The organism is Bacillus sp. ISL-46 (assembly GCF_018613205.1).
In genome coordinates this window covers 1-57,671 of sequence record NZ_JAGGQR010000068.1, presented here as the reverse complement: position 1 = coordinate 57,671, position 57,671 = coordinate 1, and the positions used below count along the sequence as shown (strand labels likewise).

At 38.2% G+C, this 57,671-nt stretch carries 63 protein-coding genes, 2 pseudogenes and 2 riboswitches; of the genes and pseudogenes, 17 read left to right on the top strand and 48 right to left on the bottom strand.

Annotated elements, in window-relative coordinates; translation table 11 throughout:
- Window positions 1-192: 192 nt before the first annotated feature.
- The 16 genes from J7E67_RS26895 to accB form a co-directional block, all read right to left on the bottom strand.
- On the bottom strand, window positions 193-624 hold the full coding sequence (locus tag J7E67_RS26895) for a hypothetical protein (protein ID WP_251027026.1): 432 nt from the start codon (window positions 622-624) through the stop codon (window positions 193-195).
- An 845-nt stretch (window positions 625-1,469) separates the two neighbouring features.
- On the bottom strand, window positions 1,470-1,808 hold the full coding sequence (locus J7E67_RS26890; RefSeq protein ID WP_214733185.1) for a YolD-like family protein: 339 nt from the start codon (window positions 1,806-1,808) through the stop codon (window positions 1,470-1,472).
- Between the two features lie 225 nt (window positions 1,809-2,033).
- A complete protein-coding gene (gene spo0A / locus J7E67_RS26885) occupies window positions 2,034-2,825 on the bottom strand; it encodes a sporulation transcription factor Spo0A (RefSeq protein WP_214713105.1) in 792 nt (263 codons plus the stop codon).
- A gap of 283 nt (window positions 2,826-3,108) precedes the next feature.
- Window positions 3,109-4,398, bottom strand: coding sequence for a SpoIVB peptidase (gene spoIVB, locus J7E67_RS26880; RefSeq protein WP_214713106.1), 1,290 nt, complete (start codon window positions 4,396-4,398; stop codon window positions 3,109-3,111).
- A 176-nt stretch (window positions 4,399-4,574) separates the two neighbouring features.
- Window positions 4,575-6,284, bottom strand: a complete 1,710-nt coding sequence (gene recN / locus J7E67_RS26875) for a DNA repair protein RecN (protein WP_214713107.1) — start codon at window positions 6,282-6,284, stop codon at window positions 4,575-4,577.
- Between the two features lie 15 nt (window positions 6,285-6,299).
- Window positions 6,300-6,749: a transcriptional regulator AhrC/ArgR gene (gene ahrC, locus J7E67_RS26870; protein ID WP_088088912.1), complete on the bottom strand. Its 450-nt coding sequence runs from the start codon at window positions 6,747-6,749 to the stop codon at window positions 6,300-6,302.
- 150 nt (window positions 6,750-6,899) lie between these two features.
- Complete coding sequence (locus J7E67_RS26865; protein WP_214713108.1) at window positions 6,900-7,739, bottom strand: TlyA family RNA methyltransferase; 840 nt, start codon at window positions 7,737-7,739, stop codon at window positions 6,900-6,902.
- Window positions 7,740-7,742: 3 nt separating this feature from the next.
- A complete protein-coding gene (gene dxs, locus J7E67_RS26860; protein ID WP_214713150.1) occupies window positions 7,743-9,638 on the bottom strand; it encodes a 1-deoxy-D-xylulose-5-phosphate synthase in 1,896 nt (631 codons plus the stop codon).
- 187 nt (window positions 9,639-9,825) lie between these two features.
- Window positions 9,826-10,719: a polyprenyl synthetase family protein gene (locus tag J7E67_RS26855; RefSeq protein ID WP_214713109.1), complete on the bottom strand. Its 894-nt coding sequence runs from the start codon at window positions 10,717-10,719 to the stop codon at window positions 9,826-9,828.
- Window positions 10,720-10,722: 3 nt separating this feature from the next.
- Window positions 10,723-10,956, bottom strand: coding sequence for an exodeoxyribonuclease VII small subunit (locus tag J7E67_RS26850; RefSeq protein WP_308160434.1), 234 nt, complete (start codon window positions 10,954-10,956; stop codon window positions 10,723-10,725).
- A complete protein-coding gene (gene xseA, locus J7E67_RS26845; RefSeq protein WP_214713111.1) occupies window positions 10,946-12,304 on the bottom strand; it encodes an exodeoxyribonuclease VII large subunit in 1,359 nt (452 codons plus the stop codon). Before xseA ends, J7E67_RS26850 begins: the two co-directional genes overlap by 11 nt.
- 106 nt (window positions 12,305-12,410) lie before the next feature.
- Complete coding sequence (gene folD, locus J7E67_RS26840; RefSeq protein ID WP_214713112.1) at window positions 12,411-13,268, bottom strand: bifunctional methylenetetrahydrofolate dehydrogenase/methenyltetrahydrofolate cyclohydrolase FolD; 858 nt, start codon at window positions 13,266-13,268, stop codon at window positions 12,411-12,413.
- 36 nt (window positions 13,269-13,304) lie between these two features.
- Window positions 13,305-13,703 carry a transcription antitermination factor NusB gene (gene nusB / locus J7E67_RS26835; protein WP_214713113.1) on the bottom strand — a complete coding sequence of 133 codons (399 nt, stop codon included), beginning with the start codon at window positions 13,701-13,703 and terminating at the stop codon, window positions 13,305-13,307.
- A gap of 222 nt (window positions 13,704-13,925) precedes the next feature.
- On the bottom strand, window positions 13,926-14,336 hold the full coding sequence (locus tag J7E67_RS26830) for an Asp23/Gls24 family envelope stress response protein (protein WP_214713114.1): 411 nt from the start codon (window positions 14,334-14,336) through the stop codon (window positions 13,926-13,928).
- Between the two features lie 18 nt (window positions 14,337-14,354).
- Window positions 14,355-15,710: an acetyl-CoA carboxylase biotin carboxylase subunit gene (gene accC, locus J7E67_RS26825; RefSeq protein ID WP_214713115.1), complete on the bottom strand. Its 1,356-nt coding sequence runs from the start codon at window positions 15,708-15,710 to the stop codon at window positions 14,355-14,357.
- 14 nt (window positions 15,711-15,724) lie between these two features.
- Complete coding sequence (accB, locus tag J7E67_RS26820; protein WP_214713116.1) at window positions 15,725-16,237, bottom strand: acetyl-CoA carboxylase biotin carboxyl carrier protein; 513 nt, start codon at window positions 16,235-16,237, stop codon at window positions 15,725-15,727.
- Between the two features lie 545 nt (window positions 16,238-16,782).
- Here accB and J7E67_RS26815 point away from each other — a divergent pair.
- Window positions 16,783-18,156: pseudogene (locus tag J7E67_RS26815) on the top strand (IS1182 family transposase).
- Window positions 18,157-18,410: 254 nt separating this feature from the next.
- Here the strand turns inward: J7E67_RS26815 and J7E67_RS26810 are convergent.
- Genes J7E67_RS26810 through spoIIIAA form a run of 8 tightly spaced genes read right to left on the bottom strand, consistent with a single transcriptional unit; the run spans window position 18,411 to window position 23,550 of the window.
- Window positions 18,411-18,962: a SpoIIIAH-like family protein gene (locus tag J7E67_RS26810; protein ID WP_214713117.1), complete on the bottom strand. Its 552-nt coding sequence runs from the start codon at window positions 18,960-18,962 to the stop codon at window positions 18,411-18,413.
- Between the two features lie 15 nt (window positions 18,963-18,977).
- The gene (spoIIIAG, locus tag J7E67_RS26805; RefSeq protein ID WP_214713118.1) at window positions 18,978-19,628 is read right to left on the bottom strand and encodes a stage III sporulation protein AG; all 651 of its coding nucleotides are present in this window, start codon (window positions 19,626-19,628) and stop codon (window positions 18,978-18,980) included.
- Window positions 19,621-20,250 (bottom strand): stage III sporulation protein AF, encoded by a 630-nt coding sequence (spoIIIAF, locus tag J7E67_RS26800; protein ID WP_214713119.1) that lies wholly within the window; start codon window positions 20,248-20,250, stop codon window positions 19,621-19,623. The genes spoIIIAG and spoIIIAF overlap by 8 nt, the downstream gene beginning before the upstream one ends.
- Window positions 20,251-20,261: 11 nt before the next feature.
- A complete protein-coding gene (gene spoIIIAE / locus J7E67_RS26795) occupies window positions 20,262-21,458 on the bottom strand; it encodes a stage III sporulation protein AE (protein WP_214713120.1) in 1,197 nt (398 codons plus the stop codon).
- A gap of 31 nt (window positions 21,459-21,489) precedes the next feature.
- Entirely contained in the window at window positions 21,490-21,939 is a 450-nt protein-coding gene (gene spoIIIAD, locus J7E67_RS26790) for a stage III sporulation protein AD (RefSeq protein ID WP_214713121.1), read from the bottom strand.
- The gene (gene spoIIIAC / locus J7E67_RS26785) at window positions 21,896-22,099 is read right to left on the bottom strand and encodes a stage III sporulation protein AC (protein WP_066060661.1); all 204 of its coding nucleotides are present in this window, start codon (window positions 22,097-22,099) and stop codon (window positions 21,896-21,898) included. The genes spoIIIAD and spoIIIAC overlap by 44 nt, the downstream gene beginning before the upstream one ends.
- 11 nt (window positions 22,100-22,110) lie before the next feature.
- Window positions 22,111-22,626 (bottom strand): stage III sporulation protein SpoIIIAB, encoded by a 516-nt coding sequence (spoIIIAB, locus tag J7E67_RS26780; RefSeq protein ID WP_214713122.1) that lies wholly within the window; start codon window positions 22,624-22,626, stop codon window positions 22,111-22,113.
- Window positions 22,627-23,550 (bottom strand): stage III sporulation protein AA, encoded by a 924-nt coding sequence (gene spoIIIAA, locus J7E67_RS26775; protein WP_088088929.1) that lies wholly within the window; start codon window positions 23,548-23,550, stop codon window positions 22,627-22,629.
- A gap of 215 nt (window positions 23,551-23,765) precedes the next feature.
- On the opposite strand from spoIIIAA, the gene J7E67_RS26770 reads away from it, so the two are divergent.
- On the top strand, window positions 23,766-24,434 hold the full coding sequence (locus tag J7E67_RS26770) for an SIMPL domain-containing protein (protein WP_214713123.1): 669 nt from the start codon (window positions 23,766-23,768) through the stop codon (window positions 24,432-24,434).
- Window positions 24,435-24,637: 203 nt separating this feature from the next.
- Here J7E67_RS26770 and J7E67_RS26765 read toward each other — a convergent pair whose 3' ends face one another.
- The 17 genes from J7E67_RS26765 to J7E67_RS26685 form a co-directional block, all read right to left on the bottom strand.
- Complete coding sequence (locus J7E67_RS26765) at window positions 24,638-25,147, bottom strand: TlpA family protein disulfide reductase (protein ID WP_214713124.1); 510 nt, start codon at window positions 25,145-25,147, stop codon at window positions 24,638-24,640.
- 77 nt (window positions 25,148-25,224) lie between these two features.
- Window positions 25,225-25,356 (bottom strand): CcmD family protein, encoded by a 132-nt coding sequence (locus tag J7E67_RS26760; protein ID WP_168245039.1) that lies wholly within the window; start codon window positions 25,354-25,356, stop codon window positions 25,225-25,227.
- Window positions 25,357-25,368: 12 nt separating this feature from the next.
- A complete protein-coding gene (locus J7E67_RS26755; RefSeq protein ID WP_214713125.1) occupies window positions 25,369-26,130 on the bottom strand; it encodes a cytochrome c biogenesis protein in 762 nt (253 codons plus the stop codon).
- 3 nt (window positions 26,131-26,133) lie between these two features.
- A complete protein-coding gene (locus tag J7E67_RS26750) occupies window positions 26,134-26,814 on the bottom strand; it encodes a heme exporter protein CcmB (RefSeq protein ID WP_168245041.1) in 681 nt (226 codons plus the stop codon).
- The gene (locus tag J7E67_RS26745) at window positions 26,811-27,515 is read right to left on the bottom strand and encodes an ABC transporter ATP-binding protein (RefSeq protein WP_214713126.1); all 705 of its coding nucleotides are present in this window, start codon (window positions 27,513-27,515) and stop codon (window positions 26,811-26,813) included. Before J7E67_RS26745 ends, J7E67_RS26750 begins: the two co-directional genes overlap by 4 nt.
- 24 nt (window positions 27,516-27,539) lie before the next feature.
- A complete protein-coding gene (locus J7E67_RS26740) occupies window positions 27,540-28,529 on the bottom strand; it encodes a hypothetical protein (protein WP_214713127.1) in 990 nt (329 codons plus the stop codon).
- A complete protein-coding gene (locus J7E67_RS26735) occupies window positions 28,526-28,900 on the bottom strand; it encodes a hypothetical protein (RefSeq protein WP_214713128.1) in 375 nt (124 codons plus the stop codon). Before J7E67_RS26735 ends, J7E67_RS26740 begins: the two co-directional genes overlap by 4 nt.
- A gap of 12 nt (window positions 28,901-28,912) precedes the next feature.
- Window positions 28,913-29,419: a cytochrome c-type biogenesis protein CcmH gene (locus tag J7E67_RS26730; protein WP_214713129.1), complete on the bottom strand. Its 507-nt coding sequence runs from the start codon at window positions 29,417-29,419 to the stop codon at window positions 28,913-28,915.
- A gap of 1 nt (window position 29,420) precedes the next feature.
- The gene (locus J7E67_RS26725; RefSeq protein WP_214713130.1) at window positions 29,421-31,403 is read right to left on the bottom strand and encodes a heme lyase CcmF/NrfE family subunit; all 1,983 of its coding nucleotides are present in this window, start codon (window positions 31,401-31,403) and stop codon (window positions 29,421-29,423) included.
- Between the two features lie 25 nt (window positions 31,404-31,428).
- Window positions 31,429-31,881, bottom strand: a complete 453-nt coding sequence (locus J7E67_RS26720) for a cytochrome c maturation protein CcmE (protein WP_214733184.1) — start codon at window positions 31,879-31,881, stop codon at window positions 31,429-31,431.
- Between the two features lie 13 nt (window positions 31,882-31,894).
- The gene (locus tag J7E67_RS26715; RefSeq protein ID WP_214713132.1) at window positions 31,895-32,947 is read right to left on the bottom strand and encodes a hypothetical protein; all 1,053 of its coding nucleotides are present in this window, start codon (window positions 32,945-32,947) and stop codon (window positions 31,895-31,897) included.
- A gap of 387 nt (window positions 32,948-33,334) precedes the next feature.
- Complete coding sequence (locus J7E67_RS26710; RefSeq protein ID WP_251027025.1) at window positions 33,335-33,847, bottom strand: c-type cytochrome; 513 nt, start codon at window positions 33,845-33,847, stop codon at window positions 33,335-33,337.
- A gap of 10 nt (window positions 33,848-33,857) precedes the next feature.
- The gene (locus J7E67_RS26705) at window positions 33,858-34,307 is read right to left on the bottom strand and encodes a PCYCGC motif-containing (lipo)protein (protein ID WP_214713133.1); all 450 of its coding nucleotides are present in this window, start codon (window positions 34,305-34,307) and stop codon (window positions 33,858-33,860) included.
- Between the two features lie 175 nt (window positions 34,308-34,482).
- A complete protein-coding gene (locus J7E67_RS26700) occupies window positions 34,483-34,980 on the bottom strand; it encodes a DUF6803 family protein (RefSeq protein ID WP_214713134.1) in 498 nt (165 codons plus the stop codon).
- A 133-nt stretch (window positions 34,981-35,113) separates the two neighbouring features.
- Window positions 35,114-35,671, bottom strand: a complete 558-nt coding sequence (gene efp / locus J7E67_RS26695; RefSeq protein WP_088088945.1) for an elongation factor P — start codon at window positions 35,669-35,671, stop codon at window positions 35,114-35,116.
- Window positions 35,672-35,694: 23 nt separating this feature from the next.
- Window positions 35,695-36,756 carry a M24 family metallopeptidase gene (locus tag J7E67_RS26690; RefSeq protein ID WP_214713135.1) on the bottom strand — a complete coding sequence of 354 codons (1,062 nt, stop codon included), beginning with the start codon at window positions 36,754-36,756 and terminating at the stop codon, window positions 35,695-35,697.
- Between the two features lie 79 nt (window positions 36,757-36,835).
- Complete coding sequence (locus J7E67_RS26685; protein WP_214713136.1) at window positions 36,836-37,333, bottom strand: YqhR family membrane protein; 498 nt, start codon at window positions 37,331-37,333, stop codon at window positions 36,836-36,838.
- A gap of 285 nt (window positions 37,334-37,618) precedes the next feature.
- Here J7E67_RS26685 and J7E67_RS26680 point away from each other — a divergent pair, with 285 nt between their 5' ends.
- On the top strand, window positions 37,619-38,563 hold the full coding sequence (locus tag J7E67_RS26680; protein WP_214713137.1) for a DUF1385 domain-containing protein: 945 nt from the start codon (window positions 37,619-37,621) through the stop codon (window positions 38,561-38,563).
- 57 nt (window positions 38,564-38,620) lie between these two features.
- Window positions 38,621-39,016, top strand: coding sequence for an SA1362 family protein (locus J7E67_RS26675; RefSeq protein ID WP_308160437.1), 396 nt, complete (start codon window positions 38,621-38,623; stop codon window positions 39,014-39,016).
- 36 nt (window positions 39,017-39,052) lie between these two features.
- Here J7E67_RS26675 and J7E67_RS26670 read toward each other — a convergent pair whose 3' ends face one another.
- The 4 genes from J7E67_RS26670 to J7E67_RS26655 all read right to left on the bottom strand — a co-directional run bounded on the left by J7E67_RS26670 (window position 39,053) and on the right by J7E67_RS26655 (window position 44,506).
- Entirely contained in the window at window positions 39,053-39,937 is an 885-nt protein-coding gene (locus J7E67_RS26670) for a patatin-like phospholipase family protein (RefSeq protein ID WP_214733183.1), read from the bottom strand.
- Between the two features lie 160 nt (window positions 39,938-40,097).
- Window positions 40,098-40,547: a C40 family peptidase gene (locus J7E67_RS26665; RefSeq protein ID WP_251027024.1), complete on the bottom strand. Its 450-nt coding sequence runs from the start codon at window positions 40,545-40,547 to the stop codon at window positions 40,098-40,100.
- A 221-nt stretch (window positions 40,548-40,768) separates the two neighbouring features.
- Window positions 40,769-43,327 carry a vitamin B12-dependent ribonucleotide reductase gene (locus J7E67_RS26660; RefSeq protein WP_214713140.1) on the bottom strand — a complete coding sequence of 853 codons (2,559 nt, stop codon included), beginning with the start codon at window positions 43,325-43,327 and terminating at the stop codon, window positions 40,769-40,771.
- A gap of 342 nt (window positions 43,328-43,669) precedes the next feature.
- Complete coding sequence (locus J7E67_RS26655; protein WP_214713141.1) at window positions 43,670-44,506, bottom strand: lipoate--protein ligase family protein; 837 nt, start codon at window positions 44,504-44,506, stop codon at window positions 43,670-43,672.
- Between the two features lie 193 nt (window positions 44,507-44,699).
- Here J7E67_RS26655 and J7E67_RS26650 point away from each other — a divergent pair, with 193 nt between their 5' ends.
- Complete coding sequence (locus J7E67_RS26650; RefSeq protein WP_168245059.1) at window positions 44,700-45,083, top strand: rhodanese-like domain-containing protein; 384 nt, start codon at window positions 44,700-44,702, stop codon at window positions 45,081-45,083.
- 101 nt (window positions 45,084-45,184) lie between these two features.
- Here the strand turns inward: J7E67_RS26650 and gcvPB are convergent, their stop codons facing one another.
- The 3 genes from gcvPB to gcvT are packed head-to-tail and all read right to left on the bottom strand — an operon-like array spanning window position 45,185 to window position 49,109.
- Window positions 45,185-46,645: an aminomethyl-transferring glycine dehydrogenase subunit GcvPB gene (gene gcvPB / locus J7E67_RS26645; protein ID WP_214713142.1), complete on the bottom strand. Its 1,461-nt coding sequence runs from the start codon at window positions 46,643-46,645 to the stop codon at window positions 45,185-45,187.
- Window positions 46,638-47,984, bottom strand: a complete 1,347-nt coding sequence (gene gcvPA / locus J7E67_RS26640) for an aminomethyl-transferring glycine dehydrogenase subunit GcvPA (RefSeq protein ID WP_214713143.1) — start codon at window positions 47,982-47,984, stop codon at window positions 46,638-46,640. The genes gcvPB and gcvPA overlap by 8 nt, the downstream gene beginning before the upstream one ends.
- 18 nt (window positions 47,985-48,002) lie before the next feature.
- The gene (gene gcvT, locus J7E67_RS26635; protein ID WP_214713144.1) at window positions 48,003-49,109 is read right to left on the bottom strand and encodes a glycine cleavage system aminomethyltransferase GcvT; all 1,107 of its coding nucleotides are present in this window, start codon (window positions 49,107-49,109) and stop codon (window positions 48,003-48,005) included.
- An 86-nt stretch (window positions 49,110-49,195) separates the two neighbouring features.
- A riboswitch (glycine riboswitch) is annotated at window positions 49,196-49,275 on the bottom strand.
- A 3-nt stretch (window positions 49,276-49,278) separates the two neighbouring features.
- Window positions 49,279-49,366, bottom strand: a riboswitch (glycine riboswitch).
- Window positions 49,367-49,543: 177 nt separating this feature from the next.
- Between gcvT and J7E67_RS26630 the strand changes: the two genes are divergently transcribed.
- From J7E67_RS26630 to J7E67_RS26575, 12 genes and pseudogenes are all read left to right on the top strand, one after another.
- Window positions 49,544-51,232 (top strand): DEAD/DEAH box helicase, encoded by a 1,689-nt coding sequence (locus J7E67_RS26630; RefSeq protein ID WP_214713145.1) that lies wholly within the window; start codon window positions 49,544-49,546, stop codon window positions 51,230-51,232.
- Window positions 51,210-52,001: a YqhG family protein gene (locus tag J7E67_RS26625; RefSeq protein ID WP_214713146.1), complete on the top strand. Its 792-nt coding sequence runs from the start codon at window positions 51,210-51,212 to the stop codon at window positions 51,999-52,001. Before J7E67_RS26630 ends, J7E67_RS26625 begins: the two co-directional genes overlap by 23 nt.
- A gap of 127 nt (window positions 52,002-52,128) precedes the next feature.
- Complete coding sequence (comGA, locus tag J7E67_RS26620) at window positions 52,129-53,211, top strand: competence type IV pilus ATPase ComGA (RefSeq protein WP_088088960.1); 1,083 nt, start codon at window positions 52,129-52,131, stop codon at window positions 53,209-53,211.
- Window positions 53,192-54,229, top strand: a complete 1,038-nt coding sequence (gene comGB / locus J7E67_RS26615; protein WP_308161482.1) for a competence type IV pilus assembly protein ComGB — start codon at window positions 53,192-53,194, stop codon at window positions 54,227-54,229. Before comGA ends, comGB begins: the two co-directional genes overlap by 20 nt.
- A 20-nt stretch (window positions 54,230-54,249) precedes the next feature.
- A complete protein-coding gene (gene comGC / locus J7E67_RS26610; protein ID WP_282599550.1) occupies window positions 54,250-54,570 on the top strand; it encodes a competence type IV pilus major pilin ComGC in 321 nt (106 codons plus the stop codon).
- Window positions 54,570-55,010 carry a competence type IV pilus minor pilin ComGD gene (comGD, locus tag J7E67_RS31950; RefSeq protein WP_214713147.1) on the top strand — a complete coding sequence of 147 codons (441 nt, stop codon included), beginning with the start codon at window positions 54,570-54,572 and terminating at the stop codon, window positions 55,008-55,010. The genes comGC and comGD overlap by 1 nt, the downstream gene beginning before the upstream one ends.
- Before the next feature lie 10 nt (window positions 55,011-55,020).
- Complete coding sequence (locus J7E67_RS26600; protein ID WP_214713148.1) at window positions 55,021-55,332, top strand: hypothetical protein; 312 nt, start codon at window positions 55,021-55,023, stop codon at window positions 55,330-55,332.
- Window positions 55,280-55,756: a competence type IV pilus minor pilin ComGF gene (comGF, locus tag J7E67_RS26595; RefSeq protein ID WP_251027023.1), complete on the top strand. Its 477-nt coding sequence runs from the start codon at window positions 55,280-55,282 to the stop codon at window positions 55,754-55,756. Before J7E67_RS26600 ends, comGF begins: the two co-directional genes overlap by 53 nt.
- A complete protein-coding gene (comGG, locus tag J7E67_RS26590; protein ID WP_214713149.1) occupies window positions 55,753-56,139 on the top strand; it encodes a competence type IV pilus minor pilin ComGG in 387 nt (128 codons plus the stop codon). Before comGF ends, comGG begins: the two co-directional genes overlap by 4 nt.
- Window positions 56,140-56,186: 47 nt before the next feature.
- A complete protein-coding gene (locus J7E67_RS26585) occupies window positions 56,187-56,372 on the top strand; it encodes a YqzE family protein (RefSeq protein ID WP_088088967.1) in 186 nt (61 codons plus the stop codon).
- Between the two features lie 228 nt (window positions 56,373-56,600).
- Window positions 56,601-57,298: pseudogene (locus tag J7E67_RS26580) on the top strand (helix-turn-helix transcriptional regulator).
- Between the two features lie 84 nt (window positions 57,299-57,382).
- Window positions 57,383-57,625 carry a DUF2626 domain-containing protein gene (locus J7E67_RS26575; RefSeq protein WP_088088969.1) on the top strand — a complete coding sequence of 81 codons (243 nt, stop codon included), beginning with the start codon at window positions 57,383-57,385 and terminating at the stop codon, window positions 57,623-57,625.
- The last annotated feature ends 46 nt before the right edge of the window (window positions 57,626-57,671 follow it).

Sequence of the window (57,671 nt, the reverse complement as noted above, 5' to 3'; positions counted from 1 at the left end):
TCTTCATCCCCCTTTGTTATTATTTTAAATAATATTCATGTTGCACTTATTATTAGTACTACTTATTAACAATTAACTTTACACCTACCGATTGAATTTGTTGTGAATCTTGAATCTCCTGCTTCAATGATTCCGCATGGAATACCTTAAACCCATACTCACCGTCTATTGCATAACGCTGATCGGATAATATTAGAACGTGTGGGAACGGCTTTGACATAATCCAGTGTTGAATAGATCAACATACCGCCCCATTTTCTCCGCCATTTGTTTTTCGGAATAGACTGTTTTTTGCACCTCGATAAAAAATGGCGTATTGCGATACATAGCAAAGATGTCTGGCTCAGCGTTGCCTTTACTGCCGTATTTCGGCTCAACTAAAAACGTTTCCAGCCGTCCAAGCTTCCGCATTTCCTTATAGACGTTCAATATTGCTAGCCAGTGGCCAATTTTAGCGCTATTCTTTTTTATCTGCGTTTCCGCTCCGAAATAGACAAACGGTTGAAAATTACTTGACCGCTCAATTTGACCGTCGCGAAGTAGTCTAAGCAAGACGGAATTCGCAGCGGTTATCGGATTCTTTAAGCCTCCGAAATGTAATTCGGCAATAGAGTCTCGATCCATCACACGGAATTTATTTAAATTGCGAATAATCGCTTTGTCGCGCTAAGTCAACATCGAGAAACACATCCTTCTCGGTTAATTCACTTTCCATTTTTTGAGACGTCGCAACATTTGACTTCGCAACGCCATTCCTACCGCCAGTAGCTTACGTATTTCCCACGATATATGTATAATGAATAGCCGTTCAGTTTGCGGATAGCTGCGCAATATACTGCCGATCAGTCCGCTATTCGACACCCCCTCGGTTTCGGAAGCCGTCCGTCCGGCAGGCGCTTCGTGTTAGTGATATCGCGAATATGTAATCTTTTGTACTGCCGGATGCCCTTGCGATATGCCACCGTATCCCTACCGTATTACTTTACATTACCTGCCATATTGCGAGATGATTATTCTGATTGTAAGATATGGACATTTCGGACACTTTAAAATTAGGAGGTGCTACCATGTCTTCGTGGATATACTCTCATTTTATAAACACGTTTTGGTTTGTATTCATTTTGATCTCGATACCTGCGTTTTTTTAATTTATTTAGCTTACTCAAATAAAAAACAAAAAATGCAGGATAATGACGATAGTTAAAATCAATAGCACCTACCGTTATTATCTTCCACATTACGTCACTTTACGTTGTAAATCGGAATCATACCGTGTTCCTTCTATTATATATCCGAGTATTCCACTAGGTAATATCGGACTATTCTTCGACAACTACCCCCGCTAATTTATTTATAACTAGTCCGCGGTTGTCCATTACTTTTTAGGACAACCCTTCATAACATAAAGTAACCTCAACGAAAGTTAAGTAAGCATTTACAAGGCGTCTAAATGGCGCTTTTTTTTCAGCCTAATCTACGACAGTCACCCTGGTAACATTCTCGAATGCCACCCGCTCGAATTCGCCAGGCTTTACCTCAATGCGGAGCTGATGCGTAATCGGATCAGCGTGGTGTATGCGGCCATCCATCTCCGTAGTAAAGCCGTCATCCCACACGGAGAGCTTTACCGCTAGATTATATTCCATCGCGTAGGCAATCCGCTGGTCAAACTCCTCCGTATCGAATTCGCTGAGTAACGGCCGTGGCTGGCGCTCTTGATCCTTAAACATTTTGCGCTGCTCTTCGAAGACTTGCGGCATAAAGGACGCTGCATTCCATTTAATTAAACCGCGATCTTTTATCGTCATTACGGTCAACTCCTTCGTTCTTAGTACACACGAACAAATGTTCCATATGGAATAAAAATAAAAACGCCACCGCGAAGGTGACGCTTTACATATCCGTATATAACGGTATAATGATTTTTGCGAGTATTTATCGGAACGGCAACGAAAAATTTATCGGAACGGTGACGCTTAATTCACCGCAATCTCACCGTAAATTCAACGGGTAAAACTGCGTCATACCAACGATCAAGATGCCTTGTGTTCAAGCCTCAATTTATCCGCAACCATGGCAATAAATTCAGAATTGGTCGGTTTTGCCTTAGACATGCTGACTGTGTATCCAAATAGCGAGGAAATGGAATCAATGTTTCCACGACTCCAAGCCACTTCAATCGCATGACGGATTGCTCGTTCCACACGGCTTGCTGTTGTGTTATATTTTTTGGCGATATCTGGATACAACACTTTCGTAATTGACCCTAAAAGTTCGATATCGTTATATACCATTGAAATGGCCTCACGTAAGTACAGATATCCTTTAATATGTGCTGGGACACCTATTTCATGAATGATGCTTGTAATACTAGCATCCAAATTTTTAGGTTTTTGCTCAGTTTGAGAACGATAAGTTGTTGATGTTGATTTTCGTGTAAATGAATTGTTATTTCCGCTAACTTGTCGAATATGGCTTCCTAAATTCTCCATATCAAATGGTTTCAAAATAAAGTAGGAAGCACCAAGTTCAACTGCTTTTTTTGTCACATCTTCCTGACCAAAGGCAGTGAGCATAATGACATTGGGAAGGACTCCCTTTTTAAGATCACGGAGGCGCTCAAGTACAGCCAAACCATCAAGATGCGGCATAATAATATCCAAAACTAGAACGTCAGGATCGGTTGTCGATAACATTTCTAGACACTCTTGTCCATTATGAGCAATTCCTACAACTTCCATATCATCTTGGGACGAAATAAAGTCCTCTAATAATCCAACTAGCTCCCTATTGTCATCAACGACACAAACTTTAATTTTCTTCACTTCTAGTTCCTCCTCGGGTTTAAATCATAAGATCTATTTCATCTAACATTTCTAATCAGTTGTATTCTCCTAATTCTATTCTAAATTAGAAATTCGACAATGCAACAAAAATTCCTCTCATTTTTTTAATATTTCTTAAAATAGTGATAAAATCTTATCTTTTCTTTGTTTTTCTCACCTTTTCGACGTAAACTGCGTTATTTCTAAAATATGGATGTTTTTTGTCGAAAAATGTTTATGTAAAAAGCAAAATAGGGGGATTTTCCTATTTTGCTCCAATGTCCTAACTCGCTTTATTTTTTGGCAATTCATATATGTTAATTCCAGCTTCATTTAACATCCATTCAATGTGTACCCCATAACCTGAGGTTGGATCATTAACAAAAACATGTGTAACTGCTCCAATTAGTTTTCCATCTTGAATAATTGGGCTGCCGCTCATCCCTTGAACAATACCTCCTGTTTTTTTAAGGAGCTTAGGGTCGGTTACTTTTATTACCATGCCTTTGGTTGCTGGAAACTTTTGCGGGATTGTGCTGACAATTTCGATATCAAATTCTTCTACTTGGTCATCATTAACGACCGTTAATATCTTTGCAGGTCCTTCTTTTACTTGATGTGATAATGCGATAGGAAGTGGTTTATCCATAACACCATTTTTTAATTCTTTTACCATTTCACCAAAAATACCAAATGGGCTGTTCTTTTGGATATTACCAACGATTTCTCGGTCCGAAGAAAAGCGGGCAAGTTTTTCACCAGGGTCTCCGTTACTTCCTTTTTCAATAGAAGTTACGGTAGACCGGACAATTTGTCCATCTTCAACAACAATTGGCTGTTTTGTATCCATGTCTGATATTACATGCCCAAGGGCACCATATTTCTTAGATTGTGGATGAACAAAGGTCATTGTTCCAATTCCTGCAGCGGAATCTCTAATATATAAACCAAGCTTATAAATATTTTCCCCTTTGTCTTTTAATGGGGTTAATTGTGTAGTAAATTTTCCACTTTCCCGACTAATAACCAAATCGAGAGGTTTTCCTTCTTGTCCTGCGGTTTGTACAAATGGTGCTACATCTGACATTTTTTCAATTTTATTACCGTTAATTTCAGTAATGATATCCCCAATTTTTATACCAGCAATTTCACCTGGAGACTTTTTTCCAGAAATAGTATTGATTAAATGGTGGCCCACAACCAAAACGCCGACTGTGTTTAATTTTACGCCGATTGACTGCCCGCCTGGAATGACTCTAAAATCCTTTAAGACGCGTACGTCAACCTTTTTTATAGGAATCCCTGCAAACTCTAACAGCATTTCATTTTTTCCATTTTCAGTTGCCTTCATTGAAACCGTATGTTTTCCTTGATCAAGTGTAATATTCGAATTGTGAGAAACCAAAGCGGCTGATACCGGGGCAGCCTTTTGAAAATTATAGTCTTGTCCTTCAAAAACTGTAATTGTTTTAGGTATCGCAAGGTATTGCTGTATAGGCTGAAAAAAAATAAGGCTAATTAATGAAACAAGGAGAATTCCACCAATAATCTTTCTAATTATTTCTAACTTCAAATTCTTCACTCTCCTCGCTTCTTTTCATTACATTGAAATGGCTACATCTTTAATTTTGCCTCCTTGACAATCATTTATAACTTGGTTCTACATAAAAAAGCTACCCGAAATGGATAGCATTACAATTTTTATTAAAAATATAGAAATTTTAGCCTTTTTAAGGCAAATGTTTCAGTTTAGTGACTTGTCAAAGCACTACCACTTTTTTTGTTTTCTGCAGCTAAATATAATAATTCTTCTGCATGTTTTTTAGTGAGGTCAGTTATTTCTGTTCCAGATATCATCCGGCCAATTTCATTAATTTTTTCATTAATCTCTAACGGGGTCACAGAAGTTTTCGTTCTACCCCCTTTTATGATCTTTGAAATGAACAAGTGAGTATCAGCCATGGCTGCTACCTGAGGCAGATGCGAAATACACAAAACCTGTGATTCGGCAGCCACCTTATAGATTTTCTCCGCAATCGATTGGGCAACCCTGCCGCTCACACCAGTATCTACCTCATCGAAAATAATGGATGTTACCCCTTGATGCTTGGAAAAAATACTTTTTAATGCCAACATAATTCTTGATAATTCCCCTCCAGAAGCAACCTTTGATAAGGGCTTCAATGGTTCTCCAGGGTTAGTTGAGATAAAAAATTCTATATGATCCACACCGTTTTTTGTAAATTGAATGGTATTTGTTTCAAAACGAATTTCAAAAACAGTTTTCGCCATATACAATTCTTTTAATTCTTTATGTATTAACCTTGTCAGTTTATCAGCCCATTTAAGACGAATTTCAGTTAACTGCTTCGCTTCAAGGATTAAGTCTTTTTTTACAGAAGTTAATTCTTTTTCTAATTCGCTTATATGTGTTTCTTTATTTTGCAATGTTTCAATTTCTTCTTCAATATTTGCAGCATACTCTAATATTTCATGAATTGTTTTTCCGTATTTTCGTTTTAGCTGATTAATTTCATTCAACCGGTCTTCAATTTCATGTAACCGTTGCGGGTCGAACTCTAATATATCTAATTCATTTCTTAATGCACGCGCCGCATCTTCTAATTGGTAGTAGCTATTCGAGACAGATTCATAGATGTCTTTATACGCCGTATCAAGTGCCGCAGCGTCTTCTAGGTGCCCCATAACCATACTAATCCAATCCAGCCCTTTTTGTTCTCCCTGCAAGGCTGTATGGCTGGACTGGATGGCTCCAAATACTCTTTCGAAATTAGTTAGTTTTCTTTTTTCCTCAAAAAGATCTTCATCTTCATTGAGCTTTAAATTTGCCTTTTGAATTTCATCCAATTGAAACTGTATTAAATCTAGCCGATGGGCAGTTTGTTGATCATTTTCACTTAATGCTTTTAACTTTTGGAAGGTTTGCTCATAACGACGAAATACTTGCTGGTATTCACCTTGCGAAGGTACTATATCATCTGCTCCAAATTGATCTAGCAGTGTTAGGTGTCTTGAGTCATCCATTAACTCTTGATGCTCATGCTGACCATGGATATCAACGAGTGTTCCTCCGATTTCCCTGAGAATGGAGATTGTCACAAGCTTTCCATTCACACGGCAAACACTTTTACCGGTTTGGGCAATGTCTCGTCGTAAGATTACCGTTCCTTCGTCAATATCAATCCCGAATTCTAAAGCTTTAGCAATTACCGGATGTTTGTTATCATCAATCTGAAAAAGCCCTTCGATTTCCGCCTTTTCCTCTCCATGACGAACAAATTCTGCAGACCCTCTGCCACCAACTAATAAATGAATAGCATCAATGATGATTGATTTACCTGCACCCGTTTCACCCGTTAAAACCGTTAATCCCTTTGTAAAGGTTACAGATAAGGCTTCGATAATAGCGAAATTTTTAATGGATAATTCTGCTAACAAGGATCATTCCCCCAATTAAAGCATATCTAGGAACCGGTTTGTGATAACTTCAGTATCTTCCGGAGTTCGACAAATGATTAACATTGTGTCATCCCCACAGATGGTCCCTAATATTTCATCCCAATCGAGATTATCGATTAGTGCGCCAATTGCCATTGCATTACCTGGCAGGCACTTCATGACTAGCAAATGACCTGCCGCATCAATCCGTACAAACGCATCGATTAATGATCTTTTCAGCTTTTGTAATGGATTAAATCTTTGGTCAGCAGGTAAGCTGTACTTATATCGTCCATCGCTTAATGGAACCTTAACAAGATGTAATTCTTTAATATCCCTAGAAACGGTTGCTTGTGTTACATTATAGCCAGCACTTTTTAGTTCATCCACTAACTCGTCCTGTGTTTCGATATCATTAGTAGCAATGATTTCTCTTATTTTTATATGGCGTTGGCCTTTGTTCATTGTTTCACCCCATAATAGTTAAAACATCTAAGTAATATGTACTAACACGCTCTTATACACATGTTAGCCGATTTTTACAAGCTTGTACATTTTTTCTTGTGTAAAAGGGGGGAATTTTCATTCCATAAGAAGAAAAGGATAAGCATCAGCCTACCCTTCTGAATTTTGTTTTGTTTTAAATTCCACGTGTGATTCCTTTACAATTTCAATGGGGGTGACAAGTAATTGATTAACTCCAATTTCCCGTTCCCCTTCCCATTTTAGATGGAGCAGGTACTCAATGTTCCCATCCCCGCCAGTGATTGGTGAAAAGGATAAGTTTTTTATTGTGTATCCTTGCTGAAAGGCAAAATTAATGATTTTATCAATTACTTGTAAATGTACTTTTTCATCACGAACGATCCCCTTTTTACCAACCTGTTCACGTCCAGCCTCAAATTGCGGTTTTACTAGTGCTATGACGTCACTTCCAGGGACTAAGAGTGTTTTTAAGACAGGTAATATCAACGTTAAGGAGATAAACGATACATCGATTGTGGCGAAATTTGGCATCTCTCCAATTAAATCGGCAGGTGTTACATAGCGGAAATTTGTCCTCTCCATTACTACGACACGTTCATCCTGTCTAAGTTTCCAAGCAAGCTGATTATAGCCTACATCCAAAGCATAGGACATTTTTGCACCGTTCTGTAATGCACAATCGGTAAAGCCGCCAGTTGAAGATCCAATGTCGAGCAATACTTTGTTCGTAACACTCACATCAAATACCTTCAAAGCCTTTTCAAGCTTTAATCCACCACGGCTTACATACGGAAGGATCTTCCCTTTGATACTAAGTGGAATATCCGTTTTCACCTTTTCTCCTGGTTTATCCAACCGCTCTTCGTTTGAATAAACTAGCCCTGCCATAATCGTTCGTTTTGCCTTTTCTCTGGTTTCAATTAAACCTCTTTCTACAAGTAAAACGTCTAACCGTTCTTTATTTTTCATATTTTAAGCCCTTTGTTGTTTTTTTCTAGCTAGTATAGAAACCCGTTTGATTACCTCTTCCGTCGTTAAACCAATTTCTTTAAGAAGTGAGTCAACATCTCCATGTTCAATAAATTGGTCCGGGATTCCGATTCTGTCGATGTGCGCGTGATAAAATCCTTGGGTTTGTGCGTACTCCAGAACTGCACTCCCAAACCCCCCTTGTAAAACTGCTTCCTCAATGGTAAGAATCGGCATATTTTTCACAAGTAGATGAGTCAGCATTTTTCCATCCAAAGGCTTGATAAACCGGGCATTGACAACTTTGACGGAGATCCCCTTCTTTTCAAGCACCTCAGCTGCTTCTAAGGCCATTGGAATGGTGGTTCCAAAGGTTAGGATAGCCGCATCATCGCCCTCTTTTAGAACCTCCCACGTCCCAATTGGAATGGCTTGAAAATCCTTATCCAATGGGACACCAAGTCCATTCCCACGCGGGAATCTCATGGCAATAGGACCGTCATCATAATTCAGTGCGGTGTAAACCATATGCTGACCTTCATTTTCATCCTTTGGCATCATTAACACCATATTAGGGACATGCCTTAAAAAAGCAATATCAAAAACTCCTTGATGGGTTTCACCATCGGCACCCACCAATCCAGCACGGTCGATTCCCATAAAGACATTTAAGTTTTGTCGGCAAATATCATGAACCACCTGATCATAAGCCCGCTGTAAAAAGGTTGAGTAGATCGCCAGAAAAGGCTTCATATTTTGTGTAGCTAATCCCGCAGCGACTGTCGCTGCATGCTGCTCTGCAATCCCTACATCATACATTCGCTCAGGGAACTCACCTGCAAAGCCTTCGAGTTTAGAACCAACAGGCATAGCTGGTGTAATCGCAACAATCCTTTCATCCGTCCTGGCAAGCTTTCGAACCGTTTCACTGACAAGGCTGCTCCATGCAGGGGGCGGTGTTTTTACCGGCTTTACGAATGCACCTGTGTCCATTTTATATGGTCCAGTTCCATGCCATGTACCTGTTTTATCACTTTCTGCCGGCTGATAGCCTTTTCCCTTTTTAGTGATGACATGAAGAAGAATCGGACCTTCTGTCTTTTTAGCATAGCTGAAGTTCTCAAATAATGCTTCAAAATTATGACCATCAATTGGGCCGAGATAAGTAAATCCTAGTTCTTCAAAAAACATACCGGAAACAAATAAATATTTAAGGCTGTCTTTCACTCTTTCAGCGGTTGCAGCTAATTTCCCGCCCACTGCAGGTACTTTTTTCAACAGTACTTCAAGCTCATCTTTCACCCATTGATATTTTCCAGCCGTCCGCAATTGACCAAGAATATTATGAAGTGCACCAACATTAGGAGCGATTGACATTTCATTGTCATTTAAAATGACAATCATATCTTTTTTCTCATGACCAATATGATTTAAGGCTTCTAACGCCATTCCACCTGTTAAAGCCCCGTCGCCTATAACTGGAATAACAAATGATTTTTCCTTTTTTAAATCTCTAGCAATTGCCATTCCCATAGCAGCAGAAAGAGATGTAGAACTGTGACCTGTTTCCCAAACATCATGCTCGCTTTCAATCCGTTTAGGGAAGCCGCATAATCCTTTATATTGCCGTAATGTATCAAACTCACTTGCTCTGCCCGTTAAAATTTTATGAACATAAGATTGATGTCCCACATCCCAGATAATCTTATCTGTGGGACTGTTAAAACATTTATGTAAGGCTATGGTTAATTCGACTACACCTAAATTCGGTCCAATATGGCCTCCAGTTACAGACAGCTTTTCAATCAAAAATGTGCGAATTTCTTGACTTAAAGCCTCTAATTCGATATTCGACATGCCTTTTAAAAAGGCTGGGTCTTTTATTGATAACAGATCCATGTTTGGATCACTCACTTTCATACTTTTATGCATTCTTCTTTTTGTCATTGTGTTATATTACACATTTAAATAATTAAGTTTTGATTAAAAAATAGCCGCTAACACGAGAGTGATAACGGCATTGACAACGTTTTCTACAATGAAAACAATTATAACACACTTATTTCAATGCCTCAAATACCGTTTTCTAATGGTCTCTTGAAGCAACTAATTCCGTTATTTCCATCAGAAGGGTCGTATTCAAGCCTGTCATACCCAGATATTGCTTTGATAGATTTATTTGTTGATTCAAGGCTGCAATTGCCCCTTCTAACGATAACAACTGCGGATACGTACTTTTATGATTGGAGGTATCACTACCAACAGGTTTCCCAATCAATTGCTGATTGCCCACCAAATCAAGAATATCATCTTGGATTTGAAAAGCGAGTCCTAGATGATGGGCGAAGGAGGAAAGATTTTTTAATTGTTCCTGATTTGCACCCGCCATTATTGCTCCTGCCAGTACGCTAAATCCAAGCAGCTTACCCGTTTTATGGATGTGTATATACTCAAGTTCTTCGAGAGTTAAGGATTTCCCTTCTCCTTCCATATCTGCAACTTGACCACCAACCATTCCTTCCGTTCCAGATGCCTTTGCCAACTCAATCACTAATTTTAGTTTTGTATCTGCTGAAGCGAATTCAGTTGGAATATTCCCGATTACCTCAAAGCTATATGTTAATAAAGCATCTCCTGCTAAAATCGCAATAGCATCACCAAAAACTTTATGATTTGTGGGTTTTCCTCTTCTAAGGTCATCATTATCCATGCTTGGCAAATCGTCGTGGATTAGGGAATATGTATGAACCATCTCAATGGCCGAAGCAGCAAGAAGCCCATTTTTGGGGTCTACCCCAAATGCTTCTAGAGTAGCGAATAATAAAAGGGGGCGAATTCGTTTACCTCCTGCTTCAAGTGAATAGATCATTGATTCCTTAATAATAGGAGGGGCGTCAAGCTTATTAACCAGAGTCCGAAGCTCCGAATCAAGCTGAAGTTTATATTCTCGTGCAAATACATCTAGTAACCCGGTTCCCAAGTCTTATTCCTCCTCATCAATCGTAAAACTATCCGTCCTACCGTCCTCCGTAATAATTTGTGTTAATTGTTCTTCGACACTTTTTAATTTATCATGGCAAAGTTTGGACAGCTCCATACCTTCTTTATAGAAGATGATCGCTTCTTCTAACGGTACATCTCCTTCTTCAAGCTTATCCACAATTCGTTCCAATTTAGTCATTGCCTCTTCAAAGGAAATTTTCTTTTCATTCGTCACGTTTTTCGCTCTCCTTACTATTCTCAACTCTACAGAAAAGACTGCCATCCGTTAATTGAATCTGAACTCGCTCATTCATTTTAACTTGATTAATGCTTTTAATCAGTCTGTTTTCTTCTGAATAAGCTAAACTATATCCACGTTCCATGATTTTCAAGGGGCTCAACGCACCTAAGGTCGAAAGGATCCTTTCAAATTCTGTTTGCTTTTTTGAAAGTACTTGCTGCATGGCACGTTTCATCTCTTTATTGGTTAGGTCTAAACGTTTTTGTGCTTCTCGTAATGCCTCGCTTGGATGATTCCTCTGCAAGCGTTTATAAAGAATTTCGTGCTGCCCTTTTTTTATTAAGGACAACCTGGATGTCCCGCGGACCAGCATTTCCGTTAGTTTATCAACCTGCTCAAGCTTTTGTTCATATAATCGATGGGGATAGCGAAAGGCATAGGATTTCTGAACACGAGCTAATCGTTCTTTCTCAAACTGGAATTTTCCCTTCATCGTTCGAAGAAGGCGAGTTTGCCGCTGTAAAACCCTGTCCAATAACTCATCTATATGTGGGACAGCAAGTTCTGCAGCACCAGTCGGGGTTGGAGCGCGTAAATCCGCTACAAAATCAGCAATGGTAAAGTCGGTTTCATGTCCGACGGCTGATATAATCGGGATGTCTGAAGAAAATATCGCTCGGGCAACGAGTTCCTCATTAAAAGCCCATAATTCCTCTATTGATCCCCCGCCGCGTCCAACGATTAGCACATCAATTTCATTCATGCTATTTGCTTTAGCAATAGCCTTAGCAATAGAGGGAGCCGCTTGATCCCCCTGTACAAGGGCAGGAAAAACAAGAATATTAGCGATGGGATACCGTCTTTTAATTGTCGTAATAACATCCCTTATCGCCGCTCCAGTGGGTGAGGTAATCACCCCAACGGTTCTAGGATACAAAGGAATCGCCTTTTTATTTTCTATTGCAAATAATCCTTCTAATTCTAGTCTTTGTTTAAGCTGTTCATAGGCTAAAAACAATTCTCCGATACCATCTGGCCGCATTTCTTTTATATATATTTGATATTGACCACTTGGTTCATAAACGGAAATTTCGCCTCTGACAATTACTTTCATGCCATTTTCTGGTGTGAATTTCATTGTCCTTGACTGACTCGAAAACATAACCGCAAGAATGCGGGCTTTTTCATCCTTTAAGGTAAAATACATATGACCGCTCGAATGCTGTTTGAAATTTGAAATTTCACCTCTAACATGAACATCCCGTAAATGTGGATCCGCATCAAATTTTCTTTTTATGTATTTGGTTAAAGCATTCACAGATAAATATCTTTGTTCCTGCATAGGTAACTCCTTTTTATTCGACCAATAGTCAAATGAACACTCTTCGATTAGCGAAAAACTGTCCTTATCTTATATATATTTATAAAAGATAAGGACAATTTCCTACTTAATTGCGGTCTAGGCTTTCCGCAGCTGATTTTAAGGTATTATACATAAGCATGGTAATGGTCATCGGTCCTACTCCCTTTGGAACAGGCGTGATATATCCAGCTTTTTCGCTTACCTCAGCAAAAGCTACATCTCCGCAAAGCTTTCCGGCTTCATTACGGTTAATTCCAACATCAATGACGACAGCACCGTCTTTTACATGCTCGGCTGTAATAAAATTCGGAATTCCAACAGCAGCAATAAGGATATCCGCTTGGTTTGTATGGAACTTTAGGTCATTAGTTTTAGAATGACAATAGGTTACAGTTGCATGTTGATTTAAAAATAATTGACCAACCGGCTTTCCGACAATATTACTTCTCCCAACCACGACAACATGCTTCCCTGCTATTGAGATACCTGTTTCTTCAAGTAACACCATAATTCCGTACGGCGTACATGGTAAGAAGGCATTCTGCCCTGTCATCATCCTGCCGATATTAATCGGATGAAACCCATCGACATCCTTATTAGGGGAGATCGATTCAATTACTTTTTTTTCGTCAATGTGTTTGGGGATTGGCAGCTGCACCAAAATGCCATGAATATGATCATCCTGATTTAATTCTTCAATTTTTGAGAGTAATTCCTCTTCGGAAACTCCCTCTGGCATTTCAATTAAAACAGAGTTCATCCCAAGTTCTTGGCAGGCTTTTTCTTTATTTGTTACATATGTCCGAGAAGCATGGTTATTTCCGACAAGAATAACTGCTAATCCAGGAGTTACCCCAAGTTTTTTTATTCTGCTAACCTCTTCTGCGATTTCCATTCTTTTTTTTGCCGCAATTTCTTTTCCATCAATAATAGTAGCCGTCATTTTCTCTTCTCCTTTGTTTTAAGAGCATCCAATCAATTAATCGTTAAGAAGTTTTTGTTTCACCTTTGATAGAACACCATTAATAAACTTACTTGATTGGTCATCTCCGTATATTTTTGCTATTTCGATGGCTTCATCTAAAATAACATTTTCCGGAACTTCATTTCGGAAAAACCTCATTTCGTATGTAGCTATTCTTAATAAATTTCGATCGACCGTTGCCAATCGTTCTATGGACCATTTTTCAAGATTTTCACTGATTAAATTGTCAATTAAGGTTTTTTGTTCGACTACCCCTAGAACAAGTTTAGATAGGTACTCGTCACCCGCCTCTCCTTCCAATACATGCTCAATCGCTGCTGATGGCTCAGTGTTGCTTATATCGATTTGAAAAAGTGCCTGTAATGCCTTTTCCCTTGCTGTTCTTCTTTTCATTATACAATTAACTCCTTTAGAGATATTAATTAATTTTTGTCTATTTTTCATACATAAATAGTAAATAAGTATTCGAATAGGTTGCACATAAACGATAATAGCATAACTAAAAATGATTCGCACTCTAAGGTTGTTATTTTTCCAATATGTAAGCACTTTTATTTAGGACTTAATTGCAAATAAAGAAAAACCAAAGGAATTTTCTCCTTTGGTTTCCAAGTTTTAGATCTCTGTGTCAATGCTCTCTGGTTCATTCTTATGGTTTTCAAAGTGTATCCCAACCACATGAATATTTACTTCTTCAGCATCTAAGGCAGTCATATTCAACAATGCTTGACGAATATTATCCTGCACTTTTCCTGCAACGGAAGGAATGGATACTCCAAACTTCATCATACAATAGACATCTACTTTTATTCCTGACTCTGTTAATTCGACTTTTACGCCCTTACCATGGTTTTTCTTCCCTAAACGCTCAACCACACCTGTTGCAAAATTACCACGCATCGAGGCTACACCTTCCACCTCAGAAGCAGCAATGCCTGCAATAACCTCAATCACTTCAGGAGCAATTTCAATTTTCCCATGTCCGTTATTGCCTTGTTCCATTTCCAAGACACTAAACTCACTCATTAATAACACCTCCAGATATTAAATAGACTTCATCACATCATGCAATTCCAAGAATTTGGTATTAAATCCGCCTTCGACGAACTTTTCATGATCTAGCAGTTTTAAATGGAACGGAATCGTTGTATGGATACCTTCAACAACGAATTCACTCAATGCACGTTTCATTCTTGAAATGGCCTCTTCCCTGCTGTTCCCATATGCGATAACCTTCGCAATCATAGAATCGTAATAAGGCGGAATCGTATACCCTGGATAAGCTGCTGAATCAATACGTATGCCAAACCCGCCTGGTGGAAGGTACATGTTGATTTTCCCTGCAGATGGAAGAAAATTCTTTTCTGGGTTTTCGGCATTAATCCGACATTCGATTGCCCATCCTGTAAAAGTGACATCCTGTTGTTTTAACTTTAACTTTTCTCCAGAAGCCACTCGGATTTGTTCTTTAATTAAATCGATTCCAGTGACCATTTCTGTAACAGGATGCTCCACCTGAATTCTGGTGTTCATTTCCATAAAATAAAACTTTCGATTGCGGTAGTCATATATAAATTCTACCGTTCCCGCTCCTGAATAATCAACTGCTTTTGCAGCTTTTACGGCTGCATTACCCATTTCTTCTCGGATTTCCCCATCTAATGCTGGTGATGGTGATTCTTCAAGAAGCTTTTGCAACCTTCGCTGGATTGTGCAATCTCTTTCTCCTAAGTGAATTGTGTTACCAAAGGAGTCAGCAAGGACCTGAATTTCAACATGACGGAAATCCTCAATATATTTTTCAATGTAAACACCAGGATTTCCAAAGGCTGTCATGGCTTCCTGCTGTGTAATATTGATGCCTTTAATTAATTCCTGCTCGTTCTTGGCAACACGAATCCCTTTGCCACCTCCACCAGCTGTTGCTTTTATGATAACTGGGTATTGGATTTTTTTTACAAGTTCAAGTGCCTCATCGATATTATTTATAATCCCAGTTGAACCTGGGACAATTGGGACCCCGGCTTCACGCATAGTCTCCCTTGCGATATCCTTAGTACCCATTCTTGTAATGGCCTCTGGGCTTGGACCCACAAATGTTATATTGCATTCGCGGCAAAGCTCTGCGAAATCTGCGTTTTCGGCTAAAAAGCCATACCCTGGGTGAATGGCATCACAAGCTGTAAGCTTAGCCACACTAATTAGATTTGTTACATTTAAATAACTGTCTTTTGATGAAGTAGGGCCAATGCAATAGGCCTCATCTGCGAGCTGTACATGTAATGCTTCACGATCCGCTTCCGAGTAAACGGCAACAGATTCAATTCCCATTTCCCTGCACGCTCGAATAATTCTAACTGCAATTTCTCCTCTGTTTGCAATTAACAGTTTTTTAATCATCCTGTTATCGCTCCTTATTCAGGCTTTACTAAAAATAAAGGCTGTCCGTATTCTACTAATTGTCCATTTTTAGCAAGTATTTCAACAATTTCGCCGTTAATTTCAGCTTCAATTTCATTAAATAATTTCATAGCTTCCACAATACATACAATCGAATCTGTTGTTACATTAGAACCCAGTTTAACATATGCGTCAGTGTCTGGAGTTGGTGAAGCATAAAAAGTCCCTACCATTGGAGAAACAATTTTATGAAGATTGGATGTATCAGCTTGCTTTACAGTCTCCTCTTTTTGAACTTCCTGGTTTACTTCCTGAACAGGAACGGAAGGTGTTGCTGTAGATAAGACTGGTTGTGCTGGCGATATAAATTGAGTTTCTTGTGGAGCCGGACTTACTTGTGAAACATATGTAACTGCACCATTTTTTTTCATTTTAATTTTTGAACCTTCATTTTCATATACAAATTCATCAATACTTGATTGGTCCACTAATTTAATCAATTCGCGAATTTCTTGTACTTTTAACATTGAGTTACACCCCTCGTACTACAAAATTATGACTAACTACTATAACTATACGATAATACCTAGTGAAAGTTCAATGATGGAAATTATCTCCATTAAAATTTCCCTCTCACATACTTCCTCTCTTATCATAATATTTTTATTAACAAAAGGGAACTTTTACAGTTGGCTGTCATTCAACATATTATTTTAACCTATTTCATGGTATTAAAACAAAAAAGGAAAGTCGTTGACTTTCCTTCAGGCTGTCGAGAATCTTTCGACAGCCTCTTATTTTCTACAATAATTATAACAATTCACCGCGTTAATTCATTAACATATTATTAATATATAGGCTTTGCAACATGTCTGTTGATTTGCGCTCCAGGCACTTCGCTTTCCGCGGGCGTGCCGGGGAGCCTCCTCGGCGCTGAAGCGCCTGCGGGGTCTCCCCTGCCCCGTACTCCCGCAGGAGTCTGCGTGCCTTCCGCGCAAATCAATAGAGCTATAAAATCAATAATGCACTGCTCTTAACACAACCAAACAATAAAAATTAAGTGGTGAAATCTATGTTTAAACCAAGAGTATCTACCCAAAGTGAATATGAAATTGTTTCTATTGATGAATTGGTTCCTGACAATCACCTTCTTCGTTTAATCGATAAATATATTGATCTTTCATTCCTTCTTGAAAAGGTACGTCCTTATTATAGTGATGATAACGGACGCCCTTCCGATCCCACTATTCTCTTTAAAATGATGTTTATTGGATATATTTATGGCATCCGAACCGAGCGACAATTACAAAGAGAAATTGAAATGAATGTTGCCTACCGCTGGTTTTTAGGCCTGAAATTTAAGGATCCTGTTCCACACCACTCAACGATTAGTTGGAATCGCCAACATCGTTTTAAAGGTACCGATATCTTTCAGGAAATATTTGATGAGATTGTTCTCCAGGCAATGAATCACAAGATGGTAGGTGGTCGTGTCTTATTTTCGGATTCTACTCATTTAAAGGCTAACGCTAATAAACATAAATTCACAAAACAAGAAATTGAAGTATAGACTCGTGAATATTTTGATGAATTGAATAAAGCCGCAGAAGAGGACAGATTAGCTCACAGAAAAAAGCCGTTAAAGGAAAGGGAAGAAGTGAAGGAAACTAAAGAAATTCGGGTTAGTACCACTGATTCTGAATGTGGATTTATGTCTCGTGAAAACAAGCAGGAAATGTTTTGTTATCTCGATCACCGGACTACTGATATGAAATTTAACATTATTACCGATGTATATGTTACTCCTGGAAATGTTCATGATTCTGTTCCTTACCTAAGCCGGTTGGACTGTCAGGTCCAACGATTTGGATTTAAGGTAGAAGCTGTGGCACTTGATTCCGGTTATCTCACGAACCCGATTTGTAAGGGATTATCTGACCGAAATATCTTTGGAGTAATTGCCCATAGAAGATTTCATCCTACTACTGGTTTATTCCCAAAATGGAAATTTACATATGAAAAAGAACGAGATCTATACGTTTGTCCTAATAATCAAGAATTACCCTACGGTACAACAAACCGTGAGGGTTATAAAGGATATAAATCTGATTCGAAGAAATGTGAAAACTGCCCACTTCTTTCCCAATGTACACGCTCCAAAAATAAGGTAAAAGTAGTGACACGTCATGTTTGGGAAGAGCACAAGGAAAAGGTAAGGGAAAATCGCTTATCTAAATCTGGAAAAATGCTTTATAAATTTAGAAAGGAAAAAATTGAGCGAAGCTTCGCAGACACAAAAGAGCTGCACGGGCTTCTCTATTGCCGGTTACGGGGATTGAAGAAAGCAAGCGAACAGGCTCTCCTTACAGCAGCCTGCCAAAATATGAAAAAGATTGCAACACAATTAGCAAGGCTAGAAAAAGTGTGTTGCAATTCTTTAGGTTGATTACCTCCCTGTTGATTTCCGCGGAAGGCACGCAGACTCCTGCGGGAGTACGGGGCAGGGGAGACCCCGCAGGAGCATAGCGACGAGGAGGCTCCCCGGCACGCCCGCGGAAAGCGAAGTGCCTAGAGCGGAAATCAACAGGCCCATTAGCAGGTACAATGAATAATTAAATGCTGAGAATAAAAAATTGCCGAGAAAAATACCCTTTCTCGACAATCTGAAGGAAAGTCGTTGACTTTCCTTTTTTGTTACATTTATTTCGTTGGTTGGAATTCTACTGCCACATAATTGGTTTCTCCAATTTCTTTTTTCACCTGTAAGATGATTTTATTGGCCTCAGTTGCTGAAGGTTTCATCTTAGATTTAACTGTGACTCTTACTTTTTCACCATCAGCTCTTACTAATGCATCTTCATAGCCCATTGTTTTAATTAACGTTTCAAGAATTTCTTCTTTTTTGGCCGTTTGATTCAATTTGTCCATTTGATCTTTTACTTTACTTCGCTCAACCGCAGGAATATCTGTGGAGGCCAGCTCGGTCGTTAAATCCTCTCGCTGTTCGCTCCTTAGGTCATCGAGCTTCATACGTAATTCTTCAAACGCTTCATCACCCGCAACAGTTGATACAATTGTTTTATCATCCTTAGCTTCCGTCTTTGTTTTACCCTGATTTTGATCTTTCGCTTTTTGCGAAACAGCAGCTAGATCATTACTCTTCTGTTCCGGAGAGGTAATGTAATAAACAGATAATACAACTACTAAACTTAACATCGTTAATAACCAAACTGTTTGTTTTTTCAATAGCATAGGAAAACACCCCTTTTATTTTTTAGGCATGACAGCAACTCGGTGACTTGGTACATCTAAAGCGCGTGTAACTGCCTCTACAATCCACTTTTTCACTTGTATATTCTCTGCGCCTTTCGCAACCACTAAGACACCGCGAATTTCAGGTTTTTTCGTTTCTACTACAATCGGAACCTCTTTTTCACCCTCACGGATAATCACTAGTTGTTCATCAATTGAGGCTTCCTCAACTTTCCGTTCCCCACCTTCTCGATCTGTTTCTTCAGTCGTTTGTGATTTGGAAACCCTATTTTTTTCAAGCACTTTCTTATCAGTGGAATCAATATTGACAACAACTGTAACATTGTTAACCCCTAGCATTTCCTGAAGGGCTTTCTTAAGCTGATTTTCATATTTTTCTTCATATTTATCCAATGCCTTATTGCTTGAGCCCTTATTTAGACCAAATGCCGGTACATCTTCGGAATCTACTTTTTCACTCGTCGCAACAGGTGTATCAGCTGAGTTCGAATCTGTTTTAAATACAATATTGCCAACAAGCATAAAGGCTGCACCGATACATAGAACAACAAGCATATACTGGTATTTCCCTGGTTTCTTGTCAGATTTACCTTCTATTTTGAGCACCTTTTTAAGCCATGAAAATGGTCCTTGGTTGTTATTCATTTTGGTTATTAATCCCCCCTTCAATCGAAACTTCAACTGTTTTTTCGGTCACATTCCATTTTTGCGAAAGAAAAGCGGCAATTTTTTCAGCTTCTTCTGTTGAGCTTTTAGATGGAAGAGGTGTTTCTGTGTTAATTTCGACTTGTTTGATCGCTTCGACTGTCTTCACTTCATTTTCTGGTTGCTTCAGAAGAACCATAACCTTTTGGAGGTTGTCTGGGAATGCTTGGTCGCTTTCTTCATTTGTAGCAAGATCAATTTTTGCTATCTCCAATCCGTATTGTTCCATCAACTCCTCTTTCACGTCCTTTTTCAGTTGGACAGCCATTTCTTCTAAAATATATGCATGTTGTTGGGCTTGTATTTCTTTTTTCTTTAAATCTATTGAATTTTTCATATTTTTTTCTCCAGGAGCTTGATATGAAGGGATCGAACCCATTGCTGATTCAAAATCCTTGGAAATCAATTTAAAGATTGGGGTAAGAATAATGGCAATTAAAAGGAGTCCTGTAACCATTTTTGTGTACTTTTGCATACTTGAATTGGGGAGGAGCATATCAATTACCGTGGCTAACAAGATAAAGAGAATAATATTCGTTACCCACTCTATTAAAAATTCCATATGAATCCCCCCTATCTCATCATCATCGTCAGATTTCCTGCCGCAACTATAACTGTTATACATAAAAAGAACATCAGTGAAACGATTCCTAAAGCAGCAAAGACATAAATGACACTCTTACTAATAATATCCAAGCAGGTAATGATTGGCCCTCCGCCTAATGGCTGCAAGATAGCGGCAGCGAATTTATAGATAAAGGCAATCATTAAGATTTTAATGGCTGGGAAGGCTACAATGATAAGTAGGATACCAACACCAGCAATGCCTACTGTATTTTTTAATAGGACAGATGCACTAACCACCGTATCTGTAGCATCTGTAAACATCCGGCCGATTACAGGTATAAAGTTCCCCGTTACAAATTTCGCTGTCCTGATCGTAACACCATCTGTTACAGCTGCTGATGCTCCCTGTACTGAAATAACACCTAGAAACACAGTCAAGAAGATTCCCATTAACCCAATGCTCCAGTTTCTTAGCAGGGCAGCTAATTGTGACACTTTATACTGTTCTGACATCGTGCTTACAATACTCAACAAGGTGGCTAGAAACAGGAGAGGCAGGATAATATACTGCATGAATAAACCGCTTATATTCATTAAAAACAAGATCACCGGATGAAAGAAAGCTGCTGATATAAGACCGCCAGAGGCTGCAATTAATGCGAGTAACAGTGGAACAAGTGCTAGCACAAAGGAGATCATCGATCCGATTGCTTCATTTGTATAACTGATGGCGATATGGAAACTATTCAGGGCAATTATGACTAAGACCATATAAACGATTGAATATGCGACCTTGCTAATCGCGCTTTTCTCGAAGGCATTCTGCATCGATTGAAGGAACATACTAAAGATGGTTAGCATGATCAATGACCCCAGCAATTTTCCATTAGAAACAAACTCTTGAAAGGCAAACTTTACTATTCCCAACCCCCATTGTTTAAATGAGAATTTCTTCTCGCCGCTAACAAAGTCATACAAGCTTCCCTTCTGGCTTTCGGGAAGAAATCCCCCGTATTTATAGGTAATATCCTCCCAAAATTGTTTGAGTTCTGTAATATCAAGGGATTTAAGCTGGGCATCAACTAACTCCTGCGGAGAAAGAGGGTTTGGGTCTTTAGTCTCTTCGGCAGCTTGTACACCTGTAAAGGATAAAAAAAAGAATACAAGAACTATAATAGGAATAAACTGCAATCGCTGCTTCAATTCTATCTACACCTCTTTTTCAGGTTTGTCATCAACTAGGAATAAGTTTGATTATCGTTTCAATCAAAACAGTTAGAATTGGGATCGCCATAGCAAGGATAATAATTTTTCCAGCTAATTCAATTTTAGAAGAGAGTGCTCCCTGACCAGCATCCTTTGTAATCTGGGCGGCAAATTCAGCAATATAAGCAATTCCAATGATTTTTAAAATCGTTTCGATATAAACCATATTCACTTTTGCATTCACTGCCAGTTTCTCAAGCATATGAATGATTTCATAAATTTTATCCACCAAAAAAAGAAAAATAACACAACCTACAAAGACAACTAAGAGGAATGCAAAATTTGGCTTTTGTTCTTTCACAATTAAAGCTAGAAAGGTTGCTACAAGAGCTATGCCAACTATTTTTATGATTTCAATCTTAGGGCCCCCCCTTCTATTGATATAAAAATACAGATTTAATTTTTTGGAAGAGATCATCCACAATGGATGCTACCTGAAATAATATATAGATAAACCCAAACAACGTTACCCACTGTGCGTATTCTTTTTTCCCCACCTGGTCAAGAACGGTATGCAAAAAGGCAACAACTATTCCCACACCAGCAATTTTAAAAATAATATCCACTTCTAACCCCATTGCATTTCCCCCTAAAATAATAAAATAATCAGTAATAATCCTGATAAGAATCCGAGACTCTTGATCATTTTTTCGTATGTTGCTTGGGCTTGAATTGCATCCGCCTCTTCTCTTTCAAGATGTGTTAGTGTCAGCATGATATGTTTTTGCTGGGACATACGATCATGTCGACCCAGGGTTTCCCCAAATTGCTTCATAATTTCAAATTCTCCCTGCTTTAATGCTGTAGAATTCCATATTTCTCTTAAACTTGTTTCCCAAGCGTCTCTTACCGTTGTTTCGGTGTCTGTTAATTTCTTGGAAAAGGACTCAAAAAAGGTTGAAAGCGGCTTTGTAAGCTGTTCTGCTAACCTTCTGGCTGCTTCATGTAATGGCGTATGGCCGTACATTATTTCTGCTTCAAGTGATTGAAGTGCAGTCCTTAATGCCCTAAGCTGCCTTGGTCGTTCACTAAAACGTCTGGAAATCTCAAATCCGATCCATGTTGTTGCGACAATTATGAAAACAGCACCTATAAGCTTAATCATTTATGTCACTCTCACTTTTTGATTCATTTCTTTACCATTTCCATCTAAAATATGAGTAATAGTTCCCGGCCCTGATGCCCTGCTAAGGACAACAAAACGTTGAAAAATTTTTTGATCAAGAATCGTCCGTAAAGATGGTCTATTTCTAACTTCTTCAATGCTCGTCCCATGAGTGGTCATCATTAACTTTATTCCCGCATGAACAGCCTCTTGGATGGCTTCAGCATCTTCTTTCCGGCCTATTTCATCAACAACCAGAATATCTGGACTCATCGAGCGAATCATCATCATCATTCCTTCAGCTTTCGGACAGGCATCTAGCACATCCAAACGGTCACCAAAGGTCAATTGCGGTATCCCATTAACACACCCAGCAATTTCACTTCGTTCATCTACAATCCCTACCTTATTTGCCTGTATGCCCCTTGCTAAGTAACCTGAGGATGCAATTCTTGCAATATCACGCAGTAATGTTGTTTTTCCAGTTTGGGGCGGACCAATCACCATCGTATGCATCCAATTTCCCTGATAGATATATGGGATAATTGGTTCAGCTATCCCTACCTTTTCCCTAGCTATCCGAATATTAAAAGAGGAAATGTCCCTGATCGCCTTGACCTTTCCACCCTCGAGGATCACCTTACCAGCCAGCCCAATCCGATGTCCCCCGGAAACAGTTATAAATCCTTGCTTAAGTTCCTCTTCGAGGGTATAGATGGAGAAATGACTTATTTTATTCATTAGGTGAAACGCATCATCAGGCTGGACAATATACGGTAAAAACCTGGGTGCGCCTTTCATCGTCATTTCAATCGGTCGGTTAATTCGTATGCGGATTTCTTCCAGTTCTTCTTTTTGGTTAGGAGGGATTTTGCTGATTAGGTCGGCTATATTTTTTGGTAAAAAGTTTAGGATCGTTTCCACGTGTGCAACCTCCTCGTATTTGCCTTTCTCATTATTTAAAATGTATGCCTGCTTGGTCACATTATGACTTTCAAAACTGTCATTTCTTTTCTATTTTCTGAGATGAATGCTAGAACAAAAATAAGATAAGTAGAAAGGGATAAATTTTAATATCGGAACATTTTTGGAGGTCAGTCGTATTTTAAAGAAAGAATAAACATAAGGGGGAGAGGGAAGTGTATAATTACCATCCGTTAAATCGAAATGGATTACCTCCCAAGGACTATTTAATTAAAGTGTCTGGTGAAGGAGAAATGGCAATCCAACCTGACTCCGCTTCGGTAAACCTAGGAATTATAACGGAAAGCAAGCAAGTAATAACCGCCCAGCAGCAGAATTCTCTTGAAGTAACAAAGGTAATCGACTCTCTTATTTCACTGGGAATTACCCAAAATAATATACAAACCTTCGATTATCGAATTGATTCAGATTACGATTATGACCAAGGGAAACAAATATTTCGTGGTTATAAAATAACCCATATCCTGCAGGTAAAAATAGAGGACTTATCAATCGTTGGCAAGGTCGTGGATACCGCTGTTCAAAACGGTGTGAACTATGTTTCTAACGTCCAATTTACAGTGAAAGACAAAGAGTCTTTTTATAAACAGGTCTTAGTTATGGCAGTAAATAATGCAATTGAAAGGGCTAAAACCATTGCAGGGACCTTAAATGTATCGTTAATCCCCACACCGAGGTTAATTATCGAAGGAGGCAGAACGGTCCAGCCTGTTATTAACCAGCCTGGAGCTTTCGTGAAAGGAGCTGCCTCCACACAAATTGAACCAGGACAAATAACAGTCAAGGCTGATGTGATCGCAGAATTTCACTTTAAACCGTTTTAGAAAAAGGCTGTGTAAGGGACATTGTAGATTTTATAGCCTACGTTGATTGGAGCGGAAGGCGCGAAGACTCCTGCGGGAGGACGAGGCTCCCCGGACCGCTCGCGAAAAGCGAAGCGCCTGGAGCGGAAATCAACTTGGCTAGTTAACAAAGCCAAGAAAAAAAGATTGAACCTTATAATCAGGTTCAATCCTTTTTTGTGAGTTTATTTATCATATTTCTTCGCCCAATTATATAACTGCATTTCTGTAACTGGACCGTTAAAATGTTCTCTAATAATTCCTTGTTTATCAATCACAAAGGTTTCAGGCTGCCCTGTCACATTATACATTTTAGAAACCTTTGCATTATAATCAAATAAATAGTTCATTCCAGCTTTATTTTTCTCTGTTACTTTATTAATCTTATCCATTGTCTCGCCGCGATTAATCATAAGAAAATGATATTGATCACCATATTCTTTTTGGAAGGATTCTAGCTCTGGTAACTCCTCTTTACATGGAGCACACCAACTGGCAAAATAGTTCAGAATAACCACTTCCCCCTTAAAATCGGAGAGCTTGGTTGTACTTCCATCCAAATTTGGCAACGAAAAATTATATGCCTGATCACCAACATCTGTATGTTCACCTTTTGTAACTAAACTATAACCAAAGAAACCAAACATACCAACAATAAGAATCAATACGAGTAATTTGATGACCCGCTTGTTCATCGTATTTCCTCCTGACACCAGTAAGGTTCTATGCAAAAGGCCTGTTAATGCTTCACAGGCCTAATTATTACTACTAGTTATTTTTCTAGTTGTTTTAAGAATTCAATTTCCTTCTTAAGCTTTGAGTGTCTTTTACCGAGTATTAACATATATCCAAAAATAACAACCCATGCAACAGAATAGGCACCATACATAAATTCAAAACCCATGATAAATTCCTCCTATTTTTCCAATTCTTCTCTTAATTTTTCTTTATACCGCTCTACTTTAAGTTTCATATTTTCAAAAGAAACACCTTTATGAAGAAGGTATGAATATAGAATGGTAAATGCTGCAAGTGAAACAAACAACGCCACTAGCATAGAACTCTCAATACCTCCACCTTTTTGGGAAGGTCCCTCACCAAACACGATTGGGTGAAACTTTGTTTGCCACCAGCGAATCGCGAAAAATACGATTGGAACATCAGCAAACCCGATGATTCCAAATACAGCAGCAAGTCTGGCTTTTTTATCCCATACTCCATCCATTTGACGAATCATAATGTAGGCTATATAGATAAAGAAAAGAATTAACGTTGTAATTAACCGCGGCTCCCAAACCCACCAAGTATTCCATGATGATTTTGCCCAAATTGGACCAGTTGTTAAGACAATGATTGTAAAGACCACACCAATTTCTGCAGAAATATAAGCATAGGTGTCAAATATTCTTTTCCGCTTGACTAAGAATAAAATACTGAATACAAATGTCACAAAAAATGCCATGAACGCCAGCCATGCTGAGCTAACATGAAAATAAAAGATTTTTTGGGCTGCTCCCATTGTTACTTCTTCAGCAGAAAAGATAAAGATAAAATAAAGGGCGACAAACATGGAAATAACTGTAGAACCAAACAAAATCTTTGATAGATCTGGGCTCTTCTTAGCAGTTAATTGAGATCCAGTAAGTACCGCTTTCTCTCGTTCGAGATTCATACTCATCACTTAAACCTCCAGCACATAATCAATTAATAAGAAACAAACAACAAAGAAGATAACATCGTACGCAGTGACCAACTGAATCCAAGCGACTGCACTTGAAAATTTCTCCATATTCGTTAAGATGATTCGAGTGGCTTGAACAACACCGATTAGGATTGGCGTTGTAATTGGAAACAGCAATAGTGGAAGCAGCATCTCACTGCTTTTGGAATTGGCTGCCAATGCCGCCAAGAATGTTCCAATAGCGATAAATCCAAAACTGCCTAAGAATACAACTAAGATAAAATAAGGAATGCTCCCAAAAAATTTAAAATCAAATAACAAAAATAAAAACGGGATGGAAACCAGTTCTACGATCAGCATCATCGCAAAATTGGCTAAGAACTTTCCTAAATAAATGCTCGCTGCCTCCATTGGTGCAACCAATAATCCTTGCATCGTATCATTTCTCTGCTCGGATATAAATGATCTGTTAAGACCTAAAATTCCAGCAAAGACGATAATGACCCAAATGACTCCTGGTATAACTGCTTTTGTTGTATTATTGGCAGGGTCAAAGGCGAAGCTGAAAACAACAATCACCAGACCAGCGAAAATAATTTGGGTCACCATAATTTGTTTTGTTTTTAATTCGGAATATAAATCCTTTTTTGCTAGTAAGAGGGCGGTTCGAAAAAGGTTCATGATACTCCCTCCACTAATTGCTCATATTTTTCTGAAACAAAACCTAAGTTTTGATTTTCAATCCTAAAATCATCGACGATCTTGCCATTTTTCACAATGATAATTCTGTCACAGATTTCAGCTGCTTGTTTGAAATCATGTGTAACCATTAAAGTAGTCGTGCCTTTTGCTTTCATGGAAAGAATAACGTTATTAAGAATGGTAATCGCTCCTTGGTCTAATCCTGTGTGTGGTTCGTCCAAAAGGAGAATTTCCGGTTCATGAACAATCGCTCGTGCAATTGCAATCCGTTGAATCATTCCACGGGAGAAATTCTTTACCGGTTCATTTAAAAAGAATGACAATCCTACTTCTTTGACAAGCGCAATCGCTCGTTGTTCAACATTTTTAACACCATAGATATTCCCAAAGAACACAATATTTTCTAATGGAGTGTAATGGTCATAAAGCAAACTGGAATGGGGTAAATAACCCATTATTTTTTTTATTTCAATATGATTTTTTTTCAAATCCATATTATTAACCAATATAGACCCAGATGTAGGTTTTATTAAGGTTGCTAGTACTTTTAGAAGCGTACTTTTTCCGGCACCATTTGGTCCAAGGATGGCAACCGTTTCTCCTTTTTTGATTGAGAGGTCTACACCACGAAGGATGAGCTTATTATCCGCTTGCTTTGTTAGCTTTTTTATTTCTATCATTTGCAGTCTCTCCCATCCCAGCTACTACTCTACAAAATTACGTAAGTTTAATTTTACTTGGACAAGATGCTGTTTATAAGCTTCTAGCTTTGCATGATATTCATCCTCTGAAAGCTTTCCATCTCCGAAGGATTCTTCCAATTCAATGATCTTATCCATTATGGCTTTTTGCTTTGCCATTAAAAGTTTAAATGCCTTCTCTTCTTTATCTGCTCCAAGTCTTTCCTCTTCCAGCTTTGCTTTCCTTCTGAAATAGATATAATAGGAGATTCCCGCAATGACAATAGCTCCTATAATAATTAAAAAGACGTGTGGATCAAAGCGGTGTAGCGGGGACTGTGCCCATATTCTTAGATGACCTGGATTATGGAAAGCAGGCGCCGTGTGTGTAACCGAACTATTACTTTTATTAGTTGTTTCCGACTTTTTTGTCTCATTCGCTGCAGGCTGTACATCTGGCTTATAAACAAGTGTAAACGATTGGTTAGCTTTAATCCCTTCGATACTGTATCCAAAATAATTTTCGTCATCGAATTTGAAACTGCCTTGACTAGTTGCAACAGCCCCCTTAACTTCAATACTCCCTCTTCCTTCTGGAACGAGAATTTGCATCATTTGTACGTTGTAGTAAGCTTTTAAATTAATTTCTTTTCCCTTTGCAATCCGATAACTGTAAGGCAACACCATCGTTTGATTTCCTGGAATTGCCGTGGTTGTAATGAATCCTTTGTCAACCTCTTTAAAGGCAATTTTATTATCTAAAAAATTGAGATCATCTGCGCCTTCGGGAAGGGTTACATTTAAGACCGCTTCACTTTTACCGTCACCTTTATATTCTTCACCTGAGGTATTAGTATAATTAACCATATTCATCATATTCGTTGAGCCATCTTCTGCAGGGCTGACAACGATATAATGCATATCAATCGAAACCTTTGAATCAGAAGCTGCTAATCCATGAAATGGAATGAATAGCATCAGTCCGAGGAAGAAAACCGTGATTTTTTTGATCACTTTCCTTCCCCCTTTTTATTCTTATAAGTTTTCATTTGAGCTTCAATTTCTTTTTCAACTTCATCCATTAAATCTTTATCAATGTTTGTATCCATCAATTGTTCTTCTTCCTTCATAAGGCTGGCAACTTCTGTTTCGTATTGCTTCTTTAAAACTTTATAATCAGCGTGTGAGATTTTATCCATCTTGTACTCAAATTCTATTTCATTAAGTGTTGTTAATAGTGCTTCTTTCGAGGCGCCGATATCCTGACCCGTTGAACTAACATGTAAATAAGCATCCCACTTAAATAACGGTGATAATATTAGAAACAGACAGGCTAGCGCAAATATGGTGGTAAAAATCATCGAGATGACTGTGATATCTTGCATTTTGTTCACATCCTAAAGATACTTTTTGCGTTCTTCATCAATCATGGAAGATAGTATTTCTCCTTCTACTTCATCCTCGGTGTTCTGGTACTCAGCAACAGGTTCATCTGTGCCTTTTTTCTTAACCCATTTACGAATAACGAAATACAATGATATTCCCGCTGCGGCCAATACTACAAACGGTAGAACCCAAGCTGTTAAACTAAAACCGCTTTTTTCAGGTGAAGTCAATATTTCTTCACCATAGATATTGACATAATAGGCACGAATTTTATCCTTATCCCACCCCTTGTTCATCATGTCAACCAGGTCTGCTTTAAATTCTGTGGTAAGATTGCACGTATTCGGATCACATTCATAATGATCCTGGCCACAGCCACATGTGCAGGCGAATTGCTGAGCAACCGCTTTGAATTCAGCTGATTTATAGTCAATCTGTTTTGCTGCTTCAACGCGTAGGAATGATCCTTGAAAAATGAACGCTATTATGAGAAGGCCAATATAAATTTTGTTTTTCATATTAAGACACCTCTCTGCGTACTCCCATGTATCTCGGAGTGACATTCCCATATTTTTCGTTCCAAACGGCGAACAGGGCGCAAATAACAATCATGAATGAACCAATCCATAACCAGTTCATCATTGGATTAATCTTTACAACAAATGTAGCTTTTCCATCATCTTCCCATGCACTTAACACGATGTATAAGTCTTCCTTAAGCGAGGATATGATCGCCACTTCTGAAGAAGGCTGTTCCCAGTTACCGTAAAATACCTTTTCTGGCTGGTAAGTGCCTAGCTTTTTACCATTTCTAAAAACGGTTACATCGGCATAGACGATATCATTAATGCCTTCTTTCTTCTGATCAAGTCGGTCGTAGTTGATACGATAATCCTTTAATTCAATTGACTGCCCTAAATCGACTGTTTTCATTGTTTGTAAATCATAATTCTGTGAGCCAATAATCCCCATCGTGATGAAGGCAATACCAAGGTGAACGATGTATCCACCATACCTGCGGCGATTTCGAATCATCAAGCGGTACAGCGCCACTAGTGGTGTTTCTTTAGTCATTTTTCTTCTAGCTTTTACACCTCTATAAAACTCTAAGAAGTGGGTGATTAATAATAGAATGATTACTCCATAACCAATGACTGCCCATGCTTTTTGAATTCCTAACACTACCATCAAAATCATGCCAAGAACAGCGAGGATAGCTGGAATCATGAAGTTTTTCTTAAGATTTTTCACGGTAGATTTTTGCCAAGCAAGCATTGGACAAACTGCCATGACAAACATCATTGATAATAGAATTGGTGCTTCAACTTTATTAAAAAATGGTAGACCAACCGTTACTTTTGTACCACGTACTGCTTCCGATACTAATGGGAAAATCGTCCCCCAAAATACGGCAAAGGCTGCTCCGACAAGTAATAAATTATTTACTAAGAAGCTGCTCTCTTTAGAAACAAAGGAATTAAATTCCCCTTCACTGCGTTTCAGCAGGTTGTAACGGCTCATTAACACATATAGTGCTCCGATGACTGCCACACCCATGAAGATTAAGAAGTATAATCCCAGGTTTGAATTTGCAAAGGCATGGACGGATGTCAGTACGCCGCTTCGCACTAAGAATGTACCAAATAGGGTAAGTGCATAGGAGACAATGATTAAGCTGATATTCCAAATTTTTAACATGTTTTTCCGTTCTTGAATCATAACGGAATGTATGAAGGCAGTTGCTGTTAACCATGGCATAAAGGATGCATTTTCAACTGGATCCCATGCCCAGTAACCGCCCCAGCCAAGTTCAACATATGCCCATTGACCACCAAAGATATTTCCAAGACTTAAAAATAACCAGGCAATAATTGTCCAACGTCTAGTCATTTTAATCCAGAAATCATCGACATTTTTCAAAATCAATGCCGCCATCGCAAAAGCAAATGGAATGGCAAGGCCTACATAACCAAGGTAAAGTGTGACAGGATGAATGATCATTCCTGGATTTTGAAGCATTGGATTTAATCCTTTTCCTTCTATTGGAATCTCATTTAATAGAAGGAAAGGTTTTGCAACAAAACCTAAAATAAAAAAGAAGAAAACTGCATTTGCAAGTAAGATGGCCGATATGTATGGAATCATCGGGTTTCCTTTTAACTTCCGTGAGAAAGCAATCATACAAGTATAAAGAGTCAAGAAGAATGTCCACAATAACAACGAGCCTGCATTACCCGCCCATAGTGCGGTAAGTTTATAGATAATAGGTAGTTCACTGCTTGTGTAATCATGAACATATTCGTATTGAAATTGAGAGGTTGCTAATAGGTAGAACAATGAAAGCATTGCAAGTGATGAACATACTAATAATGCAATCAATCCACCTTTACCACTGTTAATAAACTTTTGATTTTTCGTGCTAATCCCCAACGTGATAATGAGGAGTGAATAAATTGCGATGGCTAAGCCTATATAAATCGTTGCGTTGGCAAATAAATACATTTCGTCACCTTCTTAAGTTAGCCTGTTATTTTTCATTCGGTGTTTTATTTAACTTATCTTTATGTGTCTCTGGATTATAATTTTTGATATCTTTTCCTTCATACTTAGAAGGACATCTAGTTTTAACTGTCTCTGCCACAAATGTATTCTTTTTGGTCGGAGCCCCTTGGAGAATAGTAATGACACCTTCTGCAAAGTTATCTGGTTTGGTACCATTATGAATAACATGCATAACATTTCCGTCGTTATCTTTAACATCAAACTTCAACTCAATTTTGTCTGGATTCCATTTAATTGAATCTTCAATAAGTAATCCTTCTACAGTTACAAAATCATCTTTATGTTGGTCTTGAGTAGCCAAGAGGTCTTTCATCGTTAACTCAACACCACTTGAACCAGGAGTTGCTGCCATCAGAAGGAATACAATAGCTCCTGCAATAATAAACCCACCAAGCATGATAATCGTATTTTTTTTCATTCTTCTCACCTCATTAGATTAATTTTTTCATTTCTTCTTCGTACATTTCTTGGTCTATCTTTCCAGTTAAAAGTTTTTTGCGCAGTTCCTTCTTTTCTTCAGAATTCGCTGTTTTGTTGTCTTTTTTAACCGTTGGAAAAGGCTTCTTCGGTTGTTTTTTATTTTGACTGGCTACCTTAGATGCTGTTTGTTTATTTCCTTTTAAGCCAATGAAAACAAAGAGTCCGGCAATGATGATTGCAATACCGATGATCGATGCACCACCTAGCCCGATAAATGGACGTTTTGATGAATTAGTGGTTCCCCCGTTTTTAACAACTTGGTCTGTTGCAGTTACACCACTATGGTTTTCATCATTTGGTGGCTGCTTTTTATTAATCGCCTCCATTGTTGATTCAGTACCATCTTTCTTATATGAGAAAGAGTATTTCAAGCCAGCATCTGCCTTTACATTTTTGTATTGGTAGTAATAGAGCTCTTCTCCATATTCATTTTTCGAATTATTTGCTGCTTTTGGCTCAATTTTTATTTCCTTTGCATCCATTGGAGCATAAAAGATAACATCTAACAGCTCGATATCAGCTTTATTTTTAAGTTCATATGTAAAGCTCTTGTTGTCCTTCACGTCAATTGACTTTGTATAGTACTCAATGACAAATTCGTAGGTTTCGTTATTCTTAATTGCTTTAGCTGGTTTCCAAGTAATGATCCCATTTTCTTTATCAACATCATAGGGACGCTGTACTTCAGGCTTATTTTTTTCTGGGAATTCTGCTACCAAGAAGGCTTCAAAGCCTATTTCCATTGCTGGAACGGGAATCTCAATCTTCCCATCGTAATCTTGACCACTTTTATTGGTAATTGTTCCGTACTGTCCCACTAGTAAAGATGGAATATCTCGCGACCAACCTTCGGGATAATCAAACTCTGGCATTACCTGAATCTGCATTTCCTTAAAAGGAAATTTTTCTGCCTGAAAGGCTGTTTCAGCACTAGCCTTCGGGATGATGAAATTCGTTAAAAATGATACGATTACGAATAATGCCAACAACTTATTTTTAAGCATCTTAATCCTCCTTGACTTAAAAAACTTATCAATAGAAAGTACTATTTTTCACTATAGTCCTCTTTGAAATAAATATAATCTTTATCAATCCTTATTTGTTGATTCACTCTTGAACATTTTGTTAAAGGATAAAAATCGTTGCGGTTTCGACAAAAAACCACCACAAAATGTTCACAAATTAAAAATGGGCAAAAAAAAACCTGTATCCTCTTGTAATGGATTCAGGTCTTTTATGCTGTATTCAGTTTATTTTTTCTCCAAAGATCGGATATAAGTAACAATATCGGTAATATCTTTTTTCTTGAGCTGGCGTGCGCCTTCAAGCCCCTTTAATGAAGGGCCCATTCTAGTTTCTTCACGACCGTAGGCTGCATTAATCCATATTTGCTAATCAGTTGTATATTTCAGGTATTGTGGATTAGAGAGAGCGGTTCCCATTTTATCCTTACCTGTCCCTGCTTCACCATGACAATTGAGACAATACAAATTATATTGTGCTTTTCCATTTTCAGGATTACCTGAAATCGTTTTTGGCACATCAAACTCGATTTCTTCTGTCTGCCAGTCTCTTATATAAGCAACAAGATTTTTTAAATCCTTATCTGACATTCGAGGACCGTAAGCAGGCATGACTGTGCCTTCTCTTCCATATTTCACATAATTAGACAGATCTTTATCGGATACGGAGCTTAAAAAATTCTGGCTATTTAAAGCCGTCCCCGTTTTTGGGCCTTCCCCTTTTCCTGTTTCGCCGTGACAAAATATACAATTTTTGTTATATATCTTTTCACCTGCAGCAATTGCTTCTGATTTCTTGCTATCAAAAATATGGCTATTACTTAAACAGACAATAATTCCAATAATAATCAAAATGTAAAATCCGATTAGTATTTTCTTCATGGGTTACCCCTTAATTAGGTTCAGGTGTTGGGGTTGGCTCCCCAATATCTTTATATTTTTCTGTGATTAATTGATATATTTTATTCGTATTTTTTCCACTAAGATGCATTTCAACCGCATCTCGAGCAATATCAATACAGGTGTCGCAAGATATTCCGTGAGAATCCCATTCTGTTACTGCATTGTCTTCACCAACTTGTTTGACAAAGCAATCTAGATTGCTCTTATGTCCTTCGACAACACATCCACAATAGCAAGGAACAGATGCTACGACTTCAGGATAAGTTGCAGCCATAACATAAGTTTCATTAATTTTTTCAGATGTATTCAGAACAAAATCAGGTAATGGCGAATGTTTTTTATCAAGTTTCCAACTTTGATCATTAAGTTTAGAACTGCAGCCAGCGGCTACAATTGCAAACAAAATCCCAAGGAACAAGAGAGATGTAAATCGTTTCATGATCTGTTGCACCCCTTCCCTATTATTTTTTGTACTACTTCAGTTTAGCAAAAAGAAATTAGCCAATTAGTAACTAATTCTTACTATTTAGTGAAGTTTTTACGGATGTTAAAGTAAAGTCGTAATAAAAGCAAAGACCACTGAAAAATCTTAAATAGACTTCCAGTGGTTCAAATTACATATTACTCATATCATGTCCTGAATGGCCACCTGTTCCTAGTGCAGGATCAATCATTCCAAAAATCATGGCAATGTGTGCAACCACTAGAAAAATACTAACAAAGATCGCATGAATTTTCAGCTTTTCTTCTTCTGTTTTATTTCTATAAATAAGACCTAAATCAAGTAGGGCCATGCCAAGAAATGGGATAATTCCAAGTAAATAGAATGTAACGGCTACAACATCAATCCAGCCTTTCCACTCCCCGTTTACCGTTAGTGGGATATAAGCAGTTTTCATTAAATAAATGAATATGCCAGTAAAATAAAAGCCTGCAAATATGCCGGTTACTTTATTCAATTTTTTTAATGCACTATCTAATTTCCTTGTAAATAATATGGCAATTTCCGAAATTGCAAGGATTTCAGCACAAATTACTGGAACCGCCATAAAAATTAATAAATTCCAAGGCTGATTGTCTGCTAGTAAACCCATATAATGTGTCATATTCATGTTTATCTTCTCCTTTATTTTTTCTACACACCTACTATATTGAAAAAGTGTGCAGAAACTTAGGAGAAACTATGGAGAAATTGTTAAAAAAAAGCCTTAATCCGACAATTTTCGGACTAAGGCTTTGAACTGATTATGCACGTGACACGTATGATCCATCAGTCGTATTGATAATTAACTTATCCCCTTGATTGATGAAGAAAGGAACCTGAACAGAAAGACCTGTTTCAAGGGTAGCTGACTTGGTACCACCAGAAGACGTATCCCCCTTAATACCCGGTTCTGTTTCAGCAACCTCTAAAATTACATTGTTTGGTAATTCTACTCCAAGAGTTTCATAATTAAACATCATAATTTGTACTTCCATATTTTCTTTCAAAAACTTTAATTCATACTCAATGCTTGAAGCAGGAAGTTCTACCTGCTCGTAAGATTCCATATCCATAAATACATGATTATCACCGCTTGCATAAAGATATTGCATTTTACGGTTATCGATTTGAGCTTTCTCTACTTTCTCACCTGCACGGAATGTTTTTTCTTGAATAGCTCCATTACGAAGGTTACGAAGCTTGGAACGAACAAAGGCTGCTCCTTTACCTGGCTTTACGTGTTGGAAGTCAAGGACACGCCATAGGCCGCCATCCACTTCAATTGTTAATCCTGTTTTAAAATCATTTACAGATATCATATTAAGATCCTCCTAAAAAATCATTACAGTATAATTAGTTCTTTTGTAGAATGTGTGAGTGCTTCGTTATGGTCCTTTGTAATCAATGTATCATCTTCAATCCGAACGCCGCCAAGACCTGGGATATAGATACCCGGCTCACATGTTACTACCATTCCAGGTTCTAATATTACCTCAGACTTCATCGATAGACCAGGGCCTTCATGTATCTCAAGTCCGATACCGTGCCCGGTTGAATGACCAAAGTATTCACCATAACCTTTTTCTGTTATGTAGTCTCGTGTTATTGCATCTGCTTGCTTCCCTGTCAAACCTGGTTTGATTCCAGCCATTCCAAGTAATTGGGCTTCAAGTACAACTTCATAAATTTCTTTAAGCTTCGCGTCTGGCTCTCCAATCGCAATTGTCCGCGTAATATCAGAAACATATCCATTGTAGTAACAGCCGTAGTCCATTGTTACAATGTCCCCTGCTTCAATGACCTTATCGCTAGCAACACCATGTGGAAGTGCTGAGCGATGACCAGAAGCAACGATTGTATCAAATGAAGAGGATGTGGCACCAGCTCTCCTCATAAAGAACTCTAACTCATTAGATACTTCTAATTCAGTTTTTCCTGGACCAATGAAGTCTAAAATATGTTTAAATGCAGCATCAGCAATATCAGCTGCTACCTTTAATATCTTAATCTCTGCATCAGTCTTTATCAAGCGTAACTTTTCGATTACACCAGAAAACGGAACAAGTTCAGCGTCAACTTCTTTATCATATAATTTAAAGGAGGAGTAGCTTAGAAAATCCTCTTCAAATCCCAGCTTTTGAATTCCAAGGTTCTTCACTTGTTGTGCAACTTCTTCAGGAATCGTTCCGGTTATTTTTATAATCTCGAAACCTTGGCATTGTTTAGTCGCTTGTTCAATATAGCGGAAATCCGTAAGAAACAAAGTTTTTTCCACACTAATTAAAACTACACCGGCAGAGCCAGTAAAGTTTGAAATATAGCGACGATTATATGGGCTAGTGATCAAAATTCCATCAATTCCAAGTGTTGAAAAATTAGATCTTAGTTTTTCTATTTTTCCCATTGCTCTCCACTCTCCTTTTCAAATCCATATGAGGACAAAAATATTTTATCACAACCTACTTCATCCGACTAATCGTAACTTAGGAGGACTCCTCTTTCACTTGCTCGTTATTATTTTGATACTCATAATTTATGGAATATCCAATAAAGATTCCATATACGATATAAATACAAATGGATGTAATGATCGTATCTCTTTTTAGATCAAAAAATGGTTTAATACCTGGAAATAGTGGATTTAGAATAAAGAACACCACCAAAAACAATACAATTCCATAGCCAAGCCCAAACCAAAACCCTGTAAATTTCCTCAGCACTGCATAGTAAATAAATGCTGCTACCACGGAACATATTCCAATTAAAATAATGGAAATGACGGTCCCCAGCCATTCGTATTTCCAATGCCCTAGTGCCCATGGCTCTAGAATGACATTGGGACGAATTTCTGTAAAACTTAAGTAGGACGCTATGCAGCCAATCAATCCCCAAAACAGACCTCCAAATAAACCCGTCCAAAATACCATTACCGAAAAGGACATGGGCTTAGGATAATTTCCTAGTTTCTTCTCAATCGCCATTGTAACAACCTCCGTTTACTTTCTGTTTATTCGGGAAGTGCCCTTTTTGCTGTTATATATACTTGATATGCTGTCCTATAATTGGGACAACAAAAGGCCATAATAAATTCCATTTCTTATTATGTCCTTTGGTATTCAATCCCTTACATATAAAAAAACTTTTTAATTGGAAATATTATGTCATTCCTAGAGGTTTTTTTGTTTTTCTAGTAGAATAGAATTAAGTACATACAGATTTTATCTTTCAGCTGTTGTGCAACTATAGATTAGGTTGGTGTAAAGTATATGTCCAATTCTCAAAAACCCGTTTATGGCGGCCAAGCGGTTGTCGAAGGTGTTATGTTTGGCGGAAAACATCATTATGTTACCGCGGTACGCAGGAAGGATCAATCTGTTGAATATTTTCATTTGCCTCGTAAAGCAAATCCTTATTTTACAATCCTAAAGAAAATCCCATTTCTGCGAGGGATTATCGCAATTATTGAGTCGAGTGCAAATGGATCGAAACATTTAAACTTCTCGACGGAAAGATTTGATGTGGATCCAAAGGAAGATGAAATCATAAAAGAAAAAGAAGTCTCTAAATTGACCATGTACCTTGGTGTTGCTGCAATTGGTGTTATTTCATTTTTATTTGGTAAATTTGCTTTTACGCTGATCCCTGTGTTCCTTGCAGTTTTGACAAAACCAATTTTTCCATCGCATTTTGCTCAAGTGTTAGTGGAAGGTTTTTTTAAACTAATTTTATTAATTTCCTATATTTATTTTGTTTCACTTACTCCATTGATAAAAAGGGTGTTTCAATATCATGGCGCCGAACATAAAGTAATAAATACCTTTGAAGCTGGGGTTGAGTTAACCGTTGAAAATGTGCAGGCTCATTCCCGTCTGCATTACCGCTGTGGCAGTAGTTTCATCCTATTTACAGTCTTTGTTGGTGTTTTTGTCTATATGCTGGTACCTTCAACTCCGCTTTGGTTACGGGTGGTCGACCGGCTCCTCTTAATTCCTGTGGTTTTGGGTATTGCTTTTGAAATCCTTCAATTAACTAATAAACTTAGAGATATTCCAGTTTTAAAGTATCTAGGTTTTCCTGGTCTTTGGCTGCAACTAATAACAACGAAGGAACCACAAAATGATCAAGTCGAAGTGGCAATACTTTCTTTTAACGAATTATTAAGAAGAGAAAAGGAATCTGAGTACTCGGTTAAAAGCGAAGAAATTGTCTAAATTCTTGTTTTATCGTGTTTAAAAGAATAAAAAAATGCTTAAGATGCTCTTAGGGAGGTGGCTTTCTTGAAAAATCGGACATTTGTTAATGTTGTTGTTGGGGGACTTATCATTCTTGCTTTACTTGGCCTTGTTGGTTCATTTACAGCTAATCCGGCCGGTTTCATTCAGAGAATAGCTGTCATCGCATTGATTGTTCTAGCCGTTTATTTCCTAGTACGGAAGTTTTCCAAATCAAACCCTCAGAAAAAAGAGCAGCGTGCATTTCTTAAAGCCGCCAAAAAATCAAAAAAACGATTACAGCAAAAGGGTGGAGACTCAACTGTAAAAACCTCCTCTCTTGGGACGCTAGCATCATTAAAGAAGAGCAACCAGACAAAAAAGAAATCTCCTGCTCACTTAACTGTTATCGACGGCAAAAAGGGTAAAAAGAAAAATCGAGCGTCTCTATAGGCGCTCGATTTTCTTTTTACCCTAGTCTAATCCCTATTAATATCCCCATGTCTTCAAAAATTGTTTTGCTCTCTCTTTTCCTAGATCGAACAACTCATGTTTCTTTTCCTCTGTTAAATGAAATTCTGTTGATAACACACCCTCGGTCGGTATAAAGATAATGTTCTTTACATGTTTTTTAGAAATGTACCTAGAATCGTGTGCATCCTTCATCGTCTCAAATAGGGCTCCAAATAGTTGAATCGCATTTTTTATTTTATGTTTTTCAGTTTCATATTCACTTGGGCTTAATTTAATACCGAGGACAGGTCTTACCTTTTGTGCATTTTCCTTATCAAAAAGCCACATAGGAAAATTGCTTAGGACCCCGCCATCAACTAAAATGTTCATTCCATCCATTGTACGCATTTTAACAGGTTCAAAGAAATATGGGATACTGCAGCTGATTCTAATCGCTTTTGCGATTGGAAATGAACCAGGTGAAATGCCGTATCTTTGTAAGTCATCAGGTAAAACAATCATTTGCCCATTTGATAGGTCTGATGCAATTACTCGAAGTGCCTTCGGGGGCAAATCAGCGAATGTTCTTAACCCTTTGGCTTCAAGTTTCTTACAAATCCATTTTTCAAGTTCATTGCCTTTATAAAGTCCTAGCTTCCAATAGACAAACAGCCATTTTGCAAAAGGGAAAGGGATAATTGATTTGCGGGCATCCATTATTTTTGAGAGATCCAACTCGTCGACCAATTGGAAGATTTCTTTACTTGTGTAGCCAGCGGCAATTAATGCTGCAACAATCGATCCTGCACTCGTTCCCGCCACTCTGACAAATCGTAAACCTTTACTTTCTATTTCTTCGCAGGCTCCAATAAGTGCAAACCCTTTTATTCCTCCTCCAGAAAAAACGCCGTCTATATACATGGCAGCCACTCCCAAAGATGTACTCGTTTTTACATCTTTAAGCGGTTATTTTAATAAATAGTACAAAGGACAAGTAGAAAATTTATTATATATAAAAAAGAACATCGTCATTAAACGATGTTCTTGGTCAATAACTATATTGAAAACGCTTAACTTTTCATTAAAATCGCTTTGCTCCAATGTATCTTGGTTTCCAGTAACTGTTGCTTGTATATGTGATTGAAACTCCTTTTGAAGATGAAGCCTGAATCATTTTGCCGCTACCAATATAAATTGCAACGTGGCTCGGTCTGCTAGCCTTATTCGGTGCAAAGAACATTAAGTCTCCTGCTTTTAAAGCGCTAACACGATATCCTTGTTTGTAATACATATCAGCAGCCGTCCGTGGCAATACTTTTCCAGCTTTACCGTAAGAATACTTAACCAAACCAGAGCAGTCGAAACCATTAGGTGTTAATCCACCCCATCTATATGGAACACCAAGATTTGCTTTTGCTACTGAGATTGCTTTTGTATGGTAATAGGCCGCTTCCGCTTTATCACCCATAGTGGTAAACAATGAACTTAGAATAATTGTCATAGCCATGGTTGCAATGATTTTTTTCAACATATTGTTTAATCCCCCTGTGTGCTTCGTTACTCATAATATACAAAAAAAGAGTAACATGGACGTAACAGGTAGATTACAGTTATATTACAAGTTTCGACTTCGTTCTACTTCAATTAGCAAAATATGCTGCATATGATGCAGTATAGTGTAACTTTCAGGGACGGATATTGACCTTGATAAACAAAAAAAGGGGGATTTTCTCCCCCTCTAAAAAATACGTATTATAAACCACATTTTAATTGAGCGCCGCAGTTTGCACAGGTATTGCAGCCACCCATTTCTTTTACTTTTCCAGTCCGGCAGACTGGGCAAGTGTTACCTACTTCAGAGCCGATCGTTACACTTGTTGAGCGGAGTTCACTGATTGTATCAACAAGGACAACATGCTGCTTCGGTTTTTCATTAAAAATTGATAATTGTTCATTGGTGTTTTCTTCAGCTTTTAGTGTTAGTACCTGAGAATCGCGTGAACCATCAACATAAACAGTTCCACCTTTTGCCCCGCCGCGGTACAAACGCTGATAAACTTTTTCGACCTGCTCTACACTATAACCTTTTGGTGCGTTGACAGTTTTACTGATAGAACTATCTATCCAGCGCTGGATGACACATTGAACATCCGCATGGGCTTCAGTTGAAAGCTCCATCGATGTAACAAACCAGTGAGGAAGATTGTTTTCATCTGCTTCTGGGTGCTGGTCCAAGTATTCTTTCACAATATCCGCTTTAACTTCGATAAATTTACCGAGGCGTCCACTACGGAAATAAGAGAATGAGAAATAAGGCTCAAGTCCGGTGGAAACTCCAACCATGGTCCCTGTGGATCCAGTTGGTGCCACAGTTAGTAAATGGGAATTTCTAATTCCGTTTTCTAAAATAGATTGGCGGATATCATCGGGCATTTTTTTCATAAACCCTGTATTTATGAAGGCCTGTCTTAATCGATTGGTTTCTGATGTTGTTTCACCAGTTAAGAATGGGAAACTTCCCTTCTCTTTTGCCAATTCAATTGATGTTCTGTATGCAGTAGTTGCAATTATTTCAAATACTTGATCAACGAGTTCGTTTCCTTCTGGTGATCCATACTTCGTTTCACAATAAATCAGCATGTCATGCAAGCCCATGACTCCAAGCCCCACACGTCTTTCACCAAGAGCCTGTTTTTTATTTTCTTCAAGGAAATACGGGGTTGCGTTGATGACATTATCCTGCATCCGTACGCCCACAGCTACTGTTTTCTTAAGCTTTTCAAAATCAACAGTTTTTGTGTCCTTATCAGCCATCTCAGCGAGATTGACAGCTGCAAGATTACAGACGGAAAATGGTGCGAGAGGCTGCTCTCCACATGGATTTGTTGCAACGACTTGTTGTCCATATGCTTTTGCATTAGTCATGTCGTTTGCGTTATCGATAAAAAATATTCCCGGTTCAGCTGAGTAGGTCGCGCAAATATTGATTAGGTTCCAAAGTTCTTTTGCTTTGAACTTTTTGTATACTCGTACTTTATGCCCTTGTTTTTCCCACTCGCGAACGTCACCAACTTTATGCCATTCTTGGTTGTAAATACCCATTTCCTCTTGATCATATTGTTCAACATACGGGAAGCGGAGTTCATAGTCACTATCGGTTTCTACAGCATCCATAAATTCCTTTGTTAAACAGACAGAGATGTTCGCACCTGTAAGGAATTCTGAATTGTGGACAGTGTAATTACCGCCAGTTAATAATTTCTCTTCTGCATCTGCGATAATGTTTTCATCAAATCCACCAAACCCAGGAATGTTTTTATAATTTACAATTCCTTGGTACATTGCAGTTTCCCTTAAAGTTAGAGGGGTGAACTTTAGCTTGTCTTTAGCAAGTTTTTTAATCGTTTCATCATTTGTATTTTCAATCAAGAATCGTAGAATTCTAGGATTTTGCATCTTAGAAATAATAAATTCAATAATGTCTGGATGCCAATCGGCCAACATGATCATCTGAGCTCCGCGTCTTGATCCGCCTTGCTCAACCAAATGAGTCAATTTCGCAATATCATCCAACCATGAAACCGATCCAGATGATTTACCATTGACGCCTCTAGCTAGTGTATTTCTCGGTCTCAGCGTCGAGCCATTTGTTCCAACACCGCCGCCACGGCTCATAATCTCCATTACTTGCTTACGATGATCAGAGATACCTTCACGAGAGTCAGGAACAAACGGCATTACATAGCAATTAAAGTATGTTACATCAGTATCTGCCCCAGCTCCGTAAAGAACACGACCTGCTGGAATGAAGTTCATGTTAACAAGCTCTTGATAAAACCTCTCAGTCCATTCTCTTCGCTTCTCTTCCGTCTTTTCTACAGAAGCAAGACCAGTAGCATTACGCTTCGCAATTTGCTCATAGAAGAGCTCCAAAGGCTTCTCAATTACATCTAAGGATCTGACTATCACACCCGTACTAGCTTCTTCAGGATCATCGAGTACTCCCCTGAATTCCTCTTCGACTAAAACTTTCGCTTTTTTCTTTTCCCAGTCTATTTCCATAATGTAACCAAGACCACGAGCTGGAAATTTCGGATCTTCTTTAATAGTTAAAACAACAAAGTCGCCGTTTGTAAGAGTAATTTTTGCATTATCTTTAAAGGTATAGCGGTCCAACATGACCAAACGAGAAACACCCTTGTGAGTTATTTTCATATCTGGGGTAACTGGATGCACCTGGGGGAATAATTGAATATCCTCATTCAACCTTTCAAAATCAATATTCATTGTTTGTCTAAAAACTACAGACATTAGAACAACTCCTTCTTAAATAAAAATGCACCTATTGTGCTAAATCTAGCAGGTTTACGCTATATCTAGTTGGTTTGTATTTTTAGGTTATCATAGCCCACCTGAATAAATCAACTAAATATCAATATATAGTACCGAAAATATTTTCGACACCACTATATATTGTATGTCAAGCAAACTATAATTATTTTGTCAAACTCAAAAAATAATAGATTTAAAAGTAATCAATAGCTTTTAATAGATTTTCGTCAGAAAACAGGAAAATTCAACAAATTTCGCAGGTTGCTTCTTTACATTAATCGTCAAGGCAACAAAAAAAGACGGCGAATTCGCCGCTTCAAATTATCTTTTAAAATTCCATTCATCACTTTCATAGCGATCTTTTGCAATCTTTTCAACATAAGCTAGTTCTTCCTCAGTTAATTGATAAGTTTCAAGCTCAATATTTAGACCCTCAGCAAAGCCTTTATAAAAAGCTTCCTTTGCTTCCTCAAGTGAAATTCTTCTTGGACTAATGTTGTTGATCGCAACCGCTTTATCCTTAAATGCTTTTCTCATTCGTTCCTTAACTCTCTCACTTGGATATTTAAATAAACTAAATAGCTTATCTTCATCTAAATCTAACAGAATGGAGCCGTGCTGTAGAATTACTCCCTTTTGTCTCGTTTGTGCACTTCCGGCAACCTTCCTGCCTTCCACCACAAGCTCATACCAGCTTGGAGCATCAAAGCATACAGCAGAGCGAGGGTTTTTCAAAGCATCCCGTTCTTCTGCTGTTTTTGGGACAGCAAAATATGCCTCAAGTCCTAAATGGTGAAAACCTTTTAAAATTCCTTCAGATATTACACGGTATGCCTCTGTAACAGAATTAGGCATTTCTGGATGTTCCTCAGAAACGATGACACTATAGGTAAGTTCATGCTCGTGCAGAACTCCACGTCCTCCTGTAGGTCTTCTTACGAAACCTAATTGGTGTGCCTTAACTGCTTCCATATCAATTTCTTTCTCTACTTTTTGAAAATATCCTACTGATAGCGTTGCCGGATCCCAGCCATAGAAACGAATCACTGGAGGAAATTTCCCTTCACTATGCCAATCGAGTAACGCTTCATCTAAAGCCATATTAAAAGATGGTGAACTATTTCCAGTATCAATAAAACGCCAAACTTCTTTTTTCATTCTAAAACCTCATTTTTTTATAATTATCTCGTGCTTAAGTCTACCAAAATCTGATATAGATTCAAAATAAGATGTTTCTGCTATAATTATTTAGGTAATATCAAAAGATTTTTTTGCATTCATCTTTATCTTTATCGAATTGACTTATATAATAAATACTAGTGCAGGAAAGCTTGAAAGGAGCAAAAAGAAATTGAGTTCACTTTATCCATTATTAATCATTATTGTAGCAGTTATCATTTATTCCGTTTTTACATTTTTCTATCAGAAAAGAATTGTTAAAACGGTAACAGAAGAAGAGTTCCGTGCGGGGTACAGAAAGGCACAACTAATAGATGTTCGTGAATCAAATGAATTCGAAGGCGGCCATATTTTAGGAGCACGTAATATCCCAATGTCGCAAATGAAAATGCGTATGAAAGAAATTCGTTCTGATATGCCAGTATATTTGTATTGCCAAAGTGGAATGCGCAGTGCACGTGCAGCCCAATTCTTACACCGAAAAGGCTATCGAGACCTTACTCAGCTACAAGGCGGGTTCAAAAAATGGTCAGGTAAAGTAAAAACTAAGAAATAAGAAATCATTTAAGGTTCCGGATTCGGAGCCTTTTTTAATTTCAAAAACTGCTACACAAGATAAAAGGTCAGATTATTTTTCGAATCTGACCTTTCATTTTATTAAGCTTCTTGGTATTTCAAAACTGGTTTACGGGCTGCTTTTGTTTCGTCCATCCGGCCGACCACTGTTGTATGTGGTGCTTCTTGAACGATTTCTGGATTTTCTTCCGCTTCTTTAGCGATTTGGATCATAATATCGATGAACGAATCCAGTGTCTCTTTTGATTCGGTCTCAGTCGGTTCAATCATAATACACTCTTCCACATTTAATGGGAAGTAAATGGTTGGTGGGTGGTAGCCAAAATCAAGCAGACGTTTCGCAATATCCAATGTACGAACGCCTAGTTTTTTCTGACGTCTTCCACTGAGTACAAATTCATGCTTGCAATGTCTATCAAATGGTAGATCATAATATTCAGCAAGCCTTCTCATCATGTAGTTCGCATTTAATACAGCGTACTCTGTTACCGCTTTTAAGCCATCTGGTCCCATTGAGCGAATGTATGTGTAAGCACGAACATTGATCCCGAAGTTTCCGTAATATGGCTTCACACGGCCAATTGATTGCGGGCGGTCATAATCAAGGACATATTCTTCGCCTTGCTTTGTGATAATCGGCTTCGGTAAGAACGGGATAAGGTCTGCCTTCACCCCGACAGGACCGGAACCAGGACCACCGCCTCCATGTGGGCCAGTGAATGTTTTATGAAGATTTAAGTGAACAACATCAAATCCCATATCCCCAGGTCTTGCTTTTGAAAGAACGGCGTTTAGGTTTGCTCCATCATAATAAAGCTTACCACCTGCTTCATGGACAATTTCAGCCAATTCAAGAATGTTTTCTTCAAATAGTCCAAGCGTATTCGGGTTGGTTAACATTAATGCAGCAGTATCTTCCCCAACAACCCTTCTTAAATCTTCAAGGTCGACAAGACCATGTTCATTTGATTTAACGGTAATTGTTTCTAGACCAGCAATCGTAGCAGAAGCTGGGTTCGTACCATGAGCAGAATCAGGGACGATTACTTTTGTACGGTTCATATCACCGTTAGCCTCATGATAAGCACGGATCATCATTAAACCTGTCCATTCCCCATGAGCCCCTGCGGCAGGTTGCAAGGTCACTTCGTCCATACCTGTTATTTCGATTAAATGCTCCTGCAAATCGTATAAAAGTTCAAGAGCACCTTGAACAGAGCTTTCATCTTGCAGCGGATGTACATGTGCAAATCCGTTAAAACGCGCTACATTTTCGTTGATTTTCGGATTATATTTCATCGTACACGAGCCTAGTGGATAGAATCCTGAATCGACGCCATGATTTCTCCTCGAGAGGGCAGTGTAGTGGCGCATAATATCAAGCTCCGAAACTTCAGGAAGTTCAGGCTCTTCTGTACGAAGGTAACCATCAGGAAGGAGACCACTGAGATCTAGTTCCGGTACATCCATTTCCGGCAGGCTGTAGCCGATGCGGCCTGGTGTGCTAAGTTCAAAAATGAGTGCCTGGTCTTGATTATGCATGGAAATCCCCCAATTCTTTCACTAGAGTATCAATTTCTTCCTTCGATCTTTGTTCTGTTACAGCAATCAGCATATGGTTAGCCAGTTCTGAATAATCACGACCTAAATCATAGCCCCCGATTATTCCTTTTTGTAAAAGGTTTTGGTTGATTTCTTTTACAGGCTTAGTTAATTTCACAACGAATTCATTGAAGGAATGGCCATCATAAACAACTTCAAAGCCAGCTTCCTTGAAAGCATTTTTCGCATAATGAGCTTTTTGCAAGTTGGCCGCAGCCATTTCCCTGACACCCTTTTTACCAAGTGCGGTCATCGCTACAGATGCAGCGAGGGCATTTAATGCCTGATTGGAGCAAATATTTGATGTCGCTTTATCACGTCGGATATGCTGTTCACGTGCTTGCAGTGTTAAGACAAAACCACGGCGCCCTTGGTCATCCGTTGTCTGTCCAACAAGACGGCCTGGAACTTTCCGCATTAACTTAGTAGTGACAGCAAAATATCCGCAGTGCGGTCCGCCAAAGGCAGTTGGGATCCCAAACGGCTGCGCATCACCAATAACGATGTCAGCACCAAATTTACCTGGAGGTGTTAATACCCCAAGGGAAAGTGGGTTACTTGAAACAACAAACATGGACTTATTTGCATGAATGATTTCCTCAAGCTCTTTTAACGGCTCGACTCGCCCAAAGAAGTTTGGATATTGGACGATAACGGCTGCAACATCTTCATTAACTAGTCCCTTTAATGCGTCTAGATCTGTTACACCATCTTTGACTGGTACTTCAATCACATTGAGGTACTGACCCTTTGCATAAGTTTTAAGAACATCACGTGATTCTGGATGTACAGCACTGGATACAACTATTGTTTTTCGTTTGGTATGGCCTGCACTAAGCATCGCTGCTTCAGCAAGTGCAGTTCCGCCATCATACATCGATGAGTTGGCAACATCCATTCCAGTTAACTCACAAATCATTGTTTGGAATTCAAAGATAGCTTGAAGTTCACCTTGTGAAATTTCTGGTTGATAAGGTGTATAAGCTGTATAAAATTCTGATCTAGAAATAACATGGTCGACAATTACAGGCATGTAATGGTCATAAACACCTGCACCTATAAAAGATACGTTTCTTTTCAGGTCAGCGTTCCGACTTGCCATCTTAAAAAGCTCTTTCATTAAGGCTGTTTCAGACTTTGCCGCTTTTATATTGTACTCACCCTTAAATCTTACTTTCTCAGGGATATCGCTAAACAGTTCATCAATAGAGGAAACACCAATTGCCTCAAGCATAGTCTTCTTATCTTGTTCAGTCATAGGTAAATAGCGATGTTTCATAAACCTAACTCCCTTCTGTTATTTCTTTTCTTTTTTATAAAAAGGTGTTGGAACTACAGTAGCTTTTAAACGTTTGCCGCGAATTTCAACTTCAACTTCGGATTCAAGACCCGCAAATTCTGCATTGATTAGGGCAAGACCAATATTCCTCTTTAACGTGGGTGATTGCGTTCCAGTTGTAACCTCACCAATTAACTGATCATCTTTATAAACAGGGTAGCCATGACGTGGAATCCCACGATCAATCATTTCGATTCCAACCAATTTTCTTGTTAAACCCTTTTCTTTTTGTTGGATTAACGCTTGTTTCCCGATAAAGTCATCTTCTTTGTTTAATTTCACAGCGAAGCCAATTCCAGCTTCAAGTGGTGAAATTTCTGGAGATAGTTCTTGACCATAAAGCGCTAAAACTGCTTCAAAGCGAAGTGTGTCGCGTGACCCTAATCCACATGGGATTACTCCATCTTCTTTACCTGCAGTTAAAATTTCTCTCCAAAGGTCCACAACATCTTCTGCATCGCAATACACTTCAAAGCCATCTTCACCAGTATAACCAGTTCTTGATACCAGTGCCTTTTTCCCATTTAGGATTACATCTTGTTGGAATTTGAAAAAGCCAATTTGGCTTAAATCATTATCTCCCGCAAGCTTTTGCAATACTTTTTCCGCAAGTGGTCCCTGGATAGCCAGCTGTGCTGTTTTTTCCGATAAGTTTTCTAAAGAGACATCACCAGTTAAATGGTCTTCAAGCCATTTGTAATCTTTTTCAATATTTGATGCGTTTACTACTAAAAGGTAATGATTGTCTTCAATTTTATATACAAGCAGGTCATCAACTGTACCGCCATTTTCATAACACATGGCGGTGTACTGGGCACCTCCATTTTTTACTTTTGAAATGTCATTAGTCAGCATTTTTTGTAAAAATGCTAAGCTATTAGTGCCTTTTACTTCTACTTCACCCATATGGGAAACATCAAATAATCCTGCACAAGAGCGAACAGCTTCATGCTCTTCTTTAATGCTAGAGAATTGGACCGGCAGTGCCCAACCACCAAAATCAATAGTTTTTCCACCCCATTCTTTATACACATCAAAAAGTGGAGTTCGTTTTAAATCAGACATTCTTAATCCCCCTTCAATCTTTGGCACAAATTATTCCTTGGAAAATTTAAAAAAGGACAGAAACCTCCTATGAAACGTAAGAAGGTCTCTGTCCTTGCACCTGAAAGTTTACCTAGAAAGGCTTTCCCCTTTGGTGGCTGCTTAAAGCTAGCAGCGCTCTCCAGAGCTGCGTCCTACAAGAGTTCTTTTGCCTGAGAGATTCACATTTCTGCTTGCTCCTTCGGCGCTACATAAGTAGTCTCTCCCCTTATAATCATTCGCATTATAATATTATCCAAATTGGTCATACTAATTATACTTATAAAATAAATTACTTTATTAAAATATTTAAAACATTCAAAGCTATTATCATCCTAACATTAAAATAATACATTGAGCAATAACTTTATTAGAAAAGAATAAAGCTGGAAATTGAACAAAAAGGAGCTGGAACCATGTCGATCGAAATTGAATTTGATTCCTCCTGGAAGGATGATTTTTTACATAGAATTGAAAACGATGGTCCATGGGGGAATTGGGAACTTTTTAAACTAGCAATTGGAGTTGAAAAACATCTCGTCATTCCAGATTTCAAGGGTTTATTGGCACCAAGCCATTTACCCAATCTAACCCCACTTCCTCACCAGCTTGAAACAGCAAAACAAGTAATTGAAAACATGAATGGGAAAGCCATCCTTGCCGATGAAGTAGGACTCGGAAAAACGATTGAGGCCGGGCTTATTCTAAAAGAATATATGATTCGCGGATTGGTGAAAAAGGTATTAATTCTTGTCCCTGCATCGTTAGTTACTCAATGGTCGATGGAGTTGAATAGCAAATTTTTCATTCCAGCCATTTCACAAAGAAAAAGTTATGTATGGGAACAATGTGATGTCGTCGTGTCGTCGATTGATACGGCCAAACGGAATCCACACCGAGACATCATTTTCAAGCAGGACTATGACCTAATTATCATTGATGAAGCCCATAAACTTAAAAATAACAAAACAAAAAACTACGAATTTGTCCAAAATCTGAAAAAGAAATTTTGTTTACTATTGACGGCAACACCCATTCAGAACCGTATCGAGGAAATTTTTAATCTGGTTTCATTATTAAAACCAGGACATTTAGGCAGCGAAACGACATTCTTTGAAAAATACAAACGAGATGCACGTTCATTAAATGATGATGAGCATTTAAAAGAATTAGTAAACAAGGTTATGATTCGGAACCGGCGGGCAGATACAGGCATTGAGTGGACGAAAAGGCATGTGGAAACCATTCCGATTGAATGCACTCAAGAGGAGAAAGATCTTTATGAGTCAATTACTGAATTAAAAAATGAGGGGAATTGGGCACAGGCAAGTTCATTCTCCGTAATGACATTACAGCGTGAGGCATGCAGCAGTAGAGAAGCAGTTTTTTATACATTAAAAAACATGCTGCAAAAAAAGGAAAATCCAACCCCAGCTTTCGAAGAACAAATTCAGTATTTAATAACAAAAGTCGAAGCTGTCCAGAAGAATTCAAAAGCGGAAAAAGCATTAGAATTAATTCAAAAAGTAAATGATAAAGTGATTATTTTTACAGAATACCGTGCAACACAAATGTACCTCCAATGGTATTTAAAACAGCATGGAATTTCATCTGTCCCTTTTCGGGGCGGCTTTAAGCGTGGAAAAAAGGACTGGATGAGAGAATTATTCCAAAAGCACGCTCAAGTCCTTATTGCAACTGAAGCAGGCGGTGAAGGTATTAACCTTCAATTTTGTAATCATATAATTAACTTTGATTTGCCATGGAATCCAATGAGGCTCGAACAACGAATTGGTCGTATCCATCGTCTGGGCCAGGAAAAGGATGTCATGATTTATAATTTTGCGATAAAAAATACTGTCGAAGAACATATTTTGAAGCTTCTTTATGAGAAAATACATTTATTTGAAAAAGTAATTGGTGAACTTGACGATATATTAACAAAGTTGGAATTTGGCAATATAGAAGACCATTTAATCGATATTTTTGGACAATCCTCATCCGAAGGCGAAATGCGAATTAAAATGGAAAATTTATCATCAATGATTGAATTTGCTCAGGACATGAAGAAGGGAGATTCACATGCAGCAGCAGGAAATTCATAACTTTTTATTGAACTATTTTCAGGCTAATGACTGTGCAATTGTGGCGAATAGCCCAGGCTATTTGACTGTTCAATTAACAGTTGAACTTGATAAGGAATTAATGAATCGGCCTTTTTACTGGCACTATTTAGAAAAAACGGGCGGAATTCCAAACCCGATGAAGTTAACATTTATTACGAACCAAGATGCCGCTCCTGAAAATATAAAGGGGGAAATCATTCATTTTGGTTCACCTCGGCTTCATCAAATTTTTACTTCGGCGAAAAATTTAGCCAGCTATATCCGACTTTATGAAAATCATCGGAATCAAAACAAGCAAACTCCTTTACTACCATGGCTTTGTATGAATGTTAAGATCTCCTATCAATGTGACCGTAAGCGGGATATTTTCAAATCAATCGGCTTACAACTCATTAACGGAAAAATGGTTGAAGATTTCCATGACAGACTGCTTGAAATACCGTTAACACCAAAAATACCTGATTACTCCTTTACTTTGTCACCTTTAGTGAAACCTCAAAGCGGGATGATGAGAGTTGAAACCTATCTTACATCCATAATTGAGAAGGATGACCACTCTTGGGCAATAGATGCTCGAGAACGTTGGGATAAAGATTTACGCCTCTTGAATCATTTTTACGAAGATGTTGAAGATGAAAATGAAAACTTTGAAACCGAAAAAATGGCTCTACAGGAACAGTACGAACCAAAAATCTCCATATCCTTCATCAATGGCGGCCTCTTTTATCTAACTGAAAAAGCAATATAAGGGACAGGGTGTCAGGCACCATGTGAAATTTTCACATGGTGCCTGACACCCTTAAAAATATTTTTGAAAATAAAGAAGGATAAGGAGGAACCTTGTCGAATATTATCCAAAGAAAAATGAAAAGGCGGTGGTACTTATTGTTAGCGAGATAGAAATTTTAGCAAATCGAATCATTACAGATGCTGCACGAAACCAGGCAACAGATATTCACATTATCCCAAGGAAGAGGGACACACTCGTCCAAATCCGACTAACCAACAAGTTAATTCCTCGATTATCCCTTCCAAAAGACGAATGCGACAGATTAATCTCACATTTTAAATTCACAGCCAATATGGATATCGGAGAAAGAAGACGACCACAAAGTGGATCCATTTTTTGTGAAGTTGACGGAAATTTAATGGGGCTCAGGCTTTCCACACTCCCTTCTAATAACAGAGAGAGCCTTGTCATCCGGCTATTACCACAGCAAGAACAAATTCCTTTTCACCAACTTTCACTCTTCCCAGCAATGACCCGAAAACTACTTGCCCTTCTCAAACACGCTCATGGATTAATAATTTTTACCGGGCCGACGGGCAGCGGAAAAACGACTACTCTCTATTCCCTTTTAAATGAAACCGCCCACTTATTTCATCGTAATGTCATTACACTCGAAGATCCCATTGAAAAAAACTATGACTCAGTCCTGCAGATCCAAGTCAATGAAAAAGCAGGCGTCACCTATGCAGCCGGATTAAAGGCAATTCTTCGACATGATCCTGACATTATCATGGTCGGTGAAATTAGAGATGCTGAGACGGCAAAGATTGCGGTAAGGGCTGCATTAACAGGCCATCTAGTGCTTTCCACGATGCATACCCGTGATGCGAAGGGAGCGGTTTATCGCCTGCGTGAGTTTGGAGTGAATTGGTTAGAGGTCGAGCAGACACTTATTGCCATAACTGCCCAAAGGTTGGTTGAACTTACCTGCCCTTTTTGCGAAGGAGAATGTTCACCTATTTGTTATTCCTATGGCAGATGGAAACGCGCCAGTGTATTTGAACTTTTATCCGGACGAAATTTACACGCAGTAATGAAAGCTGCTCAAGGAGAAAAAATAGAAATTCGTTACCGAATGATAAAAGATGTAATTAATAAGGGCATTGCCCTTGGATATATTCAAGAATCTGAATATGAACGATTGGTATATGACGATGAAACGGTCTAAATGGTCAGTGAATGAACAAGCAAATTTCCTGAGAAGAACTGCTGAACTATTGGCAAGGGGGTATCCAATTGCTCTAGCAATTGAATCCATAGCATTACAATTACCGTCAAAACGAAAGGAGGATTTAAATGGTTGTTTAGAAGAGTTGAAAAAGGGTTTACCGTTTCATGATGCATTAAATAATCTTGGTTTCAACAAAGACTTAGTCGGTTATGTCTATTTTGCGGAGCAACATGGCAGCTTTGCTGATGCTCTGTTAGAAGGAAGTGATCTTGCCCTATTAAAAGATAAAGACGTACACAAGTTGATCAAGTTGCTTCAGTATCCAATGGTGCTTTTAGTTATTACAGGTTTTCTATTTATTTTTATAGAAAATACATTGCTGCCAAGGTTCACCACCCTTTTTTCATCACTTGGTCTGGAAGCAAATTTTTTCACAAATGTCATTTATGCTTTTGATCAATACTTCCCAACTGTTATCGGTACCCTGCTTCTGATCCTAATTATGGGAGCCGCTTATTATCTTCTCTTTTTTAGAAAACTCTCCGTCCTAAAACAAAGGTCACAACTTGTTCGAATACCTTTTGTTGGCAGGATCCTCAAATTGCTGTTTACCCACTACTTTTCCATTCAACTTAGCTTTCTCTTATCCGGTGGATTATCAGTTTCCGAATCCTTACAACTATTTGAACAGAATCTCAGGCATCCTTTTTACAGTCACTTAGCTAAAACGATTAAAACTAAGCTAATTACCGGAGAAAAGTTGGAGACAATTTTAGCGTCTCTGTCGTTTTTCGAAAAAGAATTTCCGATGATTGTAAAACACGGCCAAGAAAATGGAAAATTGGAGCAGGAGTTATTATTTTTCAGTAAGCATTGTGTCACTAACATGGAGGAAATGATAGAAAAACGGTTAACAACCATCCAGCCAATTCTTTACATTTTTATTGGATTCATGGTGGTTTCGATGTATTTAGCGATTCTGTTACCCATGTTTCATCTACTGGACGGCATTTAAAAAAATGGAGGTTAATAAAAATGATGAAAAATGAAAAAGGCTTTACTTTAATTGAAATGATGATCGTCATGCTCGTAATTTCGGTCTTGTTAATTATCACAATTCCAAACGTTGCCAAACATAATTCTAACATCAACAATAAAGGCTGTGATGCCTATGTTAAAATGGTCCAGGCACAAGTTCAGGCTTATGAAATGGATAAGAATAAAGTACCAACTATCGCGGAACTAAAAGCAGAAGGATATATTAAGGGGGACGCTAAAGGTTGTCCAAACGGAAAGACAGTTGAAATAGACTCTGAAGGTACTGTAACAGCTGTTGCATCAGTAACCACTCCATAATGAATACGCATCAAAAAGGCTTCACTTTAATTGAGTCCTTATTAGTTCTCTCCATCTTCATGATTATCTCCTCAATTACAGTTTTCTCCTTAAAACCACAGCACTCAGTAATGGAGGATGAGGCCTTTTTAATCCAATTAAAAGCCGACCTATATTATGCTCAACAATATGCTATCTCCCATCATGATGAAGTATCCATTGTTTTTGTTCCAGATCAATATAGGTATTATCTGTATTTGTGGCCGGCACCAACGCCGATCGTCAATCGAAAGTACAGTACAAATATTTATCTCAAAGAAGGTTCTCTCCCCTTATATTTGAAATTCCTAAGCGACGGAAACGTAAACCAGTTTGGAAATTTTTTTATCCAAACAAAAAATAAAACATATGTTATTACCTTTTTAATTGGAAAGGGTCGGTTCTATGTTAAGGAGTTCTAGAGGATTTTTTTTGCTTGAACTGCTACTTTCTTTATCTGCCTGGTTAATGCTTGGTTTATTTTTACTGCCTTTATTGATCGAACTAAGAGATCAATCACGCCAATTAGAATGGGAGAGCAAGGCGAGGCAGCTGATGTATGAGGAACTACAGACCAAATTAATCAGTAATAAAACATTTTCAAATTACACTTCCATTTTGAATGGAGTTGAATACCAAATCACATGGAAAGACACCGGAGCAGCTGACCAAAAGGAGGTGTGTGTAAGAATTGAAAAAAATTCATTACAGCCTGAAACCGAAATTTGTGGGCCCCTTGAATGAAAAAGCATTTACGCTCATCGAGGTACTAATTGCTTTTTCAATTTTTACGACGATTATTTTCTTTATGACACCTGTTTTTCAAATTATCCTGACTAATAAGGACACTGAGGCATCGTTACAGGCAATGGAATGGGAAGTTTTTTCGAGCCAAATCAAAAAAGAAATAAAGCAGTCCACTCGTGCCGAAGTGATTTCCGGAAGGTTAATTCTAACGAAGGATACTGGAACCATTCAATATGAAAAGTACGGTACTAATCTTAGGAGACGTGTGAATTCAACTGGTCATGAAATAATCCTCCAAAATGTTTCACAATATTCGTTCGCCATTTTAAACAATGCAGTCAAAACCATCGTAACGGATCTATGGGGAAAAGAATACTCAGTTACAGCTTTTCCATTAGTAAATTCGGGGCCAGTCCCATGAAAAATAATGAAAAAGGCTTCACTTACCCACTTACCTTGTGCCTGATCATCATTTTTTTATTATTTTTCTCGGTACGTATTGAACAATTGTTATCCGAAAGAAAAATGGCACATGAAACGGCTATCATCCTCCAAGAGGAGTACTATTTTCTATCGTCGGTAAAAAAAGTTGAAGTAATATTTCAAAAGAGTGGGATCTTACCTGTCAAGGGAACAATTAGTTTTGTTAACGGCACCATGGATTACCAAGCTGAAACTCCTACTGGGTATGTCCAAAAAGTCAATTTTACTCTCCACCTCCATGCTGTTGACAAAACAGTCATTGGACGGGGATATTTTGATACAAGGACAAAGAGATTAAGTAAATGGGTCGAATTAAAATGAAGAAATATGGACATACTTGTTTATGAAAATTAAAGGCAGGTGTGTCCATGAAAACAAACGACTATGTGAAATATATGACCCAAACCATCGTGAAATACGCAGACCAACCGAAGGATGAACGAAAACGAATTCGTACAGCTCGAAAAGAAACAAAAGCTTCTTTTTGGTATCGCTGGTTCGGAATTCTACCCTACATCGTTTATTTTGAAGTCAAAAAAAGACGAAAATTGTAACGAGCGGATGCTGGGTCTGCTTCGTTATTTTTCCAAAAAACTATATTTCTGCTATTGACAAGATATTATTAATGAATTTAGGCTATTTTTTTATTATATTGTTACAATATAAAGTCGCAAATTGTGAACATTTTCTAAACATATAGTGTTAACATTGTTAACCACATTCCCATGTTAAAATGGCTGTATTATAATGGAATAAATTATGGGGGTCCGAGGTGAACAGTGATGGAACAAACATTAAAAATAACAAACGTTTTGTCAGATCCAACACGGTACTATATTTATCAATACATTACAAAACGTCATCAAGAAGTAACCGTTCAAGAGGTGGCGGAAAATTTTAATATTCATCCGAATGTAGCAAGATTGCATTTATCAAAGCTTGAAGATGTAAATATGTTAGCATCCGAAACCAAGAAAACAGGTAAGGGCGGCAGACCAAGTAGATTATATCGTTTATCTGACGATGTAATCCAGCTGCATTTCCCGTTTCGCGACTACATGCTTTTATCCAAAGTCGCACTCCAAACAATGATTTCGCTTGGAGAAGCAGGAAAGCAAGCCCTTTATCTAACAGGAAAACGATTTGGTACAGAAGTGATTGAACAAGAAAAGGCAAAAAGAGCATTTGGTGAGGAATTAGAATTTGAGCAAAAGCTAACAATATTAAAAAGCGCTGCAACGCTTGCAGGTTTTTATCCAGAATTTGAGCAAACGGTGAAAAAACAAAAATCTATTTTCAAATTTTCAATTGTCCATTTAAAGAAGTGGCAGAAGAACATTCGGAAACAGTTTGCAGTATGCACCATGAATTTCTAATGGGAATGTTTGGAGCACTATTTGAATCCGTTGAGTTGATTGAAAAAGAAAATATTATTTCTGGCTGCGAAACTTGTTCATATCAAGCGCTGGTTACAAACTAATTCGAAACCATTATTTACATTATGCCTCCTTTTCCTTATAATATTGTAATGATGGTATCGTAGGGTAAAAGGAGGGGGATACATATGGATCGCATGTTCAGAGTTTGTGGTTTCTGGACGGGCATTTTTACAGTTATGTTTTATCTAGGTGATATGGATAAAACGGCAATGCTATTCTTAGCCCAAACAGGTTTTTTCGTTCTGCTTAGCTATCTTAAATTATCCGAGCGCATGTATTTGTGGGTATTCGGAGCATATTTAACAGTTTTCTTCGCAGGTTTCACTTATTGGACTACGTTCATGATGGTGCCTGGTGCAGGTCATTGAGAAACATTTAGAAAAAACGTCGGTATTAGACTGTCCTAGTGATTTG

What these genes read in the sequence shown, in the direction of transcription:
- spoIIIAF (WP_214713119.1), bottom strand. Translation starts at nt 20,250, where the DNA reads ATGGAATTTTTAATAGAGTGGGTAACGAATATTATTCTCTTTATCTTG.
- J7E67_RS26575 (WP_088088969.1), top strand. Translation starts at nt 57,383, where the DNA reads ATGGATCGCATGTTCAGAGTTTGTGGTTTCTGGACGGGCATTTTTACA.
- J7E67_RS26625 (WP_214713146.1), top strand. Translation starts at nt 51,210, where the DNA reads ATGCAGCAGCAGGAAATTCATAACTTTTTATTGAACTATTTTCAGGCT.
- folD (WP_214713112.1), bottom strand. Translation starts at nt 13,268, where the DNA reads ATGACGGCTACTATTATTGATGGAAAAGAAATTGCGGCAAAAAAAAGA.
- J7E67_RS26750 (WP_168245041.1), bottom strand. Translation starts at nt 26,814, where the DNA reads ATGAACCTTTTTCGAACCGCCCTCTTACTAGCAAAAAAGGATTTATAT.
- J7E67_RS26865 (WP_214713108.1), bottom strand. Translation starts at nt 7,739, where the DNA reads ATGAAAAATAAAGAACGGTTAGACGTTTTACTTGTAGAAAGAGGTTTA.
- J7E67_RS26700 (WP_214713134.1), bottom strand. Translation starts at nt 34,980, where the DNA reads ATGAATATGACACATTATATGGGTTTACTAGCAGACAATCAGCCTTGG.
- J7E67_RS26665 (WP_251027024.1), bottom strand. Translation starts at nt 40,547, where the DNA reads ATGTTGAAAAAAATCATTGCAACCATGGCTATGACAATTATTCTAAGT.
- J7E67_RS26760 (WP_168245039.1), bottom strand. Translation starts at nt 25,356, where the DNA reads ATGGGTTTTGAATTTATGTATGGTGCCTATTCTGTTGCATGGGTTGTT.
- J7E67_RS26755 (WP_214713125.1), bottom strand. Translation starts at nt 26,130, where the DNA reads ATGAGTATGAATCTCGAACGAGAGAAAGCGGTACTTACTGGATCTCAA.
- J7E67_RS26690 (WP_214713135.1), bottom strand. Translation starts at nt 36,756, where the DNA reads ATGGGAAAAATAGAAAAACTAAGATCTAATTTTTCAACACTTGGAATT.
- J7E67_RS26585 (WP_088088967.1), top strand. Translation starts at nt 56,187, where the DNA reads ATGAAAACAAACGACTATGTGAAATATATGACCCAAACCATCGTGAAA.
- accB (WP_214713116.1), bottom strand. Translation starts at nt 16,237, where the DNA reads ATGTTAAAAGTACAAGAAATTCGCGAATTGATTAAATTAGTGGACCAA.
- spoIIIAB (WP_214713122.1), bottom strand. Translation starts at nt 22,626, where the DNA reads ATGATTAAGCTTATAGGTGCTGTTTTCATAATTGTCGCAACAACATGG.
- comGB (WP_308161482.1), top strand. Translation starts at nt 53,192, where the DNA reads ATGACGATGAAACGGTCTAAATGGTCAGTGAATGAACAAGCAAATTTC.
- spoIIIAG (WP_214713118.1), bottom strand. Translation starts at nt 19,628, where the DNA reads ATGAATAACAACCAAGGACCATTTTCATGGCTTAAAAAGGTGCTCAAA.
- J7E67_RS26705 (WP_214713133.1), bottom strand. Translation starts at nt 34,307, where the DNA reads ATGAAACGATTTACATCTCTCTTGTTCCTTGGGATTTTGTTTGCAATT.
- J7E67_RS26830 (WP_214713114.1), bottom strand. Translation starts at nt 14,336, where the DNA reads ATGAGTGAGTTTAGTGTCTTGGAAATGGAACAAGGCAATAACGGACAT.
- J7E67_RS26720 (WP_214733184.1), bottom strand. Translation starts at nt 31,881, where the DNA reads ATGAAAAAAAATACGATTATCATGCTTGGTGGGTTTATTATTGCAGGA.
- comGC (WP_282599550.1), top strand. Translation starts at nt 54,250, where the DNA reads ATGATGAAAAATGAAAAAGGCTTTACTTTAATTGAAATGATGATCGTC.
- spoIIIAD (WP_214713121.1), bottom strand. Translation starts at nt 21,939, where the DNA reads ATGATCTCTTCCAAAAAATTAAATCTGTATTTTTATATCAATAGAAGG.
- J7E67_RS26680 (WP_214713137.1), top strand. Translation starts at nt 37,619, where the DNA reads ATGTCCAATTCTCAAAAACCCGTTTATGGCGGCCAAGCGGTTGTCGAA.
- dxs (WP_214713150.1), bottom strand. Translation starts at nt 9,638, where the DNA reads ATGGATCTGTTATCAATAAAAGACCCAGCCTTTTTAAAAGGCATGTCG.
- comGG (WP_214713149.1), top strand. Translation starts at nt 55,753, where the DNA reads ATGAAAAATAATGAAAAAGGCTTCACTTACCCACTTACCTTGTGCCTG.
- J7E67_RS26685 (WP_214713136.1), bottom strand. Translation starts at nt 37,333, where the DNA reads ATGGCGATTGAGAAGAAACTAGGAAATTATCCTAAGCCCATGTCCTTT.
- ahrC (WP_088088912.1), bottom strand. Translation starts at nt 6,749, where the DNA reads ATGAACAAAGGCCAACGCCATATAAAAATAAGAGAAATCATTGCTACT.
- accC (WP_214713115.1), bottom strand. Translation starts at nt 15,710, where the DNA reads ATGATTAAAAAACTGTTAATTGCAAACAGAGGAGAAATTGCAGTTAGA.
- J7E67_RS26765 (WP_214713124.1), bottom strand. Translation starts at nt 25,147, where the DNA reads ATGAACAAGCGGGTCATCAAATTACTCGTATTGATTCTTATTGTTGGT.
- J7E67_RS26895 (WP_251027026.1), bottom strand. Translation starts at nt 624, where the DNA reads ATGGATCGAGACTCTATTGCCGAATTACATTTCGGAGGCTTAAAGAAT.
- xseA (WP_214713111.1), bottom strand. Translation starts at nt 12,304, where the DNA reads ATGCAGGAACAAAGATATTTATCTGTGAATGCTTTAACCAAATACATA.
- nusB (WP_214713113.1), bottom strand. Translation starts at nt 13,703, where the DNA reads ATGAAAAGAAGAACAGCAAGGGAAAAGGCATTACAGGCACTTTTTCAA.
- gcvPB (WP_214713142.1), bottom strand. Translation starts at nt 46,645, where the DNA reads ATGCATAATCAAGACCAGGCACTCATTTTTGAACTTAGCACACCAGGC.
- J7E67_RS26890 (WP_214733185.1), bottom strand. Translation starts at nt 1,808, where the DNA reads ATGACGATAAAAGATCGCGGTTTAATTAAATGGAATGCAGCGTCCTTT.
- efp (WP_088088945.1), bottom strand. Translation starts at nt 35,671, where the DNA reads ATGATATCTGTAAATGATTTTAAAACAGGATTAACAATTGAAGTGGAT.
- J7E67_RS26745 (WP_214713126.1), bottom strand. Translation starts at nt 27,515, where the DNA reads ATGATAGAAATAAAAAAGCTAACAAAGCAAGCGGATAATAAGCTCATC.
- gcvT (WP_214713144.1), bottom strand. Translation starts at nt 49,109, where the DNA reads ATGTCTGATTTAAAACGAACTCCACTTTTTGATGTGTATAAAGAATGG.
- J7E67_RS26715 (WP_214713132.1), bottom strand. Translation starts at nt 32,947, where the DNA reads ATGCTTAAAAATAAGTTGTTGGCATTATTCGTAATCGTATCATTTTTA.
- J7E67_RS26725 (WP_214713130.1), bottom strand. Translation starts at nt 31,403, where the DNA reads ATGTATTTATTTGCCAACGCAACGATTTATATAGGCTTAGCCATCGCA.
- spoIIIAC (WP_066060661.1), bottom strand. Translation starts at nt 22,099, where the DNA reads ATGGGGTTAGAAGTGGATATTATTTTTAAAATTGCTGGTGTGGGAATA.
- J7E67_RS26660 (WP_214713140.1), bottom strand. Translation starts at nt 43,327, where the DNA reads ATGTCTGTAGTTTTTAGACAAACAATGAATATTGATTTTGAAAGGTTG.
- J7E67_RS26670 (WP_214733183.1), bottom strand. Translation starts at nt 39,937, where the DNA reads ATGTATATAGACGGCGTTTTTTCTGGAGGAGGAATAAAAGGGTTTGCA.
- J7E67_RS26810 (WP_214713117.1), bottom strand. Translation starts at nt 18,962, where the DNA reads ATGCTATTGAAAAAACAAACAGTTTGGTTATTAACGATGTTAAGTTTA.
- J7E67_RS26730 (WP_214713129.1), bottom strand. Translation starts at nt 29,419, where the DNA reads ATGAAAAACAAAATTTATATTGGCCTTCTCATAATAGCGTTCATTTTT.
- J7E67_RS26630 (WP_214713145.1), top strand. Translation starts at nt 49,544, where the DNA reads ATGTCGATCGAAATTGAATTTGATTCCTCCTGGAAGGATGATTTTTTA.
- gcvPA (WP_214713143.1), bottom strand. Translation starts at nt 47,984, where the DNA reads ATGAAACATCGCTATTTACCTATGACTGAACAAGATAAGAAGACTATG.
- comGD (WP_214713147.1), top strand. Translation starts at nt 54,570, where the DNA reads ATGAATACGCATCAAAAAGGCTTCACTTTAATTGAGTCCTTATTAGTT.
- J7E67_RS26655 (WP_214713141.1), bottom strand. Translation starts at nt 44,506, where the DNA reads ATGAAAAAAGAAGTTTGGCGTTTTATTGATACTGGAAATAGTTCACCA.
- J7E67_RS26710 (WP_251027025.1), bottom strand. Translation starts at nt 33,847, where the DNA reads ATGAAGAAAATACTAATCGGATTTTACATTTTGATTATTATTGGAATT.
- J7E67_RS26735 (WP_214713128.1), bottom strand. Translation starts at nt 28,900, where the DNA reads ATGCAAGATATCACAGTCATCTCGATGATTTTTACCACCATATTTGCG.